The sequence below is a fragment of the Promicromonospora umidemergens genome (assembly GCF_024171995.1).
GTDB lineage: Bacteria > Actinomycetota > Actinomycetes > Actinomycetales > Cellulomonadaceae > Promicromonospora > Promicromonospora umidemergens.
In genome coordinates this window covers 1-57671 of sequence record NZ_JAMTCT010000025.1, presented here as the reverse complement: position 1 = coordinate 57671, position 57671 = coordinate 1, and the positions used below count along the sequence as shown (strand labels likewise).

Below are 57671 nucleotides of genomic sequence, written 5' to 3'. Positions count from 1 at the left end.
GCGGAAGCCCAAGGACATTCGCGGCGTGCGGACACGCTGGGTGTTGCACCTCCGCGCGTGTCGCAGCGCCGACCGCTCGCCGGACGGCCCGTCACCAGTTCGACCGCGAGCACCACGGATCTGTGACCGGCGCACCGGGAGCGGCCCGGTGGCTTCACCCGGACCGGCTACGGTTCGCTCGTGACGACCATCCGACACGTCCTTTTCGACGCCGACGGTGTGCTCCAGGGGATCCCCGGCGGCTACTTCCACGCCGCCGCGCCGCTCCTCGGCGAGCACACCCTCGAGATCCTGGCCCTCGCGTCCGAGCGGGAGCACCCGCTCCTCGCGGGCGACGACGACTTCCTGCCGGTCCTCGCCGGGGTCCTCCGGGAGTACGGCGTAGAGGTGCCGGCAGCGGACCTGTACACGGCGGTGTGGCAGAACATCGAGCCCGCCACGGCCTCGCTCGACCTGGTGCGGCAGCTGCGCGAGGCGGGCTACGGGGTGCACCTGGGGACCAACCAGGTCCGGCGTCGGGCCGACTACATGCGGGCCACGCTGCCGTACGACGAGCTGTTCGACGTCAAGCTCTACTCCTGCGAGCTGGGGGTCGCCAAGCCGGACGCCGCGTTCTTCCAGAAGGCCGCGACCCGGATCGGGGCCGAGCCGGCCGCGATCCTCTTCATCGACGACCACCTCCCCAACGTCGAGGGTGCCCGGTCGACCGGGATGCCCGCCGTCCACTGGCGCCTCGTCGAGGGACACGACGTGCTGCTGGGGCGGCTCGCCGAGCACGGCGTCGCGCCTGCGTGATCCCCCCGTAGCCGCGCGCCGCGCCCACGCGCGGTGCACGGCGACCGCGGTCTACCGCTCGCGCTCCACCCGCCGCTCGTCCCACACGGGCTCGGCGGTCTCGCGCACCACCCCGTCGGACCCGAACACGAGGTACCTGTCGAACGACCGCGCGAACCAGCGGTCGTGCGTCACGGCCAGCACCGTCCCGTCGAACGACTCGAGGCCCTCCTGCAGCGCCTCGGCCGACTCGAGGTCGAGGTTGTCGGTGGGCTCGTCGAGCAGCAGCGCCGTCGAGCCTGCGAGCTCGAGCAGCAGGATCTGGAACCGGGCCTGCTGGCCGCCGGACAGGCGGTCGAAGGGCCGGTCCGCCGCCTCGGTGAGCTCGTAGCGCCGCAGCCGCGACATCGCCATGCCCTTGTTCTGCGCGTGGTCCTCCCACAGGATGTCGAGCAGCGTGCGGCCGAACAGCTCCGGGTGCGCGTGCGTCTGCGCGAAGTGTCCGGCGGACACTCTCGCCCCGAGCTTCCACGTGCCCGTGTGCGCGACGTCCCCGCCGGCGAGCAGCCGCAGGAAGTGGGACTTGCCCGACCCGTTCGAGCCCAGCACCGCTACCCGTTCGCCGTAGAAGACCTCCAGGTCGAACGGCTTCATGAGCCCGGTGAGCTCCAGGCCCACACAGGTCACGGCGCGCAGGCCGGTGCGTCCGCCGCGCAGCTTCATCGAGATGTCCTGCTCGCGCGGCGGCTCCGGCGGGGGCCCTGCCTCTTCGTACTTCCGCAGCCGGGTCTGCGCCGCCCGGTACCTCGACGCCATGTCGGGGCTGCTCGCCGCCTGGTTCCGCAGCGTCAGGACCAGCTTCTTGAGCTGCGCGTGCTTCTCGTCCCAGCGGCGGCGCAGCTCCTCGAACCGGGCGAACCGCTCGCGCCGTGCGTCGTGGAACGTGGCGAACCCGCCGCCGTGCACCCAGGCGTCGGCGCCGGCCGGGCCCGGCTCCAGCGACACGATCCGGTCCGCCGCGCGCGAGAGCAGCTCCCGGTCGTGGGACACGAACAGGATCGTCTTCTTGGTGGCCTTGAGCTGCGCCTCCAGCCAGCGCTTGCCCGGCACGTCGAGGTAGTTGTCCGGCTCGTCGAGCAGCAGCACCTCGTCCGTGCCGCGCAGCAGCGCCTCCAGCACGAGCCGCTTCTGCTCACCGCCCGACATGGTCCGCACCTCGCGGAACTGCGCCCGGTCGTAGGGCAGCCCGAGCGCGGCCATGGTGCAGACGTCCCACAGGGTCTCGGCCTCGTACCCGCGTACCTCTGCCCAGTCCGACAGGGCCTGCGCGTACGCCATCTGGGCTGCCTCGTCGTCGACGGTCAGCATCGCGTGCTCCGCCTCGTCGACGGCGCGCGCCACCTCGCGGAGGCGGGGTGCGGACACGGACACCAGCAGGTCACGCACGGTTGTCTCGTCGCGCACCGAGCCGACGAACTGGCGCATCACGCCGAGCCCGCCGCTCACCGCCACGGAGCCGCCGTGCGGGGTCAGCTCACCGGTGATGATGCGCAGCAGGGTGGTCTTGCCCGCGCCGTTCGGCCCCACGATCGCCGTCGCGCTGCCCTCGCCCACGCGGAACGAGACGTCACCCAGCAAGGTCCGGCCATCCGGCAGGTGGTATTCGGCGTGCGCTACTTCGAGATGGCCCATGGGTCACCATGGTCCGACGTCGGACCGGCCAGGACCAAACTGTTTCGCGGAACCGACGCCGGGAACCAGCTCTCGGACGCGCAGCGACCTACCTGTGGACGGAGTCCGCGGATGTCGGTGGTGTGCTGTTGACTGTTCCCGTGAGTACAGATGCTGTGACCGAGGCCGGCACCGATCCGGCGAAGGACGCCCTCGACGTCGCGACGCTCAGCTACGAGCAGGCACGCGACGAGCTCGTGCAGGTGGTCAGCCGCCTGGAGACCGGTGGCGAGCCGCTGGAGGCGTCGCTGGCACTTTGGGAGCGTGGTGAGGCCCTGGCGGCGCGCTGCCAGGAGTGGCTCGACGGCGCGCGCGAACGCCTCGCGGCCGCGCGGGACGGGTCTGCCGAGTCGCCCGAGGGCGCCGAGTGAGCGCGTACGTCCTCGCCGTGGGCGAGGCCCTGGTGGACGAGGTGCGTCGCCCGGACGGCTCCACCGCCGAGCATCCCGGCGGCAGCATCGCCAACGTGGCGCTCACGCTGGGCCGCCTTGGCCGGGAGGTCCGGCTCGCGACCTGGCTCGGCGCCGACGCGCGGGGCGACCTGGTGCGCGACTGGCTCGCCGAGTCCGACGTCGAGCTCGTGCAGGGCAGCGACGGTGCGGAGCGCACCAGCGTCGCGGTGGCCACGCTGGACGACGGCGGCTCGGCCACCTACGACTTCGACCTGACCTGGCAGGTGCCCGCCCAGGCGATGCCGGGCGGGGACACCAGTGCCGAGCCGAGCGCCCAGGTCGGCGGCAGCGATGCGCTCGCCGTGCACACCGGCTCGATCGCGGCGCTGCTCGAACCGGGTGCCGGACAGGTGCGGCAGGTCCTTGAGGCCGCGAGGACGACGTCGACCACCACGTACGACCCGAACGCACGGCCCGCGATCATGGGCTCCGCCGAGGAGGTGCGCCCGCGCGTCGAAGCGCTGGTGGACCTGTCCGACGTGGTCAAGGTGAGCGACGAGGACCTGGCCTGGCTCTACCCGGGGTCCGACCCGGTGGCCGTCGCGCGCGACTGGCAGCGCGGCACGCCCGCGCTGGTGGTGGTCACGTTCGGCGGCAAGGGAGCCGTAGCCGTGTCCGACGCCGGAGAGGTCGAGGCGGTGGCTCCGCGGGTCGAGGTCGTCGACACCGTGGGGGCCGGCGACTCGTTCATGGGCGCTCTGATCGACGGGCTGTGGGAGCACGAGCTGCTGGGCGCCGACCGGCGGGACGCGCTGAACGCCGTCGCCCCGGCGACCCTGCAGCAGATCGTCGACCGCTGCTGCGCCGTCGCGGCCATCACCGTGTCCCGCGCGGGAGCCAACCCGCCCAGTCGAATGGAGATCGGCCGATGAACCCGGAACCGGAGCGGCTCAGCCCGCGCGACGCCTGGGCGCTCCTGCGCTCGGGCAACGACCGCTTCGTGGCGGACGCACCTGCCCACCCGTCCCAGAACGCCGAACGGCGCCGCGAGCTGCAGTCCACGCAGCACCCGCACACCGTGATCTTCGGCTGCTCGGACTCTCGCGTCGCCGCCGAGATCATCTTCGACCAGGGCCTGGGCGACGTGTTCGTGGTGCGCACGGCGGGGCACGTCGTGGACACCACGGTGATCGGCTCGATCGAGTACGGGGTCGACCTGCTCGGTGCGTCCCTCGTGGTCGTGCTGGGCCACGACTCGTGCGGTGCCGTGGCGGCCGCCGCTCACACGCTAGCGACGGGCGAGCAGCCAGGCGGGTTCGTGCGTGCAGTGGTGGACCGGGTGATTCCCTCGATCGTCAACATCACCTCGGGAGACCCCGCCAAGGCGATGGCCGCACTGGCCGACCAGGACCTGCTGCGCCGCGAGCACGTGAAGCACACCGTCGGGATGCTGCACAGCTACTCGGCCGGCCTGGCCCAGGCCGTCGAGGAGGGCAGGTGCGCCGTGGTCGGCCTCGAGTACGACCTCGCCGTCGGCAGCGCGCGCATGGTGAACGTGATCGGGGAGGTCGGCGAGCTGCCGTCGCCCGTGGCGCACGCGGAGTGACCTCAGGGGTGACAGGAGTCACGCGCTCGGGTGCGTCGGCGGGGCGAGGCTGCGGCACGATAGTTCCATGACTGCTGACACCGTCGTCCCTTCGCGCTCTCCCGAGTCCGGCGACACGACCGAATACCGCATCGAGCACGACACCATGGGTGAGGTCCGGGTCCCGGCGAACGCCTTGTACCGCGCGCAGACGCAGCGGGCCGTCGAGAACTTCCCCATCTCCGGCACCCCGCTCGAGCGTGCGCACATCGAGGCGCTGGCCCGCGTGAAGAAGGCCGCCGCCACCGCGAACGCGGAGCTCGGCGTGCTCGACCAGGACATCGCCTCTGCCATCGTCGCGGCCGCTGACGAGGTCGCCTCCGGCAAGCACGACAGCCACTTCCCGATCGACGTCTTCCAGACCGGCTCGGGCACGTCGTCGAACATGAACACCAACGAGGTCCTCGCGACGCTCGCGACCGCCGCGCTCGGCCGGGACGTGCACCCGAACGACCACGTGAACGCGTCGCAGTCGTCGAACGACGTGTTCCCGACCTCTGTGCACGTCGCCGCGACGTCCGGCGTCGTGAACGACCTGATCCCCGCGCTGAACCACCTGGCGGAGGCGCTCCAGGCGAAGTCCGCCGAGTACGGAGAGGTGGTGAAGTCCGGCCGCACGCACCTCATGGACGCCACGCCGGTCACGCTCGGCCAGGAGTTCGGCGGGTACGCAGCGGCGATCCGCTACGGCGTCGAGCGGCTCCAGGCCGCGCTCCCCCGCGCCGCGGAGGTCCCGCTGGGCGGCACGGCCGTCGGCACCGGCATCAACACGCCGGCCGGGTTCCCGCAGCGCGTCATCGCCCTGCTCGCCGAGGACACCGGCCTGCCGCTGACCGAGGCCCGTGACCACTTCGAGGCACAGTCCGCACGAGACGGTCTGGTCGAGCTGTCCGGTGCCCTTCGCACCATCGCGGTCTCCGTGACGAAGATCTGCAACGACCTGCGCTGGATGGGCTCCGGCCCGAACACGGGCCTCGGCGAGATCTCGCTGCCCGACCTGCAGCCGGGCTCGTCGATCATGCCGGGCAAGGTCAACCCCGTCATCCCCGAGGCCGTGCTCATGGTGTGCGCGCGCGTCATCGGCAACGACGCGACGGTGGCGTGGGCCGGCGCCTCCGGCTCGTTCGAGCTCAACGTGCAGATCCCGGTGATCGCGCAGGGCGTGCTGGAGTCGATCCGACTGCTGTCGAACTCGTCGCGCGTGCTGGCGGACAAGACCATCGTCGGCATCACCGCGAACGTCGAGCGCGCCCGCGCGCTCGCCGAGTCGTCCCCGTCGATCGTGACGCCGCTGAACCGCGTGATCGGCTACGAGGCCGCCGCGAAGGTCGCGAAGACCGCCGTCAAGGAGGGCATCACCGTGCGGCAGGCAGTGATCGACCTCGGCTTCGTCGAGCGCGGCGAGCTCACCGAGGAGCAGCTCGACACCGCGCTGGACGTGCTGTCGATGACCCGTCCGCCGCAGGCCTGACAAGACCGCTGGTCGAGCTTGTCGAGACCCGGGTCTCGACAAGCTCGACCAGCGACGAGCGTGGACTGATCAGGAGACGGGAGCTTCGGCGGCCGGGGCAGCCGTCTTGTCGGCGTCGCTCGACAGGAGGATGAACGCCGCCGCGGCGACACCGACCGTCGCGACAGTGGCGACCGTCGCGGCGATCGCGACCTGGGTCGCGACGGTGGCCACGCCCCACTCGCTGCCGGCGATCTCCTCGGCCCGCTCCTCGGCGGCCTTGCGCTGCTCCTTGCCGACCAGACGGGGCACCAGGCCCGACCCGTGCAGCAGGGAGATCAGGGTGGCGGTGCGCTCGTCGGGCTCAGCGCCCTCGAGCAGGACCTTCGTGAGGTTGGCGCGCAGCGCGACCTCGTGGCTCGAGTCAGCAGCGGGCCAGCGGGTGATCGGGAGCATCCGGAAGAGCCTGGACTCCTCCTTCTCGAGGATCCCGCGCTCGACGAGGGCCGCCAGCAGGTTGTCCTCCGCCTTGTCGGAGATGGCCTCGACGACCTTCCGCGCCGGCGCCTCAGGGGTGTCGAGCACGGCCTGCAGTGCGGCGTCGAGGGCCACGTGGCCGGTGGGGGCGTTGTCGGTGACGAGGATCGCGGTGTCCCCAGCCTTCTCACGCTCCTCCTTGGTCGCGCCGGCCTCCGGCGCGCCCCGCATGAGGGTCTTGTTCGCGGCAGCGAGGTCGGCAAGGAGCGCACCCGCGAGGCGAACACCCAGGTTGTCGACGTTGGCGGTCTTGCCCGTCTCGTCATCGACGGCGAGCAGCAGGAAGTCTTCGGCAATCAGCATGGTCTGATGCTATATCCGACAAGGGGGACACACCCCAATTAAGACTCTTGCTGAGCGCGATCAGTGTGCGCTGCGCCGCGATGTCCTTTGGTTAGCCTTACCTAAGTCTGCTACGGTCGCTCCTGCACTCGGAGAAGCGCACCGCTGGACTGCGGGGCTGGGGGGTTTCCGTCCAGTGGCACGCTGAAGCTCAAGGGCATGTCAGACGCTCAGGTCACCCTCGTGACCTGAGCGTCTGACATGCCCGGGCGGTTGCACCCGGCGCGCGGTCAGACCTCCAAGCGCTCCAGCATGTCGGTCACCAGCGCGGCGACCGGCGAGCGCTCCGAACGGGTCAGGGTGACGTGCGCGAAGAGCGGGTGCCCCTTGAGCGCCTCGATGACCGCGGCGACACCGTCGTGCCGCCCGACCCGCAGGTTGTCGCGCTGCGCGACGTCGTGCGTGAGCACCACGCGCGAGCCCTGGCCGATCCGGGACAGCACCGTCAGCAGGACGTTCCGCTCGAGCGACTGCGCCTCGTCCACGATGACGAAGGAGTCGTGCAGGGAACGCCCGCGGATGTGCGTGAGCGGCAGCACCTCGAGCATGTCGCGCTCCATGACCTCCTCGACCACGGCCGGCGAGACCAACGCACCGAGCGTGTCGTAGACGGCCTGCCCCCACGGGTTCATCTTCTCGGACTCGGAGCCGGGCAGGTAGCCCAGCTCCTGTCCGCCCACCGCGTACAGCGGCCGGAACACGACCACCTTGCGGTGCTGGTTCCGCTCCAGCACGGACTCCAGCCCCGCGCACAGGGCGAGCGCCGACTTCCCGGTACCGGCCCGGCCACCGAGCGAGACGATCCCGATCTCCTGGTCGAGCAGCAGGTCGATCGCCACGCGCTGCTCGGCCGAGCGGCCGTGGACCCCGAACACGTCCTGGTCACCGCGGACCAGCCGCACCCGCTTGTCCGCCGTCACCCGCCCGAGCGCGGAACCTCCCGGCGAGTGCACCACCATCCCCGTGTGCACCAGCAGCGGCGTCGCCGCCTCGACGGTCGCAGGGTCCAGGCTCGCGATCTCCACCGAGTCGCTCTCCCAGAGGGATCCCATCTGCTCGTCGGAGAGGTCGATCTCGCGCATCCCGGTCCAGCCCGAGTCCACCGCGAGCTCAGCCTTGTACTCCTCGGCCGGCAGACCGACGGCGGACGCCTTCACCCGCATCGGCAGGTCCTTGGAGACCACCGTGACACTGTTGCCCTCTGCCGCCAGGTTGGCGGCCACGGCGAGGATGCGCGTGTCGTTGTCGCCCAGCCGGAAGCCGGCAGGCAGGACCATGGGGTCCACATGGTTGAGCTCCACCCGCAGAGTTCCGTCAGCGTCCCCCACGGGGACCGGTGAGTCGAGGCGGCCGTGCTGCACCCGCAGCCCGTCCAGCATCCGCAGGGCGCTCCGGGCGAAGTACCCGAGCTCGGGGTGGTGACGCTTGGCCTCCAGCTCCGTGATCACGACGATCGGGAGTACGACGTCGTGCTCCGCGAACCGCAACATCGCCTTCGGATCACTCAACAGCACAGACGTGTCGATGACGAAGGTCCTGCGCTCGTCACCGGCCGCGCCGGGAGCGGCGTCGGCACTCTGGTCGGTCGGACGGGTGGTGTTTGCGGAATGGCTCACTACGGTTCTCCCTCCGGCGCCGAAGCGCCGTGACAGTCACGTCGCTACCTGGCGGGTACCGCCTGACGGCGGAACCGACCCGGACGAACCGGGACTGGTGGATGGGCCGGGTGACCGACTCGGTACGCCGCGGCGTGGCGCAGAGCCGGGACCGGCCCTTCTCCACGGAGCGAGCACTCCATAGGTTGGCCTCCCGAAGGGGCGACTGGGTGCCGTCCCTCAATGTGGAAACTACGCGCACTGCCATCCCATGACCAGACCCACGCACCGGCGGGTCGCATGTTGTCACGAACTGTTCACACGCTGGCAATGGCTTGACCCGCACCCCAAGGGATGGCAAAACTCGCTGGGCGGCGCGCCGTAGCGGCAGATAGGACGACGTGGCACTACTACCTGGCGGGTAAGGTAAAGCAAGGTGTGCCGGGAAGTCTGGTCGGCGTGGACCGGGTCGACCGGTCCTTCTCAGACGACCCGCAAAGCCGAGAGGACACGCGTTGATCCCTAACGCCGCCGCACCCACCCGAATCCAGCGCCTGCGGGCCTGGGCCGCCCGAGAGACCACTGGCGGTGCGCTCCTGATCGGGGCTGCGTTCCTTGCCCTGCTGTGGGCCAACTCCCCCTGGCGGGAGACCTACCAGGCGCTGTCCGAGACGGTGATCGGGCCGGCCGCGCTCGGACCGCTGCCGGTACACCTCGACCTGTCGCTCAGCACCTGGGCCGCCGACGGCCTGCTCGCCATCTTCTTCTTCGTGGTCGGTGTCGAGCTCAAGCAGGAGTTCGTCGCAGGCAGCCTGCGCAACCCGAAGGAAGCCGGCGTCCCGATGATCGCGGCGGTCGGCGGCATGGCCGTCCCCGCCCTGGTCTACGTCGGCGTCGTCCTGGCGCTCGGCGACCCCAGCGCCCTGCACGGCTGGGCCATCCCCAGCGCCACGGACATCGCGTTCGCCGTCGGGGTCCTCGCGATCTTCGGTCGCGGCCTGCCGATAGCGATCCGGACCTTCCTGCTGACGCTCGCTGTGGTGGACGACCTGCTCGCGATCGTCGTCATCGCGATCTTCTACACCAGCGAGATCCACTGGCTGTCCCTGCTCGGCACGCTCGCCTGCGTCGCCCTGTTCCTGTGGCACGTCCGGTCGCGCAAGCCCCGCTGGTTCGTCCTCCTGCCGCTCGCCGTCGTGGCCTGGGCACTGATGCACGCGTCCGGCGTGCACGCGACCATCGCGGGCGTGCTGCTCGGCTTCACCGTGCCGGCGCTCGCCCTGCACGGCGAGGCGAAGTCCCGCACCACCCAGTACGAGCACCGGCTCAAGCCGCTGTCGTCCGGCATCGCGCTGCCCGTGTTCGCGTTCTTCGCCGCGGGCGTCTCGCTGCTGGACGGCGACGGGCCCGGCGCCGTGATCGGTCAGCCGGTCGTCGCGGCGATCGCCGCCGGACTCATCCTGGGCAAGCTCATCGGCGTGCTCGGGACCACGGCGCTGCTCACCCGGCTCACACCGCTGCGCCTGCCGGACGGCATCGGCGTGCGCGACCTGCTGCCCGTCGGGTTCCTGGCCGGCATCGGGTTCACCGTGTCGCTGCTGATCAGCGAGCTGTCGTTCGGCGACTCGGAGCACACCGACGGGGCCAAGATCGCCATCCTCGGCGCCTCGGTGCTCGCCGCGATCCTCGGCGCGATCTCGCTGCGCTGGGACGCCCGCCGCGCCCGCTCGTCCGACATGAACCTCGACGGCCGGGCCGACGAGGTCCACGAGTACATCGGCGACGCCAAGGACCGCGAGTCCAGCTGACACCACCCTGCCGAGGTAGGACCAGGGCGAAGTAGAGCTGCAGCGCACCCGGTGGGTGCGCTGCAGCTCTGTCTCGTCGCAGTCCTACCTCGGCAGGATGGTCAGTACTCCAGGAGGAGCGCCTCGCCCTGGCCTCCGCCACCGCACAGGCCGACGGCGGCCCTGCCACCCCCGCGCCGCGCCAGCTCGTGCGCCGCGTGGACGGCGATGCGGGCCCCGGACGCCCCGACAGGGTGCCCCAGCGCGATCCCCCCGCCGTGCACGTTGACGCGGTCCAGCGGGACGCCCAGTGCCTTCGCGGACACGCCGACCACCACGGCGAACGCCTCGTTGATCTCGACGACGTCGAGATCGTCAGCCGTCCACCCCTGCCGCTCCAGAGCCTGGGCGATCGCCCGGGCCGGCTGGGAGTGCAGCGAGTTGTCCGGGCCGGCCACCTGGCCGTGCGCGCGAACCGTCGCGAGCACGGGCACCCCCGCCGCTTCCGCACGGCCGCGCGTGGTGAGCACGAGCGCCGAGGCGCCGTCGGAGATCTGCGACGAGTTGCCCGCCGTCAGCGTCCCCTCGCCCGCGAACGCCGGGCGCAGCTTCGCCAGCGACTCGGGCGTCGTGTCGGGCCGGACGCCCTCGTCGGTGCGCACCTCGACCGGCTCGCCGCGGCGCTGCGGCACCGACACCGGCGCGAGCTCCGCCTCGAACACCCCGTCCTTCGCCGCCGCCGCGGCCCGCTGGTGGGAGGCAGCGGCAATCGCGTCCTGCTCCTCGCGGGACACGAACACGGAGCCCGAGTTGTGGTCCTCCGTCGAGATGCCCATAGAGACGCCGTCGAACGCGTCGGTCAGGGCGTCGTGCGCCGTCGCGTCCAGGAGCTCCGCGGGGCCGTAGCCGAACCCGAACCGGGACCCGGGCAGCATGTGCGGTGCGTTCGTCATCGATTCCTGCCCGCCCACGAGCACCACGGCGGCCTCGCCCGTCCGCAGCAGCCGTGCGCCGTCGATGATCGCCGTGAGCCCGGAGAGGCAGACCTTGTTGACCGTGACCGCCTGCACCTCCCAGGAGACGCCGGCGGCGACCGCCGTCTGCCGGGCCGGGTTCTGCCCTGCCCCCGCCTGGATCACCTGGCCGAAGACCACCTTGTCGACCTCGGCGGCCAGTGCCCCCGCGCCGTCCAGGGCGCGTCGCGCCGCCACCGCGCCCAGCTCGACGGCGCTCAGCGTGGCCAGCGAACCTTTCAGCCGTCCCTGCGGCGTCCGCGCCGCTGAGACGATCACCACGTCGTCAGCCCTGTTCTTCTGGGCGCTGGTCTTGTCAGCGCCGTTCTCTGCACCCGGTCCGGCGCTCGTGGCGCCTCCCGGAGTGGTGCTCGGGTCAGTCATGGGACCTCCTTTGGTCTTCCGTCCAGCGTAAACCTCAGTACGTGGGGGATCTGCTCACTCCCCCGCGAAGTCCCACCGGCCGGGCGCGGAGAAGAACGCCCAGGTGCCGCCCATCGGGACCTCGTCGACCCCGGGACGCCCGTAGTCGCACACCCCGTCCCGGAAGACCTGGCGGAGCCGGTGCCACTGGCGCGTGGACGTCGCCGGGTAGTCGGCCTGGTCCGGCGCCGTCCGCCGGCACGTGATCACGTCGCTGGCGAGCGGGCCGCCCGCGACGATCCGCGGGGAGGTGAACGTCGGGTAGAGGTCGTCGCACCGGCCGGCGTCGGGCCGGATGTCCTCGACGACCTTCTTGCTCTCCAGCTCCTCCGGCGAACCGATGGCGCCAGGCGTCCAGCAGGCGTCGACCAGGTCGGCGGGCTTGCTGTCGACGACGACGTCGTGCGGGTCACGCCCGGACTCGTCGGCGCGGACGGCGCGGAGCCACCGGTCCATCTGCTCGAGCGCCTGGACGAGCACCGGGTTCGCGGGGTCGAAGCCCCCGTAGGTGTTGTCCTGGACGAGCATCACCTGGTTGTCGGCGTCACCGTTGGCCTCGATCAGCCGATCCCGCGTGGAGAACGAGTGGTACCGCATGTGGATGTCGCCGCCCGCCAGATCGTCGGTGTACGCGCGGAAGTCGATGATCGGCGTCCGGGCCAGCCCGCCTCCGCCGTCGAGCATGCGTCCCGTCCGGTACGCCGCCCGCCGGGCCGCCGGATCCGCACGGATCCGTTCCGCCGTGGGCTCGGCGTCGATGTCGAAGCCCCCGATCCCCTCGTTCAGGTCGAGGAACTGGTCCACGCTGATCGCGCCGTCCCGCAGGGCATCGAGGCCGTACTGCACCCCGCCGTTGTCGAGCGGGCGCAGCGCGAACCCCGTGCCGCGGTCGATCCCGTACGCGTTGCGGGTGTGGTCCCAGACGGTCGCACGCGCCCCGGTCGGGTTGGTCTCGGCGTCGTAGCGCAGCTCCAGCGGGACCGACCCGTCGAACTCGGCGTCAGGATCGAGACGCTTGGCGCCGTCGCTCTGCGCGGCGATCGACTGGTGCACCCCGAAGCCCGACACGGCGAGCTGCTGCTGGGGTGTGAAGGTGTCCGCGCCAGGTTCGTCGCCGGTGAACCACGTGTGCAGCAGGCGCGCGTCGGCCAGCTTCTGCGAGGTGCCGAAGCCGACGTCAGGGAAGCCGCAACCCACGATGATCCCGTCCAGCAGGCCGGGGTAGGAGTCGGCGGCCTGGTGCGCCTGGTACGCGCCGCCGGAGCACCCCCAGCCCATCGTGTGGTCGGGCTCGCCGTACGCCTCGACGAACACCTCCTTGGTCAGCGCGAGCGACTCGGTGGTCAGCAGGTCCGAGCAGTTGTTGCCGAACGCGTTGAGGGTGTTCGAGGCGACGGCGAAGCCGCGCGACAGCATCGGGTCGACCAGCACGCCGCCCGTCACGCTGCCCTGCTGGTACCAGCCACCCCGGCAGCCTCCGCCGAGCGTGTAGACCAACCGGCCGTTCCATCCCGCGCTGCGCTGGTGCGCCGTCGGCTCCGCCTCGCCCGCCGGGTCGTGCAGGCTCGCGATCTCGTAGATCCCGCGGTTCGCCGTACCGATCTCGACCCGGACGATGTACGGCACCTCCGCGCCGTCCAGCGTCGTGGTCGTGGCGAGGTCCGCCGGGTGCCGCGCCGGGTCCGGCAGCGCCGCGAACTTCCCCCCTGTCGTGCGGTAGAGGTACTCGACCCGGGTCGTGAGCGAGCAGTCCTCGTCGACCGGCGCGCCCCCTGGCGTTCCCGCCGGGCTCCGGTACTCCGCCGTCTCGCAGAAGAACGGCTCCTGCTGCGGCCCGGAGAACACCGGTCCGGTGGCCGGGTGCACGTCGATCCGCTCCGCCGACGCCGCTGTGCCTGCCGCCCGCGCGACCAGCCTGTGACGGCCTGGATCCAGCCCGTCGACCAGGCCGAGCAGGCCGTTGCCGTCGGCTCGGAAGGACTCCGTCACGTCGACGCCGTCGCGGGTCACCGTCACCTCGACCGGCTCGACCCCTGCCGGCACGGTGACGCGCGCGAGGGTCTCCGTGCCGCTCACGGCGTCCGGCCGGCTCGAGACGGTGACGATCCGGAGGCCGCCGGTGTCACCGCCCGATGTGCCGTCCTCCTCCGCCGCCGCGGACGTCACGACGGCGAGCGGGACGACGAGGGCGGTGACCGCCACGCTGGTCAGGGTTCGGCTCAGCGTTCGGCTCAGGGATCGGCGACCTGGTGGCCGACGGCGCATGGGCAGTGGCATGGAGCAGCTCCTCATCGAGTCAACTACGGGACGACCGGGTGATACAGCTCGGTGGGAGGGGCTAGCTCGCCGCCTCGGCGAGGTCCACCGTGAGGTCCGGCTCCGTCTTCTCGACGACCTCGTCGGCCGTGACCCCTGGCGCGAGCTCCCGCAGGACCAGGCCGGACGGCGTCACGTCGAGCACCGCCAGGTCCGTGATGATCCGGTTCACCACACCCTTGCCGGTCAGCGGCAGCGAGCAGGTGCGCAGGATCTTCGGCGACCCGTCGCGCGCCACGTGCTCCATCAGGATGATCACGCGGCCGGCGCCGTGCACCAGGTCCATGGCGCCGCCCATGCCCTTGACCATCTTTCCCGGGATCATCCAGTTGGCCAGGTCGCCCGTGGCTGACACCTGCATGCCGCCGAGGATGGCGGCGTCGATCTTGCCGCCGCGGATCATCCCGAACGACGTCGCGGAGTCGAAGATCGACGAGCCGGGCAGCAGCGTCACCGTCTCCTTGCCCGCGTTGATCAGGTCGGGATCCACCTCGTCCTCCGTGGGGTACGGCCCAACGCCCAGGATCCCGTTCTCCGACTGCAGCACCAGGTGCCGGCCCTCCGGCACGTAGTTCGGCACGAGCGTCGGCAGCCCGATGCCCAGGTTCACGTACATGCCGTCGGTCAGCTCGCGCGCGGCGCGCGCGGCCATCTCGTGTCGTGTCAGCGCCATGGGTCAGGCCCCCTTCGTGGACGGCGTGGTGGTGGACGGCGTGGTGGTGGACGACGGCGTGGCGACCGTGCGCCGTTCGATCCGCTTCTCGATGTCGGTGCCGACGTGCACCATGCGGTGCACGTAGACGCCAGGCAGGTGCACGGTGTCCGGGTCGATCTCCCCCGGCTCGACGAGCTCCTCGACCTGGGCGATGCACACGCGCCCCGCCATCGCCGCGAGGGGCGAGAAGTTCCGGGCCGACTTGTTGAACACCAGGTTCCCGTGCCGGTCGCCACGCAGGGCGTGCACCAGCGCGAAGTCGGTGCTGATCGAATCCTCCAGCACGTACTCGGCGGGGTCGCCGCCGGCGGTCGTGAAGGTGCGCACCTCCTTGGCGGGCGACGCGATCGCGATGCCACCGGCACCGTCGTACTTGCGCGGGAGGCCGCCGTCGGCCACCTGGGTGCCCACCCCCGTGCGCGTGAAGAAGGCGGCGATGCCGGCGCCACCGGCGCGCAGCTTCTCGGCGAGGGTGCCCTGCGGGGTGAGCTCCAGCTCGAGCTCGCCCGAGAGGAACTGGCGCTCGAACTCCTTGTTCTCCCCCACGTACGAGCTGGTCATCTTGCGGATCCGCTGGGCGTTCAGCAGCACGCCGAGCCCCCAGTCGTCGACGCCGCAGTTGTTGCTCACCACGGACAGGCCGGTCGTTCCCTGCGCCAGCAGCGCCTCGATCAGCGCTATCGGGTTGCCGCAGAGGCCGAACCCGCCGACGGCCAGGGACGCGCCGTCCGGTATGTCGGCTACCGCGTCGGCCGCGCTCGCGACCACCTTGTCGAACCCGCTGCTTGTCGCTTCGGTCATCGTTGACTCCATTCCGATCGGGATCAGGTCAGGCCCCGGGCCCGACGATCAGCAGGGTCGCCGCGAACACGATCCCCGAGGCCAGCAGTGTCACCGTGGTGTATCCCAGGATGTCGCGCACCTTCAAGCCGGCGATGGCGAGCAGCGGGAGCGCCCAGAACGGCTGGATCATGTTGGTCCACTGGTCGCCGTACGCCACGGCCATGATCGCGACCGCCGGGTCGACGCCGAGCTGGGTGGCGGCGTCGAGCAGGATCGGCGCCTGGACCGCGAACTGCCCGCCGCCCGACGGCACGAAGAAGTTCACGACGCCCGCCGCCAGGAACGCGAGCGCCCCGAACGTCTGCGGCGTCGACACGCTCACTATCGCGTCGCTGAAGATCTGGATGAGGCCGGTCGCCGTCATGATCCCGAGGATGCCCGCGTACAGCGGGAACTGCAGCAGGATGTCGCCCACGTTGGCCGCGGCGTTCTTGACCAGCGCAGCGACCTCGAACGGGCTGCGCACCAGGAGGAGCACGAGCGCGAGGAACGTCCAGTTCACGATGTCGAGGGTCGGCGTGCCGCCGTCGGCGAAGTAGACGACCAGGTAGGCGACGAGGCCAAGGCCCGTCAGGGTGGTCAGGACCCGGCTCGCGTCGAGGCGGTCCGCCGGGGTCACCGGCTGCTCGATCTCGACCTCGGCGGCGCGCGCGTCGACCTCGAGCTCGACCACGCGGTCGTTCCCGCGCGGAGCCACCAGGGCGAGCGCCCCGGCGACCACGACCACCGTGACGACCGCCGCGATCAGGTTCCACGGCGCGAACGTGGTCGCGGAGACGGGGATCGTCTCCCCCAGCTGCTCGACGACGAACGAGTCGGCGGTCGCCGCCGTCAGCGGGCCCGACCCGGTGTATCCCATGTGCCAGACGACGAAGCCCGAGAACCCCGCGGCGACCAGCAGCGGGAAGTGCACGCGCACGCCCTTGGCCCGCATCTGGGCCGCCACCTCCCGGGCGAGCAGGCCGCCGGCCACCAGGCCGAGCCCCCACTGCACCAGCGACAGCGCCGAGGCGAGGACCGCCACGAACACGTACGCCTGCACCGGGCTCCGCGGCAGCGCGGCGACCAGGGCCAGCCCGCGACGCACCAGCCGCGTGTTGGCGAGCATGTGCCCCAGCAGCAGGACGAGCGCCATCTGGGTCATGAACGCGAGCAGCCCCGACAGCCCGTCGCCCCAGCCGGTGAGCACGGCGGTGGGGCCGGCGTCGGTCAGCAGGAGCGCGAGCGCCGCCACGACGAACGTCAGCAGCACTGCGAACACCAGCGCGCTCGGGATGAACCGCTCCACGACGGCGTTCACCGGGCGCATGGCGGCGGCAAAGGGGTTCCTGGTCTTGGTCACAGCATCCTTCGTCACCGCAGTACCTCCTGGCGCGATTCCTCGTGTTCCGTTCCGGGCACGTGCCTCGTTCCTCGGCCCGTATCCTCCACTGCACCCTTCGTCATCGCGCGCTCCATCCGCCGTCCATCGTCCACGAGCCGCCGGACACCATTGCCCCGTCCGGCCCGGTGAGCCACCCGACCAGCGAGGCGACCTCGTGGGGTTCCACGAGCCGCTTCACTGCGGACTCCGCGAGCATGACCTTAGCCATCACCTCTGACGCCGGGATGCCGTGGGCCTTCGCCTGCTCGGCGATCTGCTCCTCCACCAGCGGGGTGCGTACGTACCCGGGGTTGACGCAGACGCTCGTGACGCCGTGCTCCCCGCCCTCGAGGGCCGCCACCTTCGACAGCCCCTCCAGCCCGTGCTTGGCCGACACGTACGCCGACTTGAACGGCGACGCGACCAGCCCGTGCACGGAGGAGATGTTGACGATCCGGCCCCAGCCCCGCTCGTACATGCCGGGCAGCGCCGCACGGACCAGCAGGAACGGTGCCTCCAGCATGATCCGGTGGACCAGCCTGAAGTCGTCCGGCACGAAGTCCTGGATGGCGCTGACCCGCTGGAGGCCCGCGTTGTTCACCAGCACGTCGGTGTCCAGCTCGTGGCTGTCGAGCGCCCGGGTGTCGGACAGGTCCACCACCCAGACGTCGCCACCGACCTCGTCGGCGACGGCCTCGGCGCCGGCGCCGTCCACGTCGGCCACGGTCACGTGCGCGCCACGCGCCGCGAGCTCCCGGGCGCACGCGGCGCCGATGCCGCTGGCACCGCCGGTCACGAGTGCCCGGCGGCCCTCGAGGGTGGTGCTCACGACCGGCCCTCCGCGAGCGCCCGCTCGCGCGCCTGGTCCTCGGCGTCGAGGTCGTGCAGGGAGGCGCCCCGGGTCTCGCGCAGTGCGAGCGCCGCTACCAGGGTGATCGCGGACGCGACCAGCATGTAGACAGCTGTGGGCCACCAGGAGCCCGTGTTCTTGAGCCAGGTGACGGCCAGGATCGGGGCGAGGGAGCCCGCGACGATCGAGGTGACCTGATAGCTGATCGAGACGCCTGAGTAGCGCATCCGGGTCGGGAACATCTCGGCCATGATCGCCGGCTGCACCGCGTACATCATGGCGTGGAACAGCAGGCCGGCCATGAGGACGGCGAGGATCACCCAGACGTTCCGGGTGTCCATCGCGGGGAAGGCGAACCAGCACCACGTCGCACCGAGGACGGCACCTACCACGTACAACGGCTTCCGGCCGATGCTGTCGGCGAGGCGTCCGACGACCAGGATCACCACGAAGTGGAACGCGTGCGCCGCCGCGACGACGCCGAGGATGCGGGTGGTGTCCATGCCGAGCGCGGTACCGAGGTAGACGATCGAGAAGCTCACGACGAGGTAGTAGAGGATGTTCTCCGCGAACCGCAGGCCCATGCCGGTCAGGACGCCGCGCGGGTAGCGCTTGATCACCTCGAAGACGCCGTAGCTCTTGGCACCCTGGTCGATCTGGGCCTTCGTCTCCTCGTAGATCGGGGCGTCGGAGACCCGGGTCCGGACGTAGTAGCCGACGACGATGACGACGGCCGACAGCCAGAAGGCGACGCGCCAGCCCCAGGCGAGGAACTCGGCCTCGCTCAGGACGCCGGACATCGTGTAGAGCACGACGGTCGCGAGCAGGTTCCCGGCCGGCACACCGGCCTGCGGCCACGCCGTCCAGCGGGCCCGCTCGTCGTCCTTGCTGTGCTCCGCCACGAGCAGCACCGCGCCGCCCCACTCGCCGCCGAGCGCGACGCCCTGCACGAACCGCAGCACGACGAGGAGCGCCGGTGCGAGGAAGCCGACCTGCTGGAACGTGGGGAGGCAACCCATGAGCACGGTGGCGACCCCGATCAGCAGGATCGTGAGCTGCAGGGTGTGCTTGCGCCCCACCTTGTCGCCGATGTGGCCGAAGATGACGCCACCAAGGGGGCGGGCGAGGAAGCCGACGGCATAGGTCACGAACGCCGCGATGATCGCGTCGTACTCGTTGCCCGTCTCCGGCATGAGGACCTTGTTGAACACGAGCGCCGCGGCGGTCGCGTAGAGGAAGAAGTCGTACCACTCGACGACGGTGCCGGCCATCGAGGCGGCGACGATGCGCCGGATCAGCGACCGGTCGTCCGGTGCTTCGGTGCTCTGCTGTGCAGACATGCTGCTCCTTGGTGTCGACTCTGACACGGGGAGTGGCCGGCCGGTGCGATCCGCACGGCCCGCCACTGTGACTCGCCAGAGTGTTCCCGCGAAGCACTGTGCGGGGCAATGACGAGTTGGGCAGACGCGGTGTGCAGGAATGCACACCCTGCGGCCCTGCGGCTTGGTAGCGTCGCCGCATGCCAGCCCGCAACGACCCGCCGGCCGGCCAGGTCGCCGACCAGCTCCTGGTGCTGCTGGAGGTGGCCCGCACCGGCCGCTACACGACGGCGGCGCAGGCGCTCGGCGTCAACCACACCACGGTCGCCCGCAACATCACGGCGCTGGAGCGCGCCCTCGGCGGTCGCCTCCTGGTGCGTGGAGCGGACGGCTGGGAGCTCACGTCGCTCGGCCGCCGCGCGGCCAGGGCGGGCGAGGCCGTGTCGGACGCGGTCGACCGGCTGGTGGCTGGCGACACCGAGGCCGACCCGATCACCGGGGTCGTGCGGATGACGGCGACCGACGGGTTCAGCGCGTACGTCGCCTCCCCCGCCATCGCCAGGCTCCGGGGCGCGCACCCCGAGCTGTCGGTCGAGCTCGTCACGGTCACCCGGGTGGCGACGCACCACCGCTCGGGGGTCGACGTCGACGTCGTCGTCGGCCAGCCGAGCGTCCAGCGGGCGAAGGCCCTGCTCCTGGGCGAGTACGTGCTCGGCATGTACGGCTCGCGCGACTACCTGGCGCGGCACGGCACACCGGCAACGGTCGCCGAGATGTCCGAGCACGGGCTGGTCTACTTCGTCGACTCCATGCTCCAGGTCAACGACCTCGACGCACCGCGCCGCCTCGTGCCGGGCATGCAGGACGCACTGGCCTCGACGAACGTGTTCGTGCACGTGGAGGCCACCCGCGCCGGCGCCGGGCTCGGGTTCCTGCCCTGCTTCATGGCCGACCGGCACGACGACCTGGTGCGGCTCCTGCCCGACGAGGTGACCGAGCGGCTGCCCTACTGGGCGGTGATCCGCAGCGAGTCCTGGCGCCGGCCGGCCGTGGCCGCCGTCGTGCAGGCGCTGCTGGAGGAGATGGCGCGCCAGCGGGACCGCATGCTGGGCCTCGACGGGGCGGCATGACGGGCCCGTCGGCTGCAGACCTGGTCGTGGCCGCCGGCCCTCAGCCTTCCGGCGCGTGCCGCTCCAGGAACCGGTAGACCTCCGTGGTCTCCACGCCCGGGTACGCACCTGAGGGCATCGCCGCCAGCATCGAGGCGTGGGGTCGCGCCGAGGGCCAGGCGAAGTCGCCCCACTTCGCGGACAGCTCCTCGGGCGGACGCCGGCAGCACGACTCGTCGGGGCACAGCGACATGTTCCGCTCCGTCGTCTCGCGCCCCTCGAACCACTTGACGTCCGCGAACGGCACGCCGACGGACACGGAGAACGCGCCGTCCGACGTGTTCTCGACTCGTGAGGTGCACCAGTAGGTGCCCGACGGCGTGTCGGTGTACTGCGCGTACGGGTTGAACCGGTCCTCGACGTCGAACACCCGCCGCGCGGTCCACTGCTTGCACACGTGCTGGCCCTCGACGGCGCCGAGGGCGTCCGCAGGGAACCGCACGCCGTCGTTCTCGTACGCCTTGTGCAGGATCCCCGACTCGTGGACCTTCATGAAGTGCACCGGGATGCCGAGGTGCCGCGTCGCGAGGTTGGTGAACCGGTGCGCCGCGGTCTCGAACGACACCCCGAAGGCGTCGCGCAGGTCCTCGATGGCGATGGCGCGCTCGTCCTTGGCGTCGCGCAGGAACTTCACGCCCGGCTTCTCCGGGACCATGAGCGCCGCCGCCAGGTAGTTCGCCTCGACGCGCTGTCGCAGGAACTCGCCGTAGTCTCCGGGCTCGGTGTGGTCGAGCACGTGCGAGGCGAGCGCCTGCAGCAGCGCCGACCGCGTGTTGGAACGGCCGCGGAATCCCTTGGACGGCAGGTAGAGCCGCCGGTTGCGGGTGTCGATGACCGATCGCGTCGAGTGCGGCAGGTCGCTCACGTAGTGCAGCGTGAAGCCGAGGTGTGCGGCGATCTCGGCCGCCATGCGCTGCGGCAGCGGGCCGGACGTGTGCCCGACGTCCGCGAGCAGGCCCTTGGCGACCTGCTCCAGCTCGGGCAGGTAGTTGTCCTTGGCGCGCATGTCGCCACGGAGCTCTCCGTTGGCCCGGCGGGCTTCCTCCGGCGTGGCCGCGCGCTCGATGTGCAGCCGCTCGAGCTCCCGGTGCAGCGCCAGGATGGTCGAGAGCGCGTCGTGCGGCAGCGACTTGCCGATACGCACACCCTCGATCCCGAGCGACGCGAACAGCGGGCCGCGCTGCACGCGCTCCAGCTCGATCTCCAGCGCATCGCGCTCCGACGGCGCCTCCGCCGACAGCAGGTCGTCGACGCCGGTGCCGAGCGCCCGGGCGATGGCCTGCAGCTGCGAGAACTTGGGCTCCCGCTTGCCGTTCTCCAGCGTGCTGACCTGCGACGGTGCCCGGTCGATCGCCGAGGCCAGGTCGTCGAGCGTCATCCCCCTGCTGGTCCGGAGGTGCCGGATGCGGCGGCCGATCGTGAGGGCGTCCGGCTCGGCATCTGCCTGACCAGGGGCAGGCGCCGACGCCTGGCCGGGCACCCGGCCGAGCGCCTGACCCGGTACCCGACCGCGCGGCCGGCCCGTTGCCTGGCTTACGCCGTTCTGCGTAGAACGCGAAGAAGTCACGTTTCGCGCGGTTCTGCCATTGCCGGTGGTTCCTGCCATGCCCGAGGGTGACATACGAGGAGGCTTCCGTTCAACAGAAGAACTTGATTTCTTCTACTCAGATCTGCTTGAGAAGTGGGTTGCGCAGGGCAGAAGGTCGTAACACGTCACCCGGCAGGCGCGGTGACGACGTTCCACCGAGAAGGAGATCGCCATGAGCGCACCCACCATCGATTCAACGGACGAGGCGACCGTGCCCGCGACGACCGCGTCGAAGCCCGTGCGCACCGGCGACCAGGTGCAGACGGCCGCGGAGCTGCAGCAGTCCTGGGACTCCGACCCGCGATGGGCCGGTATCGAGCGCACCTACACCCCCGAGGACGTCGTCGCGCTGCGCGGCTCGGTCGGCGAGGAGAGCACGCTCGCCCGCCGCGGCGCCGAGCGCCTGTGGCGGCAGCTGCACGAGGAGGACTACGTCAACGCCCTCGGGGCGCTGACCGGAAACCAGGCCGTGCAGCAGGTCAAGGCGGGCCTGCAGGCCGTCTACCTGTCCGGCTGGCAGGTCGCGGGTGACGCGAACCTCTCGGGCCAGACCTACCCCGACCAGTCGCTCTACCCCGCCAACTCGGTGCCCGCAGTGGTCCGGCGCATCAACAACGCGCTCCTGCGCGCCGACCAGATCGACGTCTCCGAGAACGGCACGCCGACCCGCGACTGGCTCGCCCCGATCGTGGCCGACGCCGAGGCCGGCTTCGGTGGCCCGCTCAACGCGTACGAGCTGATGAAGTCGATGATCCAGTCCGGCGCCGCGGGCGTGCACTGGGAGGACCAGCTCGCCTCGGAGAAGAAGTGTGGCCACCTCGGCGGCAAGGTGCTCGTCCCGACGCAGCAGCACGTGCGCACGCTGAACGCGGCCCGCCTCGCGGCCGACGTCGCCTCCGTTCCGTCCATCGTGATCGCCCGCACCGACGCAGAGGCCGCGACGCTGATCACGTCCGACGTGGACGAGCGGGACCTGCCGTTCATCACCGGCGAGCGCACCGCCGAGGGCTTCTACAAGGTGACGAACGGCATCGAGCCGTGCATCGCCCGGGCCAAGGCCTACGCTCCGTACTCCGACCTCATCTGGATGGAGACCGGCACGCCCGACCTCGAGCTCGCACGCAAGTTCGCCGAGGCCGTCAAGGCAGACTTCCCGGACCAGATGCTGAGCTACAACTGCTCCCCGTCGTTCAACTGGAAGAAGCACCTGGACGACGACACCATCGCGAAGTTCCAGCGTGAGCTCGGCGCCATGGGCTTCAAGTTCCAGTTCATCACCCTGGCCGGCTTCCACGCCCTGAACTACTCGATGTTCGACCTGGCCCACGGCTACGCCCGCGAGCAGATGTCGGCGTACGTGCGGCTGCAGGAGGCGGAGTTCGCCGCCGAGGAGCGCGGCTACACCGCCACCAAGCACCAGCGCGAGGTCGGCACCGGCTACTTCGACCGCGTGGCGACGGCGCTCAACCCCGACTCCGCCACCACCGCCCTGGCCGGTTCTACCGAGGCGGCGCAGTTCTGATGACCGCGACCATCGACACCCGCCCACAGGGCGCGAACCCCTTCGACCCCGACGCCGGTCTGGCCGGGATCGGCACTCCGCCTGCGGCGCGCGCCGACGCCGCAGCGGAGGCGCGCGCCGGCGCCGGCCCGGCGCCGAGGAGCTCGGCACCGAGCACGCTGCCGAGCGGCGGGGTGGGCGCCTCGAGGACCGGTGTCCGCCGGGGCGTGATCACCGTGACCGGCGCCGTCGGCCGGCGCTACGGCGAGATCCTGACTCCCGACGCCCTCGGGTTCCTCGCCCTCCTTCACGACCGGTTCGACGCGCGGCGCGACGAGCTGCTCGCGCGCCGCCAGCTGCGCCGCCAGGACATCGCCGACGGCAGCGACCCGGACTTCCGAGCCTCCACCCGCCCGGTGCGCGACGACCCGCACTGGCGCGTCGCGGGATCGCGGCGCGCGCCCGGCCTGGAGGACCGCCGCGTGGAGATCACCGGTCCGACCGACCCGAAGATGACCATCAACGCGCTCAACTCCGGTGCCCGGTGCTGGCTGGCCGACGCCGAGGACGCGTCCAGCCCCACGTGGCCAAACGTCGTGGAGGGGCAGCTCTCCCTGCACGACGCGATCCGCGGCACGCTCAGCTTCACGAACGACGCGGGCAAGGAGTACACGCTGCGGTCGTCGTCCATCACGGACCTGCCGACCATCGTTTTCCGGCCTCGCGGCTGGCACCTGGACGAGGCGCACCTGCGGTACACGGACGCCGAGGGCATCAGCAGCAACGCCCTGGGCAGCCTCGTGGACTTCGGGCTCTACTTCTTCCACAACGCCGCCGAGCTGATCGCCCGCGGCCGCGGCCCGTACTTCTACCTGCCCAAGCTGGAGGGCTACAAGGAAGCACGGCTGTGGAACGACGTGTTCGAGCTCGCGCAGGAAGTGCTCGGCATCCCCCGCGGGACGATCCGCGCCACCGTGCTCATCGAGACGCTGCCCGCGGCGTTCGAGATGGAGGAGATCCTCTACGAGCTGCGTGACCACTGCGCCGGACTCAACGCCGGGCGCTGGGACTACCTGTTCTCGGTGATCAAGTGCTTCCGCACACGTGGCAGGTCCTACGTGCTGCCCGACCGCGCGCAGGTGACCATGACGGCTCCGTTCATGCGCGCCTACACCGAGCTGCTCGTCGCCACCTGCCACAAGCGGGGGGCGCACGCCATCGGCGGCATGAGCGCGTTCATCCCCGACCGCCGCAGCCCGGAGGTCACCGCGAAGGCGTTCCAGCAGGTCGCCGCGGACAAGAAGCGCGAGGCCGGCGCGGGCTTCGACGGCACCTGGGTGGCCCACCCCGACCTCATCCCCGTGGCCGAGGCTGAGTTCGACGCCGTGCTCGGTGACGCGCCGAACCAGGTCGCGCGCCAGCGGCCCGACGTCGTCGTGGGCCAGCACGAGCTGCTCGACATCGCGTCGGTCCGCCGCGCCGGGGCGACCGTGACGTCCGTCGGCCTGCGGTCGAACGTCTCGGTGGCCGTGCGCTACCTCGACGCCTGGCTGCGCGGTACCGGGGCCGCGGCGCTCGACAACCTCATGGAGGACGCCGCCACCGCCGAGATCTCGCGGTCGCAGGTGTGGCAGTGGATCGCCTCGGGCACCGTGACCGACGACGACCAGCTGCCGGTCACCCGGGAGCGGGTCGAGGCGCTCCTGCTCGACGTCGTCGCCTCGCTGTCACCCGACCACGGCAACCGCATCGAGGACGCGGCAGCGATCTTCCGTGAGGTCGCCCTCCGGGACGCCTTCCCGCCGTTCCTGACGAACTCCGCCTACCAGGGGCAACTGGTGGGCTCGCCGGCCGACCAGGTCTGAGGTTCGTCCGCACAATCTGCCCGACGCCGTGCCGGTCGCTGGTCTCTCTCCCCCACCACCCCTGGGGCGTGACCGGTGCGGCGTCGGGTGTGGTCGCCGGGCCTGGTGGGCCCGGCGTCTCAGGCTGCGCGTGCTACCGGGCGCAGGTGGTGGCGCACTGGTTGGCGCACCCGGCACGAGAGGGTGACCGGGCCGGTCGCCGAGCCCGATCGTGTGCCAGGCCGCGGGGCTGACAGCGCGGGTTGGTCCGGTCGGGCGGGTCGTGGTGGCTCGGGTGCGACCGACCGGTACTGCTGTCCGGACGGTGTCGTGGTGGTGACCGTGTGTCTGCCGGTCCCGGGATCGGTCTCTGTGGCTGCGGACCAGCCGGGGGTTTCTTTGGCCTGGTTACAAGCAGCACAGAGTCCTTGGCCGTTCGCCAGGGTGGTGTCCCCGCCGTGGGCGGCCGGGGTGACGTGGTCGAGGTGCCGTATCGGTGCGTCGCACCAGGAGGTGCGGCAGATGCCCTGGTCCCGCACACGGAGCAGGTCGGCGAGCCCGTCGGTGAAGAACCGCTGCTTGCTGCTCGCCCCGATCAGGTTCCCGGTGCTGGTGGTGTAGACGGCCCGCAGCCACGCCGCGTTCAGGTCCAGGCCGTTGGCGACGAGGTTGCGCGCCACTTCCGCGGGGATGGCTCCGTGTCCAGCGCCGGTGCCGTCCAGCACGACTGCGGGTTCGTGCCCGCCTGCCAGCAGCGCCTCGTCGGATACGACCAGGTGCACCGTAACCGGGACGTCCGCTGCGTGCACCTGGCCCGTGACCCGCTCGACCAGGGTGTCGGCCATGATCTGCCCGATCGGCCGCTCGTCACTGCCCGTGTGCCGGGAGGTCTCCGCGGCGACCTTCAGTGCCGCGTAGGCCTGGACACCCTCGGCAACAGGGAGGAGCGCGGTCAGGTACGTCATCGTGTCCGGGGCCGGCCGGAGGGTCACGCACCGGTCCGAGACAGCCTTCGCCGCCCGCTTGGCCAGCGCGGCGGGGTCCAGCCGGCCCGCGTGCTCGTTGATGAGGGCGCCAAGTCGCCGCGTGCCCACACCCTCCAGCACGGCCGGGTCGGCGCAGAGCTCCGCGTCAATGATCTGGCGGTCGGCCAGGGTCAGGCAGGCGGTCTCCTTGACCAGCAGCGTCGCGCGTTCTTGGGACAGCCGTCCTTCGCGGAGCGCGCCGAGGGTGCGGGGCATCTCGGTGTGCCAGACCTTCGCGACGCCGAGCAGTGACCGCGCCCGGTGCGGCGAGACCCGCAACGCGAGCCCGACCTGCTGGGCCACGTTCGACTCCGCGTCGCGCGCCGCGGACTTGGCGGTGACCGGGATCTGCCGGCCGCGCTTGTCGTGCGCGGTGCCACCCGACGCGACCGCCGCCTCTTTCGCGGCCCGGACTTCGTCGTCCCGCAGGTCGACCAGCACCTGCGACTGCACGGCCACGACACCAGCAGCGAGCTCTTCCAGGGCACGCAGCACGGCGACCCGCGAGGCGGCATCGGCCGGACCAGAACCGGACAGCAACCACGCGTGCAGGGCCGCGATCCTGTCAGCCGATACGTCACCGACGAAAGTGCTGGAAGGGCCGCCGACGTCGTCGGCACCGGTGTCAGTGACGAGTGCCAGGCTGGCACCTACTCCACTTCGAGCGTCAGCGAACGAGGCCGCGGGCAACATGCTGCCGACCGATCGCCCCTCCGCTGCATTCTCTCTGAACATGCCATGATCATATGGCACGCCCGTTCGATCCGCCTCTTGAAGACTCGTCGCCCCTGGTTCGCCGATGGACTGTCCGGGGCCGAGCCGAGCACTCGACGGCCGACCGACAGGCGCCAGACACCCGAGGTTCATGTGTGTGCCTCCGGGCCGCGCGACCCTGTGGCTTCACCATGCTCTGCCGCAGGAGGAACCATGCCCACCCCGTTCCGCGCCACCGATCTGCCCACCTGGGCCGATCCATCGGTCCCCGCCTCGTCGCTGGACCCGCAAGGCGCCTCCCGCCGCAACTTCCTGCGCCTCGGCATGGCCGGTGGGCTGGCCCTCGCCACCGGCGCGCACGCCGGAACCGCCGCCGCCTCGGGCCGTCCCGGCGACCCGCAGCTCGCGTGGCTCGTCGGCGACCACCACGTGCACTCCCGCTACAGCCACGACGCCAAGTACGACTTCGACCAGCTCGCCAGGAAGGGTGCGGAGCTCGGTCTGGACTGGATGGTCTTGACCGAGCACAGCAACCACGGGCACCGCGACAAGGGGGCCGCTGCCGAGCACGCGGAGATCATGACCGCGCGGGCTCGTAACCCGCGCCAGCTCATCTTCCAGGGCCTGGAGTGGTACATCCCCGCTGCTGAGCACGGCACCGTGTTCGCCGCACCCGGGCGGCACGAGGTCGAGCTGCTGCGCGAGTTCGAGCGCCGGTGGGACGCCAAGCTCAACGGCTGGGACGCCGACCTGCCCGAGAACGAGCAGCGCGCGGTGGAGGCACTGCGGTGGCTCGCCGCCCAGAAGGCCAACGGCTACGTCGACGACGTCCTCGTGCTGGCCAACCACCCGTCCCGGCTCGGCATCGACTCTCCGCACGAGATCCGGGCGTGGCGCGACGCCGCACGCGGCGTCGTCATCGGGATGGAAGGCGCGCCGGGCGCCCAGGGCGATGCCGATCCGGCCTGGGTCGCCTACCGCGGCAGCACGCGGGCCCAGCGGGGCGAGTACAACAACGCGCCGCGCCCGGACTCCTACTCCGGCTACCCGATCGAGTCGTACCGCACCTTCGGCGGCTTCGACTGGATGACCGCCACGGTCGGGGGCATGTGGGACGCGATGCTGGCCGAGGGCACCCTGTTCTCGATCACCTCCAACTCCGACAACCACCGCACCATCTGGGACACCTGGCGCGACGGCGACATGCCGGCCGGACAGAACTTCGACTCCCTGGGCTGGAAGCCGTCCCCCGTCGACACCGGCACACCCCAGCCGGGGAGCGACTTCTGGCCGGGCGAGTTCAGCCGAACCCACGTCGGTGTGACCCGGCACGGCTACCTCGATGTCATGGACGGCCTGCGCCGAGGCCGGGTCTGGGTAGACCACGGACACCTCGTCGACGCACTGGACGTCCGCCTCGTCGGCGCCCGTGGCGGTCGTGGCGGTCGCGGCAACGGCACCACGCTCGGCGGCCGGCTCACCGTGGAGCGCGGTACCTCGGTCGAGCTGATGATCAAGGTACGCAGCGCGCACCGGCCCAACCCGCACGGGGTGCTCCCCCGGCTCGCCCACCTCGACGTGATCCGGGGCACCGTGACCGGCCCCTCGACCGACCGCGACAGCTGGCGGGCGCCCGAGACACGTGTGGTCGAGCAGGTCGACACCAGTCGTCGCCACGGCACCTACAACCTGCGCATCCCGCTCGGCCGCATCACCGAGTCCTGCTACATCCGGCTGCGCGGCAGCGACGGCAACCGCCACGGCGCAGGGTTCCTCGGAGCGTCGATCGACCCCGCCGGCCCCCTGCAGCACGCCGACAACGACGGCGACCCGTGGGCGGACACCTGGCTCTACACGAACCCGATCTACGTCGACGTGCGCTGACCTCGGCCGGCCCTCAGGAAGCCGGTTTGCCGAGCACTCGCCGCGACCGGCTGCTGCAGAGCAAGAACAGTCTCGCCGAGGCGGGTGAACTATCGTCGCGCGGTCGATAATCGCGCGGTTCAGCCCTTTCCGGTCGATACGGTGCCCGCATGTCCGACGACGAGAGCGCGCGTCCCGCCGCTGAACCAAAACCGGTACCCGATCCCGGACCGGCCCCCGCCCCGGCCACCGAAGGGCTGCCGGACGGCACCGAACCCGCTCCGACGAGTGATACGGCTCGTGCTACGGCGCCGGCCGCAGCGCTGCCGCTTGTCGGCGACACGGCGGTCCTACCCGCACCCGCACCCGCACCCGCACCCGCACCCGCACCCGCACCCGCACCCGCACCCGCACCGACGAAGGATCCCAGCAAGGCCGCGGCCTTCCTCAGGGCCAACGCCGCCGTGCTCGTGCTGGTGGTGCTGCTCGTCAGCGCGGTCGTGTGGGGCGCACTCGGTACGGTCTCGGCCAACGACTGGGAGTCGCGCGCCACGTCGCTCTCGTCCGACCTGGCAGGCACGGAGCAGAGCCTCGCCGACGCCGAGGCGGCGATCGACGACCTCGAGATCGCCAAGGACCGCGCCGAGAGCACCGCGACAGCCTGCGTCGGCGCGATCGACGACGCGGACGCGATGCTCGAGGTCTCGGCAAAGCTGGACGACAAGATGCTCACGTACGTCGAGGGACTGAACAACTTCCTCGCCGCCGTCAACGCGCGTGACGTCGCAGCGGTCGAGACGGTCGGCGCAGAGATGGACAAGCTCACCGTGCAGATCGAGGACCTGTCCGCGGAGATCGCCGGTCACATCGACGACTACGGCGATTCTGCCGAGGGCTGCCACATCGACGACGCGCAGAACGTCTGACAGAGCGCCTGACCCGATCCCTCGACTCCGAGCCGATGCCCGGAGTCGAGGGAGGTCAGCCCAGGTCGAGCCCCAGCAGGTCCGCCTCGGTCTCGCGACGCACCAGCACCCGCGAGGAGCCGTCGGCCACCGCGACGACGGGCGGTCGCGGCAGCATGTTGTAGTTCGACGCCATGGAGCGCCCGTAGGCGCCGGTCGCCGCGACCGCGAGCAGGTCGCCCGCCCGCACGTCGGCGGGCAGCTGGACCTCGTGCACCACGATGTCCCCCGACTCGCAGTGCTTGCCCACCACACGCGCCAGCACCCGCTCGGCCGTCGACGACCGGCCGACGACCTCCGCGTGGTACGCCGCCCCGTACAGGGCCGGGCGGATGTTGTCGCTCATGCCGCCGTCGACGGACACATAGGTGCGGGTGAGCTCCGTGCCGTCGTCGCTCGATACCGTGACCGGCTTGACCGTGCCGACCGTGTAGAGCGTGAGACCCGCGGGCCCGACGATCGCCCGGCCGGGCTCGATCGAGAACCGCGGCAGGCTCGTACCCAGCTCCTGGCACACACCGGCGACCGACTGCGCGATGTCCTTGGCCACCCGCTCCGGGTCGAGCGCGACGTCGCCGGGCAGGTAGGCGATGCCGTAACCGCCCCCGAGGTCGACCTCGTCGACCAGCACGCCGGAGCGCTCGGCCAGGTCGGCGCGCAGCCGCAGCACCACGCCGGCAGCGGCCTCGAACCCGTCGGGATCGATGATCTGCGAGCCGATGTGCGAGTGGATGCCGAGCAGCTTCAGCTCGGGACGCTTCAGCACGTCCAGCAGCGCGGTCATCGCGGGACTCTCGGAGCGCCCCGCCGGGTTCACCGAGAGCCCGAACTTCTGGTCCTCGTGGGCCGTCGCGATGTACTCGTGCCCGCCCGCGTGCACGCCGGTGGTCACGCGGACCATCACCGGCGCCACGACCCCGCGCTCTGCCGCGAGGTACGCGACCCGCTCGATCTCGACCAGCGAGTCCACGATGATGCGCCCCACGCCGGCGTCCAGGGCACGGAGGATCTCGGCGTCGGACTTGTTGTTGCCGTGCAGGCCGATCTCGGCACCCGGCACCTCCGCGCGCAGCGCGAGGGCGAGCTCGCCGCCCGACGCCGTGTCGACCCGCAACCCTTCCTCGCGCGCCCAGCGTGCGACGGCGACCGTGAGCAGCGCCTTCCCGGCGTAGTACACGTCCACGCCGGCCCCGACGGCGCCGAACGCCGCCTCGAACGCCGTGCGGTACGCGCGGGCACGCATCCGGAAGTCGGTCTCGTCCAGGACGTACGCGGGCGTGCCGTGCTCAGCGGCGAGGTCGCGGACATCGACGCCCGCGACGGCCAGTGCGCCGTCCGGCAGGCGCCCGACGCCCGTCGACCAGGGCGCGCCCGTCACATCCGCTCCGGTGCGCTGACGCCCAGCAGGTCCAGGCCGTTGGCGAGGACCGTGCGGACGGCGTCGTTCAGCCACAGGCGGGCCCGGTGGGCGTCCGTGACCTCCTCGTCCGCGTACGGCGTGACGCGCAGCTTCTCGTCGTCGTTGTACCAGGAGTGGAAGTCGCCGGCGAGGGCCTCGAGGTAGCGGGCCACGCGGTGCGGCTCGCGCAGCTCGGCGGCCTGCGCCACGATCCGCGGGAACTCGGTGAGCCGCCCGATCAGCGCCGTCTCCGAGGCGTGCGACAGCTGCGCCGGATCGAAACCGTCCACGCGGCGCACGCCACGCTCGACGGCCTTGATCCCGATCTGGACCGTGCGGCTGTGCGCGTACTGCACGTAGAACACGGGGTTGTCGTTGGACTGCTTGATCATGTCCTCGCCCTGCAGCTCCAGCGGCGAGTCCGCGGGGTAGCGGGCCAGCGAGTAGCGCACGGCGTCCTTGCCGATCCAGTCGACCAGGTCGCGCAGCTCGATGATGTTGCCGGCGCGCTTGGACAGCTTGGCACCACCGACGTTGACGAGCTGGCCGATCAGCACCTCGATGTTCGACTCCGGGTCGTCCCCCGCGCAGGCCGCGATGGCCTTGAGCCGGTTGACGTACCCGTGGTGGTCGGCGCCGAGCAGGTAGATCTTGCCGGGGAACCCGCGGTCCTTCTTGGACAGGTAGTACGCGGCGTCCGAGGCGAAGTACGTGGGCTCGCCGTTCGCCCGGATCATCACGCGGTCCTTGTCGTCCGTGAAGTCCGTGGTGCGCAACCAGACCGCGCCGTCCTTGTCGACGACGTGACCCTGCTCCCGCAGTCGGGCCACCGCCTTGTCGACGGCGCCCGAGCTGTGCAGCTCGCGCTCCGAGAACCAGACGTCGAAGTGGACGCCGAAGTTCGCCAGCACCTCGCGGATCTCGGCGAGCTGGTGCGTGTAGCCCGCCTCGCGGGCGACGGCGATGGCCTCCGCACGCGGCAGCTCCGGCAGGTCCGGGCGGTCCGCGAGCACCTTGGCCGCGAGCTCCTTGACGTACTCGCCGCGGTAACCGCCCTCTGGCACCTCGCCGCCCGTTGCGCGTGCCAGGACGGACTCGCCGAAGCGGTCCATCTGCGCGCCGGCGTCGTTGATGTAGTACTCGGCGGCCACCTCGGCGCCGGCCGCACGGAGGATGCGCCCGAGCGAGTCGCCCAGCGCGGCCCAGCGGGTATGCCCGATGTGCAGCGGACCGGTCGGGTTGGCGCTGATGTACTCCAGGTTGATCACCTGGCCGGTCAGGGCCTCGCCCCTGCCATACGCCTCGCCCGCCTCCACGATGGTGCGGGCCAGCTCGCCCGCTGTCGCGGCATCGAGCGTGATGTTGAGGAAGCCGGGGCCTGCGACGCCGACGGACTTGATGCCCGGCGTCGCACCGAGGCGCGCGGCCAGGTCCTCGGCCAGCGCGCGCGGCGTCGTGCCCGCCTTCTTCGCGAGCTGCAGGGCCACGTTCGTCGCCCAGTCTCCGTGCTCTCGCTGCCGGGGTCGCTCCACGTGGACCGACGCCGGGACGGCGTCGGCGGGCAGGGCGAGTGTGCCGTCGGCTACGGCCGCGGCGAGGGCAGCGCTCAGCGCTTCAGAGAGCTCAGTGGGTGTCACGGACCGATTCTATCGGCCGGGCCAAGTCCGCCGCCCCGCTTTTCCACAGGCCGAGAACGTGCTGCCCGACGGCGGTGGCGCCCTCCTGCTCGTTCCGCTCACCGATATCGATGCTCGCCCACCCGGCCAGTGCTGGTAGTCTGCTCCGTGCGTCGAGCGTGACCCCACGGGTCGTTCGGCACACCACGCGCCTGTAGCTCAGTGGATAGAGCATCTGCCTCCGGAGCAGAAGGTCGGGGGTTCGAATCCCTTCAGGCGCACCAGGCCCGTAACCAGGCATCGCACCCGGTTGCGGGTTTTTTTTGCGCCCTCACCGAACCATGCGATCTTCCGCGTGCCATGCCATCTTCCGCGGTCCGACCAGCTGTTCGGTGGAAGATGGCATGACACGCAGAAGATGGCGTGCCTACCGGGCGCCGCGCAGCCTCAGTCGTCCGCGAGCTTCAGCGCCTGGCGCCGTCGCGTCTCGGCCTGCTCGCTCTCGGGCTCGAGGGCGAAGTGCACCCGCGAGATCTTCCCGGCGAACCGGTTGTCGATGGCCTCATAGGCGTCGGTGACGGGCGTGCCGCGGTCGATCCCGACGTTGAACGTCTCGTCGAACGCGAAGTAGTAGGCGGTCGTGCGGTCGACCTGCCCCGCAGCGACCGGGACGTCGTCGACCAGGAGCCGGACCGCCGCCGGGCCACCCGGCTCCGCGTCCGTGCCCTGGTAGTCGAGCTCGACGACCACCCGGTGCTCGCCTGGCGTCAGCACTGGCCCGCTCTCGACGGTGGTGAGGTCCGCCCCGTAGCAGTTGTAGGCGTATGCGACGCGCCCGCCGGTGCAGTACAGCGACCAGCCGCCGAACCGGCCGCCCTGCGCGACGATCACCCCCGAGTCGGCGGAGGTGGCGCACGTGATGTGGGCGGTGATGGTGTGGCTGCGGTTCTTGACGTTCGGCGCTGCCTCTTCGCCCAGCCGTGCCGTGGCCGGGCCGAACGTCATCTCCTTCCGGTCACCGTGCAGGTCCAGCCGGCCGGCGATCCGCGGGTTCTCGCGCTCGGTCACCCGGTCGTCGAGGGGCAGCACCTGGTAGCGCTCGGCCTCGGACTGGAACAGCCGCTGCAGCTCGGCGAGCCGCTCGGGCTCGGCGTCGGCGAGGTCGTGCGCCTGGCTCGGGTCGACCCGCGTGTCGTAGAGCTCCCACTTGTCGTCCTCGAACGGCCCGTGCCCTCCGACCATCTGCCAGGGAATGCCGTGCTGGGCGACCGCTGTCCAGCCCTCGTGATAGATGCCCCGGTTGCCGACCATCTCGAAGTACTGAGTCCGACGGCGGTCGGCGGCCTCGGCGTCGTCGAAGCTGTATCGCATGCTGACGCCCTCGATGGGCTGCTGCGCAACGCCGTTCACGGTCTCGGGCTCCGGCACCCGGGCCACGTCCAGCAGCGTGGGCAGGATGTCGATCAGGTGGTGCCACTGCGAACGGACCTCGCCCTGGGCGCTGATCCCGTTCGGCCACGACACGACCATCCCGTCCCGGGTCCCGCCGTAGTGCGAGGCGACCTGCTTGGTCCACTGGTACGGCGTGTTCATCGCGAGCGCCCAGCCGACGGGGTAGATCCCGTAGCTGCGCGGTCCGCCCAGCTCGTCGAGGTGCTCGTCCATCCAGGCGACGTCGTCGGCGTGGCCGTGCCCGACCAGGTGCTCGCGCATCGTGCCCTCGATGCCGCCCTCGCCAGTGGCGCCGTTGTCGCCGAGGATCAGGACCACGACGGTGTCCTCGAGCACGCCCGTGTCGTCGAGCTCGTCGAGCAGGCGCCCGATCTGCGCGTCGGTGTGCTCCGCGAACCCGGCGTACGTCTCCATGAACCGCGCACTGACGCGGCGCTCCCGCTCGTCGAGCTCGTCCCAGTGCGGCACGCCGTCGACCCACGGGGCCAGCTCCGTCTCGGGCGGGACGATGCCGAGGCGCTTCTGCTCGGCGAGGGTCTTCTCGCGCTGGGCGTCCCAGCCGTCGTCGAACTGTCCCGCGTAGCGCTCCCGGTACTCCTCGGAGACGTGGAACGGGCCGTGCGTGGCGCCGAAGGCGAGGTAGGTGAACGTCGGCTTGTCCGGTGTGACCTCGTGCTGGCGACGGATCCACTCGGCCGCGCGATCGACGAGGTCCTCGGAGAGATGGTACCCGTCCTCCGGCCGCTGCTCGGGCTCGATCGGGGTGGTGTCGGTGTAGAGCTGCGGGTACCAGTGGTTCATCTCGGCGCCCATGAAGCCGTAGAAGTGATCGAAGCCCTCACCGGTTGGCCAGCGGTCGAACGGTCCGGACGGGCTCACCTCGGCCGGCGGAGTCTGGTGCCACTTGCCGAAGGCTGCGGTGCTGTACCCGTTGCCGGACAGCGTCTGCGCGACGGTCGCGGCGCTGGCCGGACGGAAGCCGGTGTACCCGGGCTGGCTGGTCGCCATCTCCGTGGTCACGCCCATGCCGACGGAGTGGTGGTTGCGGCCGGTCATCAGGGCCTGCCTGCTCGGCGAGCACAGGGAGGTGACGTGGAACTGGTTGTACCGCAGCCCCCGCCCGGCAAGCCGCTCTGCTGTGGGCATACGGCAGGGCCCGCCGAAGGGACTGGACGCACCGAAGCCCATGTCGTCGACCAGGATCAGCAGCACGTGCGGGGCACCCGAAGGAGGGCGGACGGGCTGCACGGGGGTTCCGGGCGGCACCGCCCCGTTGGTAGGTGTCGGGATGTCGATGGGGAGGCGCGTACGGTCGATCATGTCCCCATGTGATCACGGTTCCTGCCAGCCAGGGCGCGAGCTACCGGATAGTCCCGGGGTGCCGATAGTGTCCCGGTATGCCCAGCGAGTCCGTGGACTTCTATCCGTCCCGTGCGCACGTCGTCACGCTCGCCCTGACCACGCTCGCGCTCGTGGTGCTGTGCGCGGTGGCCGCTCGCCTCGGCTTCGACGCCGCCCAGACCAGCGCCTCGCCGGCCGCCCTGGCGGCCGTGTCCGCGAGCGCCATCGGAGTCCTGGTCTTCACCGGCCTGGGGCTCCTCGTGGTGCGCCGGCTGCTGCTTCCCACGTGGCCCGTGCTCACGCTCGACGACGACGGCCTCGTCGACTGGCTGCCCAACCTCGGCGTCGAGCAGGTGCTCTGGTCCGAGGTCACGGGCGTCCGCGAGACCCGGCTGGCCTTCCGGCGGGTGCTCGCCGTGGACGTCGCGAACCCGAGGGCCGTGGTCCTGCGCCAGCGCACGTTCGTCCGCCGCATCGCCGCCTCCGCCAACATCGCCCTGGTCGGCACGCCGGTCGTCCTCAAGCCAGGAAGCATCGACGGCCGCTCGGAGGAGGTCGCGTCCGCGGTGAGCGTGTTCGTGGCCGGCCGCGCTCCGCGCCCGAAGCCGGTTGCGTAGACTTCTTGAAGCATCCGCGGACCACCATCTGCCGAGAAGCACCTACCGAGCACCATCTGCCGAGCATGGCGAGGGATCTCTCATGAGCGACGATCGCTTCGACGAGCCTGCCGCGGCCGACGCCGACCGTGGCTACGCCGACTTCGAGTTCGAGCGCCGGTTCTTCGTGCGCGACCTCCCGGCCGAGCTCCGGGACGCACCTGCCCTCATCGTCCAGTCCTACTTCCTGGCCGACGACGGCTATGCCCTCCGCGTCCGTGTCCAGGCCGGTGACGTCGACGCCGACCTCACGGGTGACACGGATCCCGCGGAGGTCCTGCGGGCGCACACCGCGGACATCGACTTCGCCGCCGTCACCGTCAAGGGCCCGGCGGTCGGCGGGACCCGCTACGAGGCGGAGCGCGAGCTGGACCCGAGCGTCGGCGTCGAGCTGGTCCGCCGCGGCGGGGCGCCCGTCGTCAAGGTCCGCTACGCCGTGTGGCTCGGGGCGGACGGCTGGTCGATCGACGTGTTCGGTGGTGCCAACCACCCGCTCGTGGTGGCCGAGTGCGAGCGCTCCGGACCGGTCACCAGCCTGCAGATCCCGGACTTCTGCGTCACCGAGATCACCGACGACCGCCGGTTCTCCAACGAGTCGCTGGCCATGGAGCCCTACAGCGCGTGGGCGCCGGCGTTCGCCGCCGAGCTCGCGGACGAAGGCCCGGTGTTCCGCCAGGACTTCGGGCCGAACACCCACCTGCGCATGTAGCTACCCCCGCCACTCGCCCTTCTCGCTGACGCCGGACACGAACTCCCAGTGCCACGGCTCGTACTTGCTGCCGCCGAGCTGCGCCCACGAGGGGTTCTGCCACCCGTAGGTGGGCGCGTTGGCCCAGAGCCAGGAGAAGACCTCGCTGCTCCCGGTCTCCTTGGAGCAGAGGTCGATCGCGAGGCCCCAGCCGTGCATGGACGTGCCCGGCGAGGCGGCGTAGTACCCGCGAGAGGCCTTGAGCTCGTACTGCGTGTCGAGGTCGCGGTAGCTCGCCACGAGGCACATCTCTCGCCCGAACGAGGCGCGAAACGCCTCGTTGAGTGCGCTGAGCGACATCGCGGCGTCGGGCCGCAGGTACTCCCCCTGCTGCCACAGCTCGCACAGCGAGTGGTCCGCGAGCGCGCCGTTGGTCCCGTCGACGGGGGCGTCGACGTCGCAGTCGGGCAAGGGGCTGCGGTCGAGCGAGCGGCTGGCCGCCGACTCCGGGCGCGTGATCGCCTCGGCACGCACCACGGACTCGGAGACCTCGGGGCGCTCCACCGGCTGCGTCACGAGGTCCAGCGTGCTCGGCCCGGTGGGCGGCGCCTCGACGTCGAACGGGGACTCACCGGTCTGGTGGGCCTGCGCGAGCGGCGCCGCGATGGTCGCGGCGGCCAGCGTGCCGATCACCGTCGCCCGGGAGATGAACCGCTGTCCGGCCGGCACCGAGGACGTCGGCCTGGCGGACCTCGGCACGGACCCCGTGACCAGCCGGTCGAACGACGTCGTCGCGCGCGTGGACCGGGCTCGTGTCGTCTGGGTGCGCTGCTCCGCCTCGCGCCGGGCGCGGCGCGTCGTGAGGGCAGGCTGCACGCTCGTCACAGCCGTGGACTCCACTGGTCCTCCGTCGTCATGTGTGCCGCGGCCCCTCGCGGTATGTATGTCGCACGAGACACTAACCGGGGTCGGCCCGCCTGCCAAGCCCCGGCCTGTGCATGAGCAGACCTGCACATCACGTTCTCCTTACCTGGCCGTTCCCCGCTCAACGGCGCTGCATGGCGTCCCGCACCTCGCCGACGAGCTCCTCCAGGATGTCCTCGAGGAAGACGACACCGAGCAGCTCGCCCTCCGCGCCCTCGACGCGAGCGAGGTGTGACCCAGACCGCTGCATGACCCGCAGGGCGTCCTCGACCTCGTCGTCCGGCCCGACGGCGGCCAGCGCGCGCACGCGCCACACGGCCACCGGCTCGAACCGGGCCGGCCCCGTCGCGTACAGGACGTCCTTGAGGTGCAGGTACCCGACCAGCTCGTCGCCGTCCTCCCCGTGGGTCACCACGGGGAAGCGGCTGAAGCCGTGCTTCGACACCAGCCGCTCGACGTCGTCGGGCGTGCTCGTCTCGTCGACGGCCACCAGGCCGTCGGCCGGCACCATGACGTCGCTCGCGGTGCGGTTGGAGAACTCGATGGCGCCCGTCAGGAGGCCCTGCTCGTCGCGCAGCACGCCCTCGGCCTGCGAGTGCTGCACGATGGACTGCACCTCCTCGGCGGTGAAGGCCGACGCGACCTCGTCCTTCGGCTCGACGCCGGCCAGCCGCACCGCGTGGTTGGCCACCCAGTTGAGGCCACCGATCACGGGGCGCAGCACGCGGGCGAGGAGCACCAGCGGCGGCCCGAACCACATGACCGCCTTGTCGGGACCGGACACGGCCAGGTTCTTCGGCACCATCTCGCCGAGCACCACGTGCAGGTACACGACGAGCGACAGGGCGATGACCAGCGCGATCGGGTGGGTGAGACTCTCGCTCACGCCCATGCTGTGCAGCGGCCCCTCGAGGAGGTGCGCCAGTGCGGGCTCCGCCACGATGCCGAGGCCGGTGGAGCAGACGGTCACGCCCAGCTGCGCGCACGCCAGCATGAGCGAGACGTGCTCCATCGCCCACAGGACGGTGACGGCCCGCCGGTCACCCGCGGCGGCGAGGGGTTCGATGGCGCTCCGGCGCGCCGAGATGACGGCGAACTCCGCGCCGACGAAGAACGCGTTGCCCGCGAGCAGCACCAGGCCGATCACGAGCGCTGTGGTCGTGCTCATCGGTTCGCCCCCTTCTCGCTGCGCGGCCGGTCGGCCCTGGCCCGGTCGTTTCTGGCCCGGTCGTCGTCGGCCCTGCCACCGCCCCCGTCGTCGGGCAGCGGCCGGACCCGTACCCGCTCGACCCGCCGCCCGTCCATGGCCTCGACGCGCAGCGTGACGCGAGCGAGCGGCCTGCCCACCGTGATCTGGTCGCCGACGACGGGCATCCGGCCCAGCTCGGCCATGACCAGTCCACCGAGCGTCTCGTACGCGGCGCCCTCCGGCACCTCGATCCCGGTGTACTCGTCGAGCTCGTCGGGGCGCAGCACGCCCGGCACCATCCAGGACCCGTCGGCCGCACGGGCAGCGCCCGCGCGCCGGGGGTCGTGCTCGTCCGCGACGTCGCCCACCAGCTCCTCGACGACGTCCTCCAGCGTCACGACGCCGGAGGTTCCGCCGTACTCGTCGACCACGACTGCCATCTGCAGGCCGAACCCGCGCAGCTCGACGAGCAGCGGACCCAGGCGCACCGTCTCGGGGACGCGGGGCGCGTCCACCATGAGGGCGGCCGCCGGGACCTCGCTCCTGCGGTCGTGCGGCACGCCCACAGCCCGCCGCAGGTGCACCAGGCCGACGATGTCGTCCCGGTCCTGCCCGATCACCGGGAACCGCGAGTGGCCGGTGCGCCGGGCGAGCGAGACGACGTCCTCCGCCGTCGCGGCCCGGTCCACCACGGACATGCGCAGCCGGTCGGTCATCACGTCGCGGGCGCTGAGCGTGTCGAGCTCGATCGAGTTGGTCAGCAGGGTCGCGACGGACGCCTCCAAAGTGCCCTCCTCGGCCGAGCGGCGCACCAGCGAGGCCAGCTCGGACGCGGACCGGGCACCGGAGAGCTCCTCCCGCGGCTCCACGCCGATGCGGCGCAGCAGCGCGTTGGCCGACCCGTTGAGCACGGTGATCAGCGGCTTGAAGGTGATGGTGAACACCCGCTGCACCGGCACCACCACGCGCGCGGTGGCCAGCGGCGCCGAGAGCGCGAAGTTCTTGGGGATCAGCTCCCCGCACACCATCGAGAACACGTTCACCAGCACGACGGCCAGGACGCCCGCGAGCCCTGCGGAGACGGCGGTCGGGACCGACGTGGCGCCGAACGCGGCGGACAGCAGGGAGTTCAGCGCCGGCTGGGCCGTGTAGCCCAGCAGGATCGTGGTGAGCGTGATGCCGACCTGGGCGGAGCTCAGCTCGGTGGAGAGGTGGCGCAGCGCGGTGCGCACGCTGCGGTCCCGGACGCTCTGGCCGAGACCTGGCCGGGCACCGTTCGTGGCCGTGGAGCGAGAATCAGACCTGGTCCGGCCGGGTCTGTCTCCCTCCGAGTCGTCGGAGTCGCCGATCACGGCGGGATCGATGGTGACGAGGGAGAACTCCCCCGCCACGAAGACAGCAGTACCTGCTGTGAGGAGAACGCCGACGGCGACCATGATCCAGTCGCCGGTCATCGTGCGCTCCGCGGGGCACTGGGGCAGTCCGGTGCATGCAAGGGATTTCGGTCGGGATATCGCTCGGTCATCGTGCGAACGATCGTAGCGGGAACAGCGTGGACCCGGCTGCGGGAGCAGGGCCGAAGCAGGTACGGAGCACGGCACAGAGGCATTCCTGGCCCGACTCTCAGGCTTGGCTCAGTGTCTTATCAGGTAGGTGCAGGCATGATTGACCTATGTCATCTGGTATCCCCCAGCCGCCTGGGGCCCCGCAGCAGCCCGGTACGGCGTCGGCCGCAGCCTCGACCGGCCAGCAGAGCGCGACCGTGCTCGTAGTGGAGGACGAGCCGACGATCGCCACCGCGATCGCTCAGCGGCTGTCCGCCGAGGGCTGGCGCGTCGAGGTCGCGCGCGACGGCCTGTCCGGCGTCGACGCCGCCTCCCGGCTACGCCCTGACCTCGTGGTGCTCGACGTGATGCTGCCAGGCATCGACGGGCTCGAGGTCACCCGGCGCATCCAGGCAGAGCACCCCACGCCGATCCTCATGCTCACCGCGCGGGACGACGAGACCGACATGCTCGTCGGTCTCGGCGTCGGCGCGGACGACTACATGACCAAGCCGTTCTCGATGCGCGAGCTCGTGGCCCGGATCAAGGCGCTCCTGCGGCGCGTCGACCGTGCGGCTCAGGCCGCGGCGACCACCCCCGCCGACCCGCCCATGATGATGGGCGACGTCACGGTGGACCGGGCCCAGCGCCGCGTCTACCGCGGTGGCGAGGAGGTCCACCTGACCCCCACCGAGTTCGAGCTGCTCGTGATGCTCGCCGGGTCGCCCAAGACCGTGCTCACGCGCGAGCGCCTGCTCGCCGAGGTCTGGGACTGGGCGGACGCGAGCGGCACGCGCACCGTCGACTCCCACATCAAGGCGCTGCGCCGCAAGCTCGGTCCGGACCTGATCCGCACCGTGCACGGTGTCGGGTACGCGTTCGAGCCGCCCGCGAACCAGTAACCCGATGAGACCGCACGTGCCCCGCGTTCCCGACGTGCGGCCGCTCGATCCGCTGCGCTCCCTGAAGATCAAGCTCGGCGTGCTGGTCGCGGCCACCGTGACCGCCGCTGTGCTCATCACCTGGCTCGGTCTGCAGGCCTCCCTGGGCCCCAGCCGCACCTTCCCCCTGGCGATCATCCTGTCGCTGCTGGTCACGCAGGTCCTGGCCCGCGGCATGACCTCGCCGTTGCGGGAGATCACCGAGGCGGTCCAGGCCATGGCCGACGGCGACTACACCCGGCGGGTGCGTGCGACGAGCAGCGACGAGGTGGGTCAGCTCGCGCACGCGTTCAACCGGATGGCCGAGGACCTGGCTTCGGTCGAGCAGACGCGTCGCGACCTGATCGCCAACGTGTCCCACGAGCTGCGCACGCCCGTCGCCGCGCTCAAGGCCCAGCTGGAGAACATGGTCGACGGCGTCGTTGAGCCCACCCCTGCCGCGCTGGAGCAGGCGCACGCGCAGACGGAACGCCTGACGCGGCTCGTCACCTACCTGCTGGACCTCTCGCGCATCGAGGCGGGCGCCTCGGCGCTGAACGTCGGCACGATCGCCGTGGGTGACTTCCTCGAGCACTGCGCAGAGGACCTCTCGATGGTCGACGCAGCGAAGGACCTCCACTACGTCGTCGACGTCACGCCGGAGGACCTCACCATCGAGGGTGACGCCGAGCGCCTGCACCAGGTGGTCATCAACCTGCTGCAGAACGCGATCCGGCACTCGCCGCAGGGCGGCGTCATCCGCCTGGACGCCTACCCGGTGGACGGCACGGAGGGGTCCGACGTCGTGTTCGAGGTCAGCGACGAGGGTCCGGGGATCGCGGCGGCGGACCGCGAGCGGATCTTCCAGCGATTCGTCCGGGGCACCGGGTCGACGGCGGACCGCGGCGGCGACGGCAGAGGACGCGACGGCGGCGCCAGGGGGCGCGACGAGGGCAGGGGACGCGGCAGGGGAAGCGACAGCGGCAGGGCGCGCGACGGCGGCGCGAACGACGCCCTCTCCGGGGCACCGGGCAGCGCCGTCGGTGGCACCGTCGGGTCGAGCGGTGGGACCGGCATAGGTCTCGCCATCGTCCGCTGGGCGGTCGAGCTGCACGGCGGGTACGTCCAGGTGGTCGACTCCGAACGCGGCGCGACGATGCGGGTCACCCTCCCGGCGCGGGCACACCCGGCACCCGGCGTCTCGGCCACCCACACGGACTGATCCAGCACCCGGAGCTCACGCTCCCGGGCCTGTGCCGCCGCGGAACGGGTCCCGCGAGAAACGGAGAAGCCTAGGGGTGCCAGCGGCCAAGGTGTGAGACTGAGTCCCGTGATCTCTGTCACACGCGCCAAAGGTTGTCCGCCCTACGACCGGACCCATAACGCCACGTTGGCGACTTCCAGGCCGAACGTTGCCCGAGTTTTGCTCTAGGTGCGAGAAACATGACGAACCAACTTCTTTGACACCGGGGCGGGCCGCGGCGCCCGCAGGATCACACCCACCGAGGGGCCCGGAGGGCCTACCCTTGGAGGGTCCGAAAACATTCGGGCTGTGCGCGTTACGACAAGGGTGGCGCGCTCAGAACGCAACTGTGGTGAAGGTGGGCGATCCGCGCGTGTCAGCTAAGGCTGGTTCAGAGTCGATCAGCGTGGCGAGCTCGTCATTCGGAGCCAACGAATGGCTTGTGGACGAGCTCTACCAGCAGTACCTGAAGGACAAGAACGCGGTGGACCCCGCGTGGTGGGACTTCTTCGCCGACTACACCCCTGGCGAGAACGGTTCCACCAAGGACGGCGCTGCTGAGGCCGCCCCGAAGGCTCCGGCGGACACGGCTCCCGCCGACGCGGGGAAGGCCAAGGCGAGCCCGGCCTCCGCTCAGGCGGCGCCCGTTCAGGCGGCGCCAGCCCCGCAGACAGCCACCCCGGTGACGGGCGGCACCGCCGCCTCGGAGGCCGCGCAGAAGCTGCGCAAGAAGCGGCTGCCTGCCGACCCGAAGGTCAACCCGGCCAACCCGATCGCCACCCCACCCACCACGCACTACGCGGACACGTTCGAGCGCCCGATGGCACACCCGGACGCCGTCGACGACATCCAGAAGCTGCGCGGCCCCGCCGCGCGGGTGGTCACGAACATGGAGGCCTCGCTCGAGGTCCCCACCGCCACCTCGGTGCGCGCCGTGCCCGCCAAGCTGATGGTCGACAACCGCATCGTCATCAACAACCACCTCAAGCGCGGTCGCGGCGGCAAGATCTCGTTCACGCACCTGATCGGCTTCGCGCTGGTCGAGGCGCTGGCCGACATGCCCGTCATGAACGCGCACTACGAGCCGATCGACGGCAAGCCGGGCGTGAACCAGCCCGCCCACGTGGGCTTCGGCCTCGCGATCGACCTGGCCAAGCCGGACGGCTCGCGCCAGCTGCTGGTGCCGAGCATCAAGAAGGCCGAGGAGCTCGACTTCGCCGAGTTCTGGGCGGCCTACGAGGAGCTGGTCCGCAAGGCCCGCGGCGGCAAGCTCGCCGTGCCGGACTTCCAGGGCACCACGATCTCGCTGACCAACCCGGGCGGCATCGGCACCGTGCACTCGGTGCCGCGCCTCATGCAGGGTCAGGGCACCATCGTCGGCGTCGGCGCCATGGATTACCCGGCGGAGTTCGCCGGCGCCTCCGAGGAGCAGCTCGCCCGGATGGGCATCTCGAAGGTCATGACGATCACGTCGACCTACGACCACCGCATCATCCAGGGCGCGCAGTCCGGCGAGTTCCTCAAGATCATCTCGGAGAAGCTGCTCGGCCTGGACGGCTTCTACGACCGCGTCTTCGCGGCGCTGCGCGTCCCGTACGAGCCCGTCCGCTGGGTCCGCGACAACACGGTGGACGCCGACGTCGAGGCCGCCAAGCCGGCCAAGATCGCCGAGGTCATCCAGTCGTACCGCTCGCGTGGCCACCTCATGGCGGACACCGACCCGCTCGCGTACCGCCAGCGCAAGCACCCGGACCTGGACATCCAGACCCACGGCCTCACGCTCTGGGACCTGGACCGCACGTTCCCGACGGCGGGCTTCGGCCCCAAGCCGAAGGCGACGCTCCGCGACGTGCTCGGTCTGCTGCGCGACTCGTACTGCCGCACCATCGGCATCGAGTACATGCACATCGCGGACCCGGCCCAGCGCAAGTGGCTCCAGGAGCGCCTCGAGGCGGGCTACGCCAAGACGCCGCGGGAGGACCAGCTCCGCATCCTGCGCCGGCTCAACTCCGCAGAGGCGTTCGAGACGTTCCTGCAGACCAAGTTCGTCGGGCAGAAGCGCTTCTCGCTGGAAGGCGGCGAGTCCCTGATCCCGCTGCTCGACGCGATCCTGTCCCGCGCGGCGGAAGGCGGGCTCGACGAGGTCGGCATCGGTATGGCCCACCGCGGCCGGCTGAACGTGCTGGCGAACATCGCGGGCAAGAGCTACGGCCAGATCTTCAAGGAGTTCGAGGGCCAGCTCGACCCGAAGAGCGTCCAGGGCTCCGGCGACGTGAAGTACCACCTCGGCACCGAGGGCACGTTCACGTCGGAGTCCGGCGCCACCACGCGCGTCTACCTCGCGGCCAACCCGTCGCACCTCGAGGCCGTCGACCCGGTGCTCGAGGGCATCGTCCGCGCCAAGCAGGACCGCATCGACCTCGGTGGTGACGGTTTCTCCGTGCTGCCGATCCTGGTGCACGGCGACGCGGCGTTCGCGGGCCAGGGCGTGGTTCCTGAGGTGCTGAACCTGTCGCAGCTGCGCGGGTACCGCACCGGTGGCACCATCCACGTGGTCGTGAACAACCAGGTGGGCTTCACAACCGGTCCGACGGCGTCCCGCTCGACCACGTACGCGACGGACGTCGCCAAGGGCTACCAGGTCCCGGTGATGCACGTGAACGGCGACGACCCCGAGGCCGTCGTGCGGACCGCCGAGCTCGCCTTCGCGTTCCGCGAGCAGTTCGGCCAGGACGTCATCATCGACCTCATCTGCTACCGCCGTCGCGGGCACAACGAGGGCGACGACCCGTCGATGACGCAGCCGCTCATGTACAACCTCATCGAGACCAAGCGCTCGGTGCGCAAGCTCTACACCGAGAACCTGGTCGCGCGCGGTGACATCACCGTCGAGGAGGCCGAGGGCGCGCTGCAGGACTACCAGTCGCAGCTCGAGCGGGTCTTCACCGAGACCAAGGGCGGGTTCACCCCGGCGCCGCAGACCGAGCAGATCGCCGGCCTGGAGCGCCCCGAGTCCCAGCGTGAGGACGCCGGGACGATGGTGGGCTGGCAGACGGCGATCTCGCCGGAGATGCTGCAGCGGGTCGGCGACGTGCACACCTCGCCGCCGGAGGGCTTCACCGTCCACCCCAAGCTCGCCCAGCTGCTCGAGAAGCGCCAGCTCATGGCGAAGGAAGGTGGCATCGACTGGGGCTTCGGCGAGCTCGTCGCCTTCGGCTCGCTGCTCGCTGAGGGCACCCCGGTGCGCCTCGCCGGCCAGGACTCGCGCCGTGGCACGTTCGTGCAGCGCCACGCGGTGCTACACGACCGGGAGACGGGCGCCGAGTGGACCCCGATCCTGTACATGTCCGGCGACCAGGCCAAGTTCTGGATCTACGACTCCTCGCTGTCGGAGTACGCGGCGCTCGGCTTCGAGTACGGCTACTCGGTGGAGCGCCCGGACGCCCTGGTGCTCTGGGAGGCTCAGTTCGGCGACTTCGTCAACGGTGCCCAGACGGTGATCGACGAGTTCATCTCGTCCGCCGAGCAGAAGTGGGGCCAGTCGTCCTCGGTCGTCATGCTGCTGCCGCACGGCTACGAGGGGCAGGGTCCGGACCACTCGTCGGCTCGCATCGAGCGGTTCCTGCAGCTCGGCGCCGAGAACAACCTGACGATCGCGCAGCCGTCCACGCCTGCGTCGTACTTCCACCTGCTGCGCCGTCAGGCGTACGCCCGCCCGCGCCGTCCGATGGTGGTGTTCACGCCGAAGCAGCTGCTGCGCCTCAAGGCGGCCGCGTCCTCGGTCGACGACTTCACCTCCGGCACCTTCCAGGAGGTCATCACCGACCCGACGGCGGTCCCGGCGAAGGTCGACCGGGTGCTGCTGTGCACGGGACGCGTGTACTACGACCTCCTCGCGGAGCGCGCCAAGCGCGGTGACGAGGGCGTGGCCATCGTTCGCCTCGAGCAGCTCTACCCGTTCCCGGAGGCGCAGCTCCGTGAGGAGATCGCCAAGTACGGCGACGCCGAGGTGGTCTGGGTCCAGGACGAGCCGCAGAACCAGGGCGCCTGGGGCTTCATCCACCTGGCGCTGCCGGTGGACGTGCCCTACGTCAAGGTGGTCTCGCGCCCGGCGTCGGCGTCGACGGCCGCCGGTACCGCGAAGCTGCACGCGGCCCAGCAGCAGACGCTGCTGGAGCAGGCCTTCACGCGCGGCTGACAGCGCCACGAGAGGCGGGCATCCCTGCGGGGGATGCCCGCCTCTCGTGTTCCGCCGGAACGGTCAGGCAGGCGGTAGGTGACCCGAGAAGGGGCGAGCCGGTGGTACCGGCTCGCCCCTTCTCGGGTCACGCGCTGAAGCTCACCACTTGTCGTGGACGTGCTCCTTAATCATCTCGTCGTAGATCTCGCGCACGCCGGACATGAACAGCGGGCCGAGCGTCGCAGCGTCACCCGCCGCAGCGTTTGCGCGAGCCTGCTCGACGTTGCGGGCGCCGGGGATCACGGAGGAGACGCCGGGCCGCTGCCACGCCCAGGCGATGGCCGCCTGCGCCGGGGTGAGGGAGTCGCCGACGCGGTCCTTGGCCAGCTCGGAGAACCGGCCGGCGGCCTCGAGCCCCACCTCGTAGGGCACGCCGGAGAAGGTCTCGCCGACGTCGAACGCCGCGCCGTCCCTGTTGAAGGTGCGGTGGTCGTTCTCGGCGAACACCGTCTCCTTCGTGTACCGGCCGGAGAGCAGGCCGGACGCGAGCGGGACCCGGGCGATGATGCCGACTCCCGCCGCCGAGGCCGCGGGGAGCACCTCCTCGAGCGGCTTGAGCCGGAACGCGTTGAGGATGATCTGCACGGTCGCGACGTTGGGCCGGGCGATGGCTTCGAGGGCCTCCGACGACTTCTCGACGCTGACGCCGTACGCCGCGATGGCGCCGTCGGACACCAGCTGGTCGAGCGCGTCGTAGACGGCGTCCGACGAGTAGACCGCCGTGGGCGGGCAGTGGAGCTGCACCAGGTCCAGCCGGTCGACGCCGAGGTTGCGCCGGGAACGGTCGGTCCACTCGCGGAAGTGTCCCAGCACGTAGTTCTCCGGCACCTGGTCCATCCGCCGGCCCATCTTCGTGGCGACGGTGATCCCTGTGTCGGGGTGGTCCTTGAGGAAGGAACCGATAGCTTGCTCGCTGCGGCCGTCACCGTAGACGTCGGCGGTGTCGAAGAACGTCACCCCGGCCTCCAGCGAGGCCTCGAGAACCGCGCGGGCGTCGCTCTCGCTGACCTCTCCCCAGTCAGCACCGAGCTGCCAGGTCCCCAGGCCCACAGCCGATACGAGCCGACCGGTCCGTCCGAGTACCTGCTGTTCCATCGTTCCTCCTACTGCTGGGGCGGGCAGACCTGCCCGCGCGGACCCGTCCTCAGGTCCTGTTCGTAGCGGGGCCGTTTGCAGATGTCACAGCACGACCCCCCAGTCTGCTGTCTCACGCTACGTGGCGCAGGCGAAAATTGCCCTACGGTTACGGTGTGAGTGTGACGACAGAGATTCCTCCGGTTGCCGAGGCCAGGCCCCATCCTTCCGGGGACCAGTTCCGGATCGGCCATGCAGGCCACCGTGCGACGATCACCCAGGTGGGCGCGGCGCTGCGAGAGTACTCGGTGGACGGACGCGACGTCGTGGTCCCGTTCGGCGCTGACGAGATCAGCCCCGTGTTCAACTCCGCGGTGCTCGTCCCCTGGCCGAACCGGCTGCGAGACGGCTCGTACGAGTACGGCGGCGAGACCCACCAGCTGCCCGTGACCGAGCCTGCGCGCAACACCGCGCTGCACGGGCTCGCGGCGTGGGAGCGCTGGTCGGTGCTCGAGCACTCCGGCTCCGCCGTGACGCTGGAGCTGGAGCTGGTCGCCCGGCCCGGCTACCCGTTCCAGCTGGTGGCGCAGATTCGCTACGCCCTGTCCGACGCCGGCCTCGAGGTCACCCTCGACGTCACCAACGTGGGTGCGAGCACGGCGCCCTACGGGTGCGGGTTCCATCCCTGGCTGTCCACGGGCGGCGCCGACCTGGACGAGTGCACGGTGCGGCTCGACGCGGGCACCCGCGTCACGACCGACGAGCGGCTCCTGCCGACCGGCACCGAGCCGGCGTCGGGCACCTATGACCTGCGGGAACCGCGCAGCGCGGCGGGCCTGGACCTCGACGACGCGTACGTGGACGTCGTCCGCGACGCCGACGGCCTGTCCTGGGCCCACCTGTCCGCTCCGGACGGCCGCACGGCGGCTGTCTGGATGGACGAGTCCCAGGACGTCTGGCAGATCTGCACGGGTGACCACATCGCCCCGGACCGACGCAGGCACGGCCTCGCCGCCGAGCCGATGACCTGCGCCGCCGACGCGTTCCGCACGCGCGAGCGGCTGGTGCACCTCGCTCCGGGCGAGCGGCACGGTGTCCGCTGGGGGCTGACGCTGCTCTGACGACACTGCTCTGACGTCTCTCGTTCTGACGTCGACGGGTCAGCGTCGGCGCGTTGTCACCGATCGGTTACGGTCCGTGCACCACAATGGGGAACCGGCCGTCCGCCAGGCTGCCGGGAACAGGCAAGGAGAGTCCGTTGCAGGATCGCGAGGTGCGCATCTGCGTCGTCGGTGACGAGCTGGCCACAGGTGTCGGAGACGCCCGTGCGCTCGGCTGGACCGGTCGCGTCGTCGCGCGCACCCATTTCTCCCGGCCCGCCATGCTCTTCACCCTCGCCGTGCCCGGCGAGACCAGCACGCAGCTCGGCGCGCGCTGGGAGACGGAGACCGCCACGCGGTTCGGCTCCGACTCGGAGGTCGAGAACCGCCTGGTCGTGGCCCTGGGACGGCACGACGTCGCCTCAGGGCTCACCGTCGCCCGCTCGCGCCTGAACCTGGCGAACATCCTCGACGTCGCGGACGCGAACCGGACCGCGGCCTTCGTGGTCGGGCCGCCGCCCGGGATGCCCGCAGAGGGCGACCGGATCGCCGAGCTGTCCGACGCGTTCGCCGACGTCGCCAGCCGGCGTCGGGTGCCGTACGTCGACACGTACACGCCGCTCGCCCAGCACGAGCAGTGGCTGGCCGACCTCGCGCAGGGCGGGGGCACCTACCCCGGCCAGGCCGGGTACGGGCTCATGGCCTGGCTCGTGCTGCACACCGGCTGGCACGCCTGGCTGGGCCTCCCCCAGGACGAGGCCTCCTGAGTCCTGGTGAAGTAGAACGGTGGCGAGGTAGAAGAAGCGGGGCCGGAGCGCAATCAGCGCTCCGGCCCCGCTTCTACCTCACCACGGTTCTAGTCAGCCGCGGGTGATCGTCGCCGTTCCCGAGACCGTGTTGGTCGAGATGTACGCGGCCGCTCCCGGCTCCGCGTGGTCGACGACGACGGTGCGCTGCGCGCTGGAGGTCGCCTGCGCGCCGTCGATCATCACCTTGCCCGTCACGCTGCGCGCACGGAGGTTGACCGGGGACCCGGCGTCGAGCTGCACCGCCGCAGGGCCCGAGACCGTCTTGGCGTTGACGAGCGGCGTGGTGCCGATGGCCGTGACGTCCACCGCGCCGGAGACGGTCTGGACGGACACCCGGCCCAGCGCGCCCACCACCGACACCGCGCCCGACACGGTCGAGACCGCCACGTCGCCCGCGTGCTCGGCGACGGTGACGGCGCCCGTGCCCGACTTGGTGGTCACGGACCCGGTGGTCCCGGTGACGGTGATGGCGCCGCCCGCTGTCTTGACGTTGACCCCCGCCTGCGACCCGGTCACCACGGCCTCGGCACCGACCGTGGCGACGTCGACCACCGAAGCGGCCGGGACGGTCACCCGGACCACTGCGCTGTCGTGGTCCTTGAGCCCGCGGAAACGGTCCACGAAGCCCTCGAGGCCCGGGAAGTCGTAGGCGATCCGGAGGTTGCCGTGCTCGGCGAGGATCTGTAGCGGCCGCGCCGACACCTCGAGCACCTCGACGAGGGCTCCGGAGGTCCGGTTCGGGTCGGCCACGATCTCAGCGCGGCCGTTCGTCAGTCGGACGATCAGGGTCGAGGCGCCGCCTACCTCGATGGTCTGCGGGGCGGCTACGCTCCAGGACTCGGTGGTCATCGCTGTGCTCCGTTCGTTGGGGACGTTGCGGGGTCGTTCGTGGATGGGTGCATGGGTGCGCTCATGGGGAGTGCGCATCACTCGGGGTTCGTGCGTTCTGCACGGCTCGGCGGAGAACTCGTGCTGTGCGGCAGCGTCCCACGGATCGCGGAACGCGCCGAGTCGAGGACGGTACGCAGCGTCTCCACGGTCAGCGCCGACACCGTACCTGCGACGTCCGCCTCCCGCAGGTCGGCCAGCACGTCGTTGCGGAACCGCTGAAGCATCGCCTCGCCGTCGTGTCGCAGCGAGTTGGACTGCGTGCGGCGCGGGTCCGGCGTGGTGTCCGGTCCCGGCCGCGGCCGGGATCGGGAACGGGCCTCCTGCGCCGCGGCGGCGAGCTCGGCCCGCAGGCCGCGCATCGTGTCGCGGACGTCCGCCCGCACCTCGTCCGCGAGGCTGCGCACCGTCTCGGCGACGCTGCGCTCCAGGCGCCGGACGTCGTCGAGGCGGGAGTCGAGCTCGGCCCGGCCCGCCGGGGTGAGCTCGTACGTGGCCTTGCGGCCGGCGCCGGGTGAGCCTGCGGGCTCGGACGGAGCCTGCGCGCCGGGAACCGAGCGGCGCACCAGGCCTTCCTCCTCGAGCCGTGCCAGGCGCGGGTAGATGGTTCCTGCGCTGGGGCGGTAGGTGCCGCCGAAGCGCCGGGTGAGCTCCGTGATCAGCTCGTACCCGTGCCGGGGGCCGTCCAGGAGCAGCACCAGCAGGTACAGGCGAAGCTCCCCGTGGGCGAACACAGGTGGCATTACAGCTCCACGGGCGCCGCGTCCGCGGGCACTGCGTCGGCCGGGCCGTCCGCCGCGTCCTGCGGCCCGCCGATCACGGTGACGTCGCCCGAGACGCCCGTCACCCGCAGCTGCATGACGCTCTGCCGCGCCGACCGCTCGCCGCCGGTGACCTTCGCGCCACCGCCACCGGTGAACTGCAGGCCGCCCAGCGTCACGCGCCCGCTGACGCTCTGCACCGACACCTCGACGGCCCGCTCGTCCGGCACCCGCAGGAGCATGTTCCCTGACACCGTGTTGACCCGGACGGTCCTGGGCTGGTTCACCAGGTCGAACGTCACGTCGCCCGAGACCGACGACGACGTCACGGCGTCGGCCGACGCGCTCACCACGACGTCGGCGGACACCGTGTTGCTGGTGACGTCACCCACGTGGTCGCGGACCGTCACCTCGCCGGAGACGGTGTTCAGCCTGAGGTCCCCTGCCGTGCGGGAGACCAGGAGAGAACCGGAGACGGTGGACGCCGACGCACCCGCCGTCGTGCCGGCGAGGAGGCCCTCGCCGCGGACGGTGCCGAGCCGCACCGTCGTCCCGGCCGGCACCGCGACGTGGATGTCGGCGCGGGCCTTGCCGCCGAAGTCAGCGAACCGCTTCATGAACGAGCCCCAGCCCGACAGGCCGCTCTCGTGCCCGATCACCAGGTGCCCACCCTCGAGGCGCACCTCGAGGGACCTGCCCTCGACGGAGTGCACCTCCACCCGAGCCACTGGCTCGTCGTGGGCGACGATGTCGAGCCGGCCGTCGACGACGTGCGCATCGACGGTGGTCACACCATCGAGCTCGATGGTCTGTGGACCGGTGACGGTCCAGCTGTCTGCGCTCATGGGTTCCTCCGGTGCTCGGACTGGCTCGAACTCTCGCTGACGGACACGATATATCGCGTTGGCGAGAGACACGATATATCGCGTTCTCAGGTCCGGCAACCCCTTTTGCGACCGGACAACCCGGTGATCTGTGGGATCATTGGAGCCATTCAGTCCGTCACCTGGTAGGAGACACAGATGAGCAAGCGCGGTCGCAAGCGCCGTAGCCGTGCCGGCAAGGCAGCGAACCACGGCAAGCGCCCCAACTGCTGAGCTGGCTCAAGCGTCCGTCAGGACTGTGAGCCGCCCAGCCGGGCACGCGAAAGGGCCGGAACCCCTACATCGTCTGGGTCCCGGCCCTTCGTCATGCCCGCCGGCCGTCAGCCGGACGCCGTCACTCGACGACGGTCATCACCGTCAGCTGCTCGTGGATACGCACCCGCAGCGTCTCCGGCGCGCGCTCGCTGCACGACCGGCGCACCAGCTGCTTCACGAGGTCCTCGACGCTCAGCTCCGCCAGGCACGGCGAGCAGTGGGCGACGTGTGCGCGCATCCGCTGCTCGTCCTCCGGCGTCATCTCGGAGTCCAGGTACTCGTAGAGGTGCTTCAGTGCGTGCTCGCACTCGGACTCCCCCGCCGTGTCGTGCGGGATCGGTTTGATGTTGTTCACTGCGCACCTCCGGGCGCCTGGCTGACGAGTCCTCGCTGAGCGGCATAATCGGCGAGGAGCTCACGCAGCTGCCGGCGTCCGCGGTGCAGCCGGGACATCACGGTCCCGATCGGAGTTCCCATGATCTCTGCGATCTCCTTGTAGGGGAAGCCCTCCACGTCGGCGTAGTACACGACCATCCGACGGTCCTCCGGGAGCTCGGCGAGCGCCCGCTTCACATCGCTGTCCGGAAGCCGGTCCAACGCCTCGACCTCCGCCGAGCGCAACCCGCGCGACGTGTGCGACGCCGCACGCGCGATCTGCCAGTCCTCGACGTCCTCGGTCTGGGACTGCTGCGGCTCGCGCTGCTTCTTGCGGTAGCTGTTGATGAACGTGTTCGTGAGGATGCGGTACAGCCAGGCCTTCAGGTTCGTACCCGGCCGGTACTGGTGGAACGCCGCGAACGCCTTGGCGAACGTCTCCTGCACCAGGTCCTCTGCGTCCGCCGGGTTGCGCGTCATGCGCAGCGCGGCGGAGTACAGCTGGTCGAGGAACTGGAGCGCGTCCCGCTCGAACCGCGCGGCGCGGGCCGCGGAGCTCTCCTCCTGCGGAGAACGCTCGGTACTCTCGTCGTCGCCGTCCTGACCGCTGGCTTCGGTGCTGGTCTCGGTGGTGCTCTCGGCCGCGGTGGCTTCCGTGGTCCCGACAACACCCTCGCTCGCGTTGGTGTCGGGGCGCGCCCCGGCATCGGCGCCGACCGCGTCGGCGTCCTGCTTCTGCTCGCGGGAATTGTCAGTCATCGCACTTGAGCCTAGCCGCGTCGGCCAACCCGTGTCCGCCAGAGCGTCCGTCGTGGACTTCGCGGTGGACCGGACCGCGTCCGCGCCGGGGTCGAGCAGGTGCGCCGGAACCGCGCCGAACATCAGGGGCGCGCCCTGCCTGCCCGCCGCCGGACCGGCGGTAGCGCCCGTCGCCTCGCTGGTCACCGTGCTGGTCGCCATGTCTGTCACCGTGTCGATCACCCTGTTCCTCACCGGATCCTTCTCGTGGCATCGCTCCACCTCGGGTTCAACCTGTGCTCCCGGCGCCGAATTCCCGGTGTGGCGGGGACCATCCCCCGTGCCCGCCCGTACCGCCCGCCGCGTGCCGACCGGTATCGCCATCCTGCTGCATTCGTGGCCGGCATCTGCCAAGGTGGAGGCATGCTGCTTCGACACATCGCGCGACCCCTGCTGGCCTCATCGTTCATCTACGACGGAGTGCAGGCCGCCCGGAAGCCGGGCGAGCACGTCGCCACGGCCAAGACCGGGTCCGCCCTGGCCACCCAGGCGCTGGGCGCGGAGCCGCTCAGCGAGAAGCAGGTCACCACGCTCGTCCGCGCGCACGGCATCGCGACCGCCGCAGCAGGCACGCTGCTCGCGCTCGGCAAGGCGCCCCGCGCGTCCGCCATCGTGCTGGCGCTGCTCACGCTGCCCCTCGCCGTGGTGAACCAGCCCTTCACCGCACCGAAGGAAGAGCGCGGCCCGCGCACCGAGCGGTTCCTGCGCAACCTCGCTTCCGTCGGCGCGGCACTCATCGCGGGCGCGGACCTCGAGGGCCGGCCCGGGATGTCGTGGCGCGTCCAGCAGGCGCGTGCGGCGCGTGCGGAAGCGAAGGCCGCCGCCGTCGAGGCCTGACGCTCCGGACTTGGTGCCAGGCCTCCAGGTCACCCCGGTGACCCACGGGTCTGACACAGAGCCGCTGCTCGGGCGCGGTCCGCGATAATCTCGGCACATGACTTCCTCCACCACCGCGCCCGCCCCCACCTGGGAAGCCCCGCTCGCCGGCGCTCCGCTGGACGCGACGGTCGAGGTACCAGGCAGCAAGTCGCTCACCAACCGGCTCCTGGTGCTCGCCGCCCTCGCAGAGGGACCCGGCACCCTGCGCGGCGCCCTGCGCAGCCGGGACGCCGACCTCATGATCGGCGCGCTCCGCAGCCTGGGGGCCCGCATCGAGGAGGGCGACCACCCCAGCACGCTGCTCGTCACGCCGGGCCCCGTCACCGGCGACACCGAGGTGGACACCGGCCTGGCCGGGACGGTGATGCGGTTCCTGCCCCCGTTCGCGGCGCTCGCCGACGGACCCGTCCGGTTCGACGGGGACCCCGCGGCCCGTGTCCGCCCGATGCTTCCCGTCCTCGCGGCGCTGCGCTCCCTCGGGATCACCGTCCACGATCCGGCGACAGGCTCCGGAGACTCCGCGGCCCTGCCGACCCACCTCCCGTTCACCGTGGAAGGCCGGGGCAGCGTGCCCGGCGGCGCCGTGGACGTCGACGCCTCCGAGTCCTCGCAGTTCGTCTCCGGGCTCCTGCTCGCCGCGGCCCGCTTCGAGCGCGGCCTCAGCCTGCGGCACATCGGCACCACGCTGCCGAGCCTGCCGCACATCGAGATGACGGTCGCCACGCTGCGCGACGTCGGCGTCGTGGTCGACGACTCCCGCGACGGCATGTGGGACGTCTCCCCGGGGCCGATCGCCGCCCGTGACGTCCGCGTCGAGCCGGACCTGTCCAACGCGGCGCCGTTCCTCGCCTCCGCCCTGGTGGCGGGTGGCACCGTCCGCGTCCCGGGCTGGCCGACCCTGACCACGCAGCCCGGCGCCATGGTGCCCGACCTCCTGGAGCGGATGGGCGGCACGTACACCCTGACCGACGGGGTCCTGTCCGTCACGGGAGCTGGCGAGCTGCACGGGATCGACGTCGACCTGCACGCGGGCGGCGAGCTCGCGCCCACGTTCGCCGCTCTGGCCGCGCTAGCGGACTCGCCGTCCAGGCTGCGCGGGATCGCTCACCTGCGAGGCCACGAGACCGACCGGCTCGCGGCGCTGGCCCGTGAGATCACGCGGCTCGGCGGGCAGGCGGAGGAGACTCGCGACGGCCTGGTCATCACCCCCCGCCCGCTGCGGGGCGACGTCGTGCGCACGTATGCCGACCACCGCATGGCGACGTCCGCGGCGCTGCTCGGCCTGCGGGTGCCGGGCGTGCGGGTGGAAGACGTCGGCACCACGGCCAAGACGCTGCCCGACTTCACCGGCATGTGGCTGAGCATGCTCGACTCGGTCGCCTGATGGGCATCTCCTGATGGGGCGTGCCTGATGGGCCGGCGCGACATCGACGAGTCGGACTTCCGCTCCCGCCCGTCGAAGCGCGGCTCCCGCCCCCGGACCAAGCAGCGTCCCGAGCACTCCGACGCTGTGACCGGCCTGGTCACCGGCGTGGACCGCGGCCGGTACACGCTCCTGGTCAAGGACCCCGACGACGACGCCACTGGGACGTCCGACGGGAGGATCGTGACCGCCATGAAGGCCCGCGAGCTCACTCGCACCCGCGTGGTCGTGGGCGACCAGGTCGACGTCGTGGGCGACGTCTCGGGCGGGGAGGGCTCGCTCGCGCGCATCGTGCGCATCCAGGAGCGCACCTCGACGCTGCGGCGCACCGCCGACGACACCGACCCGTACGAGCGGATAGTCGTCGCCAACGCGGACCAGCTGGTCATCGTCACGGCGCTGGCCCAGCCCGAGCCCCGGACCGGCATGATCGACCGCTGCGTCGTGGCAGCCTATGACGCAGGCATGTCGGTGCTGCTCTGCCTGACGAAGGCGGACCTGGCCTCCCCCGACGAGCTGCGCGCGCTCTACGAGCCGCTCGGGGTCGAGGTGGTCGTGACGCGGCGGGCGCCGACCGGTCGGGCTGACGGTGGCGCGGGCGGCGATGCCGGCCAGGCTGTCGGCGGCCTCGTCCTGGCTCCCGAGTCCGTCGAGGAGGTCCGCGGCCGGCTGCGCGGTCTGGTGTCCGTGCTGGTGGGCCACTCCGGCGTGGGCAAGTCGACGCTGATCAACGCCCTGGTGCCGCAGGCAAAGCGCGCCGTCGGTGTGGTCAACGACGTCACGGGCCGGGGTCGGCACACCTCGACGTCCGCCGTGGCGCTCCCGCTGCCCGTCGCCGTCGCGGAGGACGAGCCCTCCGACGCGTTCGACGGCTGGGTGATCGACACCCCGGGCGTTCGTTCCTTCGGCCTGGCACACGTCGAGGTGGCACACTTGCTGAACGCGTTCGAGGACCTGGACGAGGTGGCGCAGGAGTGCCCGCGCGGCTGCACGCACCTCGCCGACGCCCCGGACTGCGCCCTCGACGACTGGATCGAACGCTCCCCGGACGACGAGCGGGCCGCCCGCGCCGCCCGACTGAGCTCGTTTCGCCGCCTGCTCTCGTCGCGTACGGGCTCGGACGCCTGACGTGGCGCCGAACCGCAACCTGAGCGTCCATCAGGACGCCCGTTGTCAATCGGTTAGTGCAACTTAGGCGGCTTGGGTCAGGAGGTTCTTGAGTGCTTGGGCGGGGGTCTTGAGGTCGAGGGTGGGGCGTGGTCTGGCGTTGAGCATGGTCGCGACCCGCTTGAGGTCCTCGGGACTCCACCCGGACAGGTCGGTGCCCTTGGCGAACCAGTGCCGCAGCAGCCGGTTGGTGTTCTCGTTCGAGCCGCGCTGCCACGGCGAGTGCGGATCGGCGAAGTAGACCGGCATGCGTAGATCGAGCTGGATATCGACGTAGCCGGC

At 71.2% G+C, this 57671-nt stretch carries 47 protein-coding genes and 1 tRNA gene; 23 read left to right on the top strand and 25 right to left on the bottom strand.

What is annotated here, in order from left to right; genetic code table 11:
- Window positions 1-180 precede the first annotated feature (180 nt).
- A complete protein-coding gene (locus tag APR04_RS31165; RefSeq protein WP_253876467.1) occupies window positions 181-795 on the top strand; it encodes an HAD family hydrolase in 615 nt (204 codons plus the stop codon).
- Between the two features lie 51 nt (window positions 796-846).
- Here APR04_RS31165 and APR04_RS26130 read toward each other — a convergent pair whose 3' ends face one another.
- On the bottom strand, window positions 847-2466 hold the full coding sequence (locus APR04_RS26130; protein ID WP_253876464.1) for an ABC-F family ATP-binding cassette domain-containing protein: 1620 nt from the start codon (window positions 2464-2466) through the stop codon (window positions 847-849).
- Window positions 2467-2606: 140 nt separating this feature from the next.
- On the opposite strand from APR04_RS26130, the gene APR04_RS26125 reads away from it, so the two are divergent.
- The 4 genes from APR04_RS26125 (at window position 2607) to APR04_RS26110 (ending at window position 6013) form a co-directional block, all read left to right on the top strand.
- Window positions 2607-2876, top strand: a complete 270-nt coding sequence (locus APR04_RS26125) for an exodeoxyribonuclease VII small subunit (RefSeq protein WP_253876461.1) — start codon at window positions 2607-2609, stop codon at window positions 2874-2876.
- Entirely contained in the window at window positions 2873-3829 is a 957-nt protein-coding gene (locus APR04_RS26120; protein ID WP_253876458.1) for a carbohydrate kinase family protein, read from the top strand. Before APR04_RS26125 ends, APR04_RS26120 begins: the two co-directional genes overlap by 4 nt.
- Window positions 3826-4503 carry a carbonic anhydrase gene (locus APR04_RS26115; RefSeq protein ID WP_253876456.1) on the top strand — a complete coding sequence of 226 codons (678 nt, stop codon included), beginning with the start codon at window positions 3826-3828 and terminating at the stop codon, window positions 4501-4503. The genes APR04_RS26120 and APR04_RS26115 overlap by 4 nt, the downstream gene beginning before the upstream one ends.
- Before the next feature lie 67 nt (window positions 4504-4570).
- Window positions 4571-6013 carry a class II fumarate hydratase gene (locus tag APR04_RS26110; RefSeq protein WP_253876454.1) on the top strand — a complete coding sequence of 481 codons (1443 nt, stop codon included), beginning with the start codon at window positions 4571-4573 and terminating at the stop codon, window positions 6011-6013.
- A gap of 69 nt (window positions 6014-6082) precedes the next feature.
- Here APR04_RS26110 and APR04_RS26105 read toward each other — a convergent pair whose 3' ends face one another.
- Together APR04_RS26105 and phoH2 are read right to left on the bottom strand one after the other, a co-directional pair.
- Window positions 6083-6832, bottom strand: coding sequence for a GOLPH3/VPS74 family protein (locus APR04_RS26105; protein ID WP_253876445.1), 750 nt, complete (start codon window positions 6830-6832; stop codon window positions 6083-6085).
- 269 nt (window positions 6833-7101) lie between these two features.
- On the bottom strand, window positions 7102-8361 hold the full coding sequence (gene phoH2 / locus APR04_RS26100; protein ID WP_253876535.1) for an RNA 5'-3' helicase PhoH2: 1260 nt from the start codon (window positions 8359-8361) through the stop codon (window positions 7102-7104).
- A 620-nt stretch (window positions 8362-8981) separates the two neighbouring features.
- Between phoH2 and nhaA the strand changes: the two genes are divergently transcribed.
- Window positions 8982-10274 (top strand): Na+/H+ antiporter NhaA, encoded by a 1293-nt coding sequence (nhaA, locus tag APR04_RS26095; RefSeq protein WP_253876443.1) that lies wholly within the window; start codon window positions 8982-8984, stop codon window positions 10272-10274.
- A 101-nt stretch (window positions 10275-10375) separates the two neighbouring features.
- On the opposite strand, the gene APR04_RS26090 is transcribed toward nhaA, so the two are convergent.
- The 7 genes from APR04_RS26090 to APR04_RS26060 form a co-directional block, all read right to left on the bottom strand.
- Window positions 10376-11548 carry an acetyl-CoA C-acyltransferase gene (locus APR04_RS26090; protein ID WP_253876533.1) on the bottom strand — a complete coding sequence of 391 codons (1173 nt, stop codon included), beginning with the start codon at window positions 11546-11548 and terminating at the stop codon, window positions 10376-10378.
- Window positions 11549-11704: 156 nt separating this feature from the next.
- Window positions 11705-13891, bottom strand: coding sequence for a DUF6351 family protein (locus tag APR04_RS26085; protein WP_253876434.1), 2187 nt, complete (start codon window positions 13889-13891; stop codon window positions 11705-11707).
- A 136-nt stretch (window positions 13892-14027) separates the two neighbouring features.
- Window positions 14028-14678: a CoA transferase subunit B gene (locus tag APR04_RS26080; RefSeq protein WP_253876432.1), complete on the bottom strand. Its 651-nt coding sequence runs from the start codon at window positions 14676-14678 to the stop codon at window positions 14028-14030.
- A 3-nt stretch (window positions 14679-14681) separates the two neighbouring features.
- On the bottom strand, window positions 14682-15521 hold the full coding sequence (locus tag APR04_RS26075; RefSeq protein ID WP_253876430.1) for a CoA transferase subunit A: 840 nt from the start codon (window positions 15519-15521) through the stop codon (window positions 14682-14684).
- Between the two features lie 28 nt (window positions 15522-15549).
- Window positions 15550-16872, bottom strand: coding sequence for a short-chain fatty acid transporter (locus APR04_RS26070; protein ID WP_253876532.1), 1323 nt, complete (start codon window positions 16870-16872; stop codon window positions 15550-15552).
- Between the two features lie 133 nt (window positions 16873-17005).
- The gene (locus tag APR04_RS26065) at window positions 17006-17755 is read right to left on the bottom strand and encodes a 3-hydroxybutyrate dehydrogenase (protein WP_253876428.1); all 750 of its coding nucleotides are present in this window, start codon (window positions 17753-17755) and stop codon (window positions 17006-17008) included.
- Complete coding sequence (locus tag APR04_RS26060; RefSeq protein ID WP_253876426.1) at window positions 17752-19116, bottom strand: MFS transporter; 1365 nt, start codon at window positions 19114-19116, stop codon at window positions 17752-17754. The genes APR04_RS26065 and APR04_RS26060 overlap by 4 nt, the downstream gene beginning before the upstream one ends.
- 179 nt (window positions 19117-19295) lie before the next feature.
- Between APR04_RS26060 and APR04_RS26055 the strand changes: the two genes are divergently transcribed.
- Complete coding sequence (locus tag APR04_RS26055; protein ID WP_253876424.1) at window positions 19296-20225, top strand: LysR family transcriptional regulator; 930 nt, start codon at window positions 19296-19298, stop codon at window positions 20223-20225.
- 40 nt (window positions 20226-20265) lie between these two features.
- On the opposite strand, the gene APR04_RS26050 is transcribed toward APR04_RS26055, so the two are convergent.
- A complete protein-coding gene (locus tag APR04_RS26050; RefSeq protein ID WP_253876423.1) occupies window positions 20266-21744 on the bottom strand; it encodes a helix-turn-helix domain-containing protein in 1479 nt (492 codons plus the stop codon).
- A 280-nt stretch (window positions 21745-22024) separates the two neighbouring features.
- Here APR04_RS26050 and aceA point away from each other — a divergent pair, with 280 nt between their 5' ends.
- Entirely contained in the window at window positions 22025-23374 is a 1350-nt protein-coding gene (gene aceA, locus APR04_RS26045) for an isocitrate lyase (protein WP_253876422.1), read from the top strand.
- Complete coding sequence (gene aceB / locus APR04_RS26040; protein WP_253876421.1) at window positions 23374-25218, top strand: malate synthase A; 1845 nt, start codon at window positions 23374-23376, stop codon at window positions 25216-25218. Before aceA ends, aceB begins: the two co-directional genes overlap by 1 nt.
- 119 nt (window positions 25219-25337) lie before the next feature.
- Here aceB and APR04_RS26035 read toward each other — a convergent pair whose 3' ends face one another.
- A complete protein-coding gene (locus tag APR04_RS26035) occupies window positions 25338-26957 on the bottom strand; it encodes an HNH endonuclease (protein WP_253876420.1) in 1620 nt (539 codons plus the stop codon).
- 192 nt (window positions 26958-27149) lie between these two features.
- Between APR04_RS26035 and APR04_RS26030 the strand changes: the two genes are divergently transcribed.
- On the top strand, window positions 27150-28820 hold the full coding sequence (locus tag APR04_RS26030) for a PHP domain-containing protein (protein ID WP_253876419.1): 1671 nt from the start codon (window positions 27150-27152) through the stop codon (window positions 28818-28820).
- 149 nt (window positions 28821-28969) lie between these two features.
- Entirely contained in the window at window positions 28970-29725 is a 756-nt protein-coding gene (locus APR04_RS30770) for a hypothetical protein (protein WP_301313008.1), read from the top strand.
- Between the two features lie 55 nt (window positions 29726-29780).
- Here APR04_RS30770 and lysA read toward each other — a convergent pair whose 3' ends face one another.
- Window positions 29781-31142, bottom strand: a complete 1362-nt coding sequence (lysA, locus tag APR04_RS26015) for a diaminopimelate decarboxylase (RefSeq protein ID WP_253876417.1) — start codon at window positions 31140-31142, stop codon at window positions 29781-29783.
- Complete coding sequence (gene argS, locus APR04_RS26010) at window positions 31139-32800, bottom strand: arginine--tRNA ligase (protein WP_253876416.1); 1662 nt, start codon at window positions 32798-32800, stop codon at window positions 31139-31141. Before argS ends, lysA begins: the two co-directional genes overlap by 4 nt.
- Before the next feature lie 187 nt (window positions 32801-32987).
- Here argS and APR04_RS26005 point away from each other — a divergent pair.
- Window positions 32988-33063: transfer RNA gene (locus APR04_RS26005), tRNA-Arg, on the top strand.
- 163 nt (window positions 33064-33226) lie between these two features.
- On the opposite strand, the gene APR04_RS26000 is transcribed toward APR04_RS26005, so the two are convergent.
- Entirely contained in the window at window positions 33227-35551 is a 2325-nt protein-coding gene (locus APR04_RS26000; RefSeq protein WP_253876415.1) for an arylsulfatase, read from the bottom strand.
- A 77-nt stretch (window positions 35552-35628) separates the two neighbouring features.
- Here APR04_RS26000 and APR04_RS25995 point away from each other — a divergent pair, with 77 nt between their 5' ends.
- Both APR04_RS25995 and APR04_RS25990 read left to right on the top strand, forming a co-directional pair.
- Window positions 35629-36189 (top strand): STM3941 family protein, encoded by a 561-nt coding sequence (locus APR04_RS25995; RefSeq protein WP_253876414.1) that lies wholly within the window; start codon window positions 35629-35631, stop codon window positions 36187-36189.
- Window positions 36190-36271: 82 nt separating this feature from the next.
- Complete coding sequence (locus APR04_RS25990) at window positions 36272-36937, top strand: CYTH domain-containing protein (RefSeq protein ID WP_253876413.1); 666 nt, start codon at window positions 36272-36274, stop codon at window positions 36935-36937.
- Here the strand turns inward: APR04_RS25990 and APR04_RS31160 are convergent, their stop codons facing one another.
- From APR04_RS31160 to APR04_RS25975, 3 genes are all read right to left on the bottom strand, one after another.
- The gene (locus APR04_RS31160; RefSeq protein ID WP_253876412.1) at window positions 36938-37816 is read right to left on the bottom strand and encodes a M15 family metallopeptidase; all 879 of its coding nucleotides are present in this window, start codon (window positions 37814-37816) and stop codon (window positions 36938-36940) included. It abuts the gene before it with no gap.
- A gap of 145 nt (window positions 37817-37961) precedes the next feature.
- The gene (locus tag APR04_RS25980) at window positions 37962-39008 is read right to left on the bottom strand and encodes a hemolysin family protein (RefSeq protein ID WP_253876410.1); all 1047 of its coding nucleotides are present in this window, start codon (window positions 39006-39008) and stop codon (window positions 37962-37964) included.
- Complete coding sequence (locus APR04_RS25975) at window positions 39005-40483, bottom strand: hemolysin family protein (protein ID WP_253876408.1); 1479 nt, start codon at window positions 40481-40483, stop codon at window positions 39005-39007. Before APR04_RS25975 ends, APR04_RS25980 begins: the two co-directional genes overlap by 4 nt.
- 308 nt (window positions 40484-40791) lie before the next feature.
- Here APR04_RS25975 and APR04_RS25970 point away from each other — a divergent pair, with 308 nt between their 5' ends.
- The 3 genes from APR04_RS25970 to APR04_RS25960 all read left to right on the top strand — a co-directional run bounded on the left by APR04_RS25970 (window position 40792) and on the right by APR04_RS25960 (window position 46934).
- Complete coding sequence (locus tag APR04_RS25970) at window positions 40792-41475, top strand: response regulator transcription factor (protein ID WP_116673914.1); 684 nt, start codon at window positions 40792-40794, stop codon at window positions 41473-41475.
- A 4-nt stretch (window positions 41476-41479) separates the two neighbouring features.
- A complete protein-coding gene (locus APR04_RS25965) occupies window positions 41480-42715 on the top strand; it encodes a sensor histidine kinase (protein WP_253876402.1) in 1236 nt (411 codons plus the stop codon).
- A gap of 394 nt (window positions 42716-43109) precedes the next feature.
- Window positions 43110-46934, top strand: a complete 3825-nt coding sequence (locus tag APR04_RS25960) for a multifunctional oxoglutarate decarboxylase/oxoglutarate dehydrogenase thiamine pyrophosphate-binding subunit/dihydrolipoyllysine-residue succinyltransferase subunit (protein ID WP_372496173.1) — start codon at window positions 43110-43112, stop codon at window positions 46932-46934.
- A 141-nt stretch (window positions 46935-47075) separates the two neighbouring features.
- Here APR04_RS25960 and APR04_RS25955 read toward each other — a convergent pair whose 3' ends face one another.
- A complete protein-coding gene (locus APR04_RS25955) occupies window positions 47076-48071 on the bottom strand; it encodes an aldo/keto reductase (protein WP_253876389.1) in 996 nt (331 codons plus the stop codon).
- Between the two features lie 155 nt (window positions 48072-48226).
- On the opposite strand from APR04_RS25955, the gene APR04_RS25950 reads away from it, so the two are divergent.
- Together APR04_RS25950 and APR04_RS25945 are read left to right on the top strand one after the other, a co-directional pair.
- Window positions 48227-49171, top strand: a complete 945-nt coding sequence (locus APR04_RS25950) for an aldose 1-epimerase family protein (RefSeq protein WP_253876380.1) — start codon at window positions 48227-48229, stop codon at window positions 49169-49171.
- A 152-nt stretch (window positions 49172-49323) separates the two neighbouring features.
- Window positions 49324-49917 (top strand): GDSL-type esterase/lipase family protein, encoded by a 594-nt coding sequence (locus tag APR04_RS25945; RefSeq protein WP_372496175.1) that lies wholly within the window; start codon window positions 49324-49326, stop codon window positions 49915-49917.
- Window positions 49918-50010: 93 nt separating this feature from the next.
- Here APR04_RS25945 and APR04_RS25940 read toward each other — a convergent pair whose 3' ends face one another.
- From APR04_RS25940 to APR04_RS25930, 3 genes are all read right to left on the bottom strand, one after another.
- Window positions 50011-50808: a DUF4097 family beta strand repeat-containing protein gene (locus APR04_RS25940; RefSeq protein ID WP_253876376.1), complete on the bottom strand. Its 798-nt coding sequence runs from the start codon at window positions 50806-50808 to the stop codon at window positions 50011-50013.
- Window positions 50809-50885: 77 nt separating this feature from the next.
- Complete coding sequence (locus APR04_RS25935) at window positions 50886-51590, bottom strand: PadR family transcriptional regulator (RefSeq protein ID WP_253876374.1); 705 nt, start codon at window positions 51588-51590, stop codon at window positions 50886-50888.
- Entirely contained in the window at window positions 51590-52453 is an 864-nt protein-coding gene (locus APR04_RS25930) for a DUF4097 family beta strand repeat-containing protein (protein ID WP_253876372.1), read from the bottom strand. The genes APR04_RS25935 and APR04_RS25930 overlap by 1 nt, the downstream gene beginning before the upstream one ends.
- 177 nt (window positions 52454-52630) lie before the next feature.
- Between APR04_RS25930 and APR04_RS31390 the strand changes: the two genes are divergently transcribed.
- On the top strand, window positions 52631-52705 hold the full coding sequence (locus APR04_RS31390; protein ID WP_372496174.1) for a 50S ribosomal protein bL37: 75 nt from the start codon (window positions 52631-52633) through the stop codon (window positions 52703-52705).
- Window positions 52706-52826: 121 nt separating this feature from the next.
- Here the strand turns inward: APR04_RS31390 and rsrA are convergent, their stop codons facing one another.
- Both rsrA and APR04_RS30760 read right to left on the bottom strand, forming a co-directional pair.
- Window positions 52827-53102, bottom strand: coding sequence for a mycothiol system anti-sigma-R factor (gene rsrA / locus APR04_RS25925; protein ID WP_253876364.1), 276 nt, complete (start codon window positions 53100-53102; stop codon window positions 52827-52829).
- On the bottom strand, window positions 53099-53881 hold the full coding sequence (locus tag APR04_RS30760) for a sigma-70 family RNA polymerase sigma factor (RefSeq protein ID WP_425569933.1): 783 nt from the start codon (window positions 53879-53881) through the stop codon (window positions 53099-53101). Before APR04_RS30760 ends, rsrA begins: the two co-directional genes overlap by 4 nt.
- 402 nt (window positions 53882-54283) lie before the next feature.
- On the opposite strand from APR04_RS30760, the gene APR04_RS25915 reads away from it, so the two are divergent.
- From APR04_RS25915 to rsgA, 3 genes are all read left to right on the top strand, one after another.
- Entirely contained in the window at window positions 54284-54757 is a 474-nt protein-coding gene (locus tag APR04_RS25915; protein WP_253876362.1) for a DoxX family membrane protein, read from the top strand.
- Between the two features lie 97 nt (window positions 54758-54854).
- Entirely contained in the window at window positions 54855-56183 is a 1329-nt protein-coding gene (gene aroA, locus APR04_RS25910; protein ID WP_253876360.1) for a 3-phosphoshikimate 1-carboxyvinyltransferase, read from the top strand.
- A gap of 27 nt (window positions 56184-56210) precedes the next feature.
- Entirely contained in the window at window positions 56211-57350 is a 1140-nt protein-coding gene (gene rsgA / locus APR04_RS25905; protein WP_253876358.1) for a ribosome small subunit-dependent GTPase A, read from the top strand.
- 63 nt (window positions 57351-57413) lie between these two features.
- Here rsgA and APR04_RS25900 read toward each other — a convergent pair.
- The coding region (locus tag APR04_RS25900) for an IS30 family transposase (RefSeq protein ID WP_253872498.1) at window positions 57414-57671 on the bottom strand (258 nt) is incomplete at its 5' end.

Coding starts and splice junctions, on each gene's coding strand:
- APR04_RS30760 (WP_425569933.1), bottom strand. CDS start 53,881: ATGACTGACAATTCCCGCGAGCAGAAGCAGGACGCCGACGCGGTCGGC.
- APR04_RS25980 (WP_253876410.1), bottom strand. CDS start 39,008: ATGAGCACGACCACAGCGCTCGTGATCGGCCTGGTGCTGCTCGCGGGC.
- APR04_RS26030 (WP_253876419.1), top strand. CDS start 27,150: ATGCCCACCCCGTTCCGCGCCACCGATCTGCCCACCTGGGCCGATCCA.
- APR04_RS25935 (WP_253876374.1), bottom strand. CDS start 51,590: ATGCCACCTGTGTTCGCCCACGGGGAGCTTCGCCTGTACCTGCTGGTG.
- APR04_RS26060 (WP_253876426.1), bottom strand. CDS start 19,116: ATGTCTGCACAGCAGAGCACCGAAGCACCGGACGACCGGTCGCTGATC.
- APR04_RS26075 (WP_253876430.1), bottom strand. CDS start 15,521: ATGACCGAAGCGACAAGCAGCGGGTTCGACAAGGTGGTCGCGAGCGCG.
- APR04_RS26105 (WP_253876445.1), bottom strand. CDS start 6,832: ATGCTGATTGCCGAAGACTTCCTGCTGCTCGCCGTCGATGACGAGACG.
- APR04_RS25965 (WP_253876402.1), top strand. CDS start 41,480: ATGAGACCGCACGTGCCCCGCGTTCCCGACGTGCGGCCGCTCGATCCG.
- APR04_RS25955 (WP_253876389.1), bottom strand. CDS start 48,071: ATGGAACAGCAGGTACTCGGACGGACCGGTCGGCTCGTATCGGCTGTG.
- APR04_RS25995 (WP_253876414.1), top strand. CDS start 35,629: ATGCCCAGCGAGTCCGTGGACTTCTATCCGTCCCGTGCGCACGTCGTC.
- APR04_RS26035 (WP_253876420.1), bottom strand. CDS start 26,957: ATGTTCAGAGAGAATGCAGCGGAGGGGCGATCGGTCGGCAGCATGTTG.
- APR04_RS26115 (WP_253876456.1), top strand. CDS start 3,826: ATGAACCCGGAACCGGAGCGGCTCAGCCCGCGCGACGCCTGGGCGCTC.
- APR04_RS25915 (WP_253876362.1), top strand. CDS start 54,284: ATGCTGCTTCGACACATCGCGCGACCCCTGCTGGCCTCATCGTTCATC.
- APR04_RS26055 (WP_253876424.1), top strand. CDS start 19,296: ATGCCAGCCCGCAACGACCCGCCGGCCGGCCAGGTCGCCGACCAGCTC.
- APR04_RS25940 (WP_253876376.1), bottom strand. CDS start 50,808: ATGACCACCGAGTCCTGGAGCGTAGCCGCCCCGCAGACCATCGAGGTA.
- aceA (WP_253876422.1), top strand. CDS start 22,025: ATGAGCGCACCCACCATCGATTCAACGGACGAGGCGACCGTGCCCGCG.
- APR04_RS26080 (WP_253876432.1), bottom strand. CDS start 14,678: ATGGCGCTGACACGACACGAGATGGCCGCGCGCGCCGCGCGCGAGCTG.
- aroA (WP_253876360.1), top strand. CDS start 54,855: ATGACTTCCTCCACCACCGCGCCCGCCCCCACCTGGGAAGCCCCGCTC.
- aceB (WP_253876421.1), top strand. CDS start 23,374: ATGACCGCGACCATCGACACCCGCCCACAGGGCGCGAACCCCTTCGAC.
- APR04_RS25975 (WP_253876408.1), bottom strand. CDS start 40,483: ATGACCGGCGACTGGATCATGGTCGCCGTCGGCGTTCTCCTCACAGCA.
- APR04_RS25930 (WP_253876372.1), bottom strand. CDS start 52,453: ATGAGCGCAGACAGCTGGACCGTCACCGGTCCACAGACCATCGAGCTC.
- phoH2 (WP_253876535.1), bottom strand. CDS start 8,361: ATGTTGCGGTTCGCGGAGCACGACGTCGTACTCCCGATCGTCGTGATC.
- APR04_RS26070 (WP_253876532.1), bottom strand. CDS start 16,872: ATGCGCCCGGTGAACGCCGTCGTGGAGCGGTTCATCCCGAGCGCGCTG.
- APR04_RS26110 (WP_253876454.1), top strand. CDS start 4,571: ATGACTGCTGACACCGTCGTCCCTTCGCGCTCTCCCGAGTCCGGCGAC.
- APR04_RS26130 (WP_253876464.1), bottom strand. CDS start 2,466: ATGGGCCATCTCGAAGTAGCGCACGCCGAATACCACCTGCCGGATGGC.
- APR04_RS26000 (WP_253876415.1), bottom strand. CDS start 35,551: ATGATCGACCGTACGCGCCTCCCCATCGACATCCCGACACCTACCAAC.
- rsgA (WP_253876358.1), top strand. CDS start 56,211: ATGGGCCGGCGCGACATCGACGAGTCGGACTTCCGCTCCCGCCCGTCG.
- APR04_RS30770 (WP_301313008.1), top strand. CDS start 28,970: ATGTCCGACGACGAGAGCGCGCGTCCCGCCGCTGAACCAAAACCGGTA.
- APR04_RS25990 (WP_253876413.1), top strand. CDS start 36,272: ATGAGCGACGATCGCTTCGACGAGCCTGCCGCGGCCGACGCCGACCGT.